The sequence below is a fragment of the Mesorhizobium loti genome (genome assembly GCF_013170705.1).
GTDB classification, from domain to species: Bacteria; Pseudomonadota; Alphaproteobacteria; order Rhizobiales; family Rhizobiaceae; genus Mesorhizobium; species Mesorhizobium loti_D.
Genome location: NZ_CP033334.1, coordinates 2,345,344 through 2,400,692, shown reverse-complemented (window position 1 = coordinate 2,400,692; position 55,349 = coordinate 2,345,344). Strand labels below are relative to the sequence as shown.

The window sequence follows — 55,349 nt, the reverse complement described above, 5'->3', positions numbered from 1 at the left end:
GACAGTTACCGCCACCTTGGCGCCGACCTTCAATTTGCCGATCTTCGCTTCCGGCGACAGCTGGTAGATCTTGCCATCGTCGAGCGTGATCGACTTGGTCGTCGGGTCGACCGCCTGGATGGTGCCCTGGACGGACGCGGCATAGGCCGTGCCGAGGAAGGCGAGCAGAGCGGCGGTGGTTGCGAGGGTCTTCTTCATCGATAGCACTCCGTGCTGTTTCAGTTTTCCGGGCCGTCGCCTTGGGCAACGACGACAGCACCGAACGAGCCGACACTGGCCGCAAAGCCTGCTGGCTGCAAATCACGTTGGATGAATTTTTGCAAACAAAATCAGAGGCTTAATTCTGACACATTGCTTGCGGCCGGTGTGACATCCAAGCGTCTCGGTTTCCCCGATGAGCGCACTTCATTCCATGAATAGAGTCCTTTAACCGGATTGCGGCGGACGGCCTCCAACCATCACGCCACTGCCGCAATCCGCATCGCCCGACATCACGAAACAGCCTGATGGGAGTCCATCGGGACAAATTTTGTTTCATGGATCGGTGAAACGCCGGACGAACACCATCCGTCGGTTGAAAACCCGAAACCGATGCACGATGGTGTCGACTATTGTGGAAAGGGAAGCTCATGAAGCTCGCGGTTCGCACCATGCTGTCCCTGATGTTGGCCTTGGCTCCGATTTCGGCCAGGGCGCAAGATTCCCAGCAGGGCGACGACAAGGTCGTTAACGTCGCCAGGGATGACCCGGATATGACGGCGGCCATTGCCCAGGCGCGCGCCAGCCTCGATCAATTCCTGGCATTGTCGGACGCACCACCAGCTGGAACGTCAGACTACAAATTGAAAGTCGAGGTCAGGGACGGAGACACCTCGGAACATTTCTGGATCATCCCCTTCCATCGGACCGCGACCGGGTTTGCCGGAACATTGGCGAACGAACCGCAGGCCGTCCACAACGTCGTGGCCGGCCAGGAACTCGAATTCACCCGCAACGATGTTTCCGACTGGGGCTATACCAAAAACGGCCGCCAAGTCGGCAGCTTCACCGTCTGTGTGTTGTTCAAGACAATGGCGAAGGAAGACGTCGACTATTATCGTGAGAATTATGGCTTCGACTGCTGACGACGAGTCGGCAGATCAACCTGCCTCGTCCTTCACACCGATCTTGCGCACCAGTGCGGCCGTCGCCAGCATGGCGCCCATGTCGGAGATCATCGGCGCCACATGCCTGGTGTAGTCGAGCGGCACCGAAATCTCAGGCAACTCGAAGAAATTCTTCGCCTGCGGCAACAGCAGGAAACCGTCCCCGCCATTGAGGGCGACGCGGGCCGGATCGTCCGGCCAGGTTTCACCGAGCCATTTCAGCGCCTGCGCCAACCGGCCGGTCACCAGCGGCCGTGCCGCCTCGATATTGTCGGTGCGGAATTCATAAGCCGCGTCGATCAACGGCTCACCCGACGACAGTTCCTGCAGCTTGGACCCGAACAGGCCGCGGAAGAAGCCGACGACAGCGTTGGTGCGCCGCGTCGCCACCAGGATTCCCGGGAACGGCTCGACAGCCTCGAAGGCGACGATGACGCCCTTGAAGGCGGTCGATGAGCCCTTGCCGGTCCCTTCCCGCAGTTCGGCTTCGTAAAGCTCGAATGGAAACTCTTCGTAGCGCCCGGAAACGACATCGTCGAAGGCTTGCCGGTTGAAAGGCCCGACCGCCTCGCGCGGCAGCCGGTCGAACGAGTTCGGCCTGCCGCCATGCTGGTAACGCACCTCGCGGATGAAGCCGAAGATGATCGGCAGCAGCGTGTCGCGGAACGATTGCTGCAGCCGCGTCGCCGGCTTGATGGCCTGGAAGTAGAGCAGGATCGAGGCGGCGAAGCCGATGAAATAGAGGAACACATGCGGCGTCGAGAACCATTGCTCGTTGGGGTCGGCGACCTTGTTGAACAGCCAGGCGATCACCACCACCGCCGCCAATGTCAGGCCGACGAACAGCGGCACCCGCCAGCGCACCTGCCGCGCCGCCGAGGCCCGCGCCGCCTCATAGGCCTCGATATTCTTCCGGATGCCGGCGATGACAGTTTCATCAGGCATGAAATCCGCTGTTTCCACCGCCACCCCCGCTGCCTCGACAGATTCATGATAGCTGGTTTTGCAGGAGCGGCGCCAGACGGATGGCGCTTCTTCCTTCTCCCCTTGTGGGAGAAGGTGGATCGGCGCGTCAGCGCCGAGACGGATGAGGGGTGTTCCAGCGGAGTGAGACGCTGGCATTCCCTGGAGCACCCCTCATCCGTCGCCTTCGGCGACACCTTCTCCCACAAGGGGAGAAGGAAAGATCGCCCTCAGCCGCTGCTCGAACTTTCCCCGCATCCCACCGTCCAACCCCTCGACCGGCACCAGCCGCTCATGGCCCTTGCCCCGCAGCCGCACGAACGGATGCATCCGGTAAGCCGCTACAGCACCACGCGTCCCCGCATCGGCGCTGACATCGACGACGAAAATCCCGCCAATGCGCCCCGGCCACCGCTGGCGGGCAAGCGCGGTGCCAAGGAAATCGCCGAGCCCGTAGGCGACGATCGCGTCGCGCATTCGTTCCACCGGCTGCACCACATGCGCATGATGGCCGGCGATCAGCCCGACGCCCTGCCCGGCCAGGCGCCTGGCCAAAGCCCGCGTCCCGGCGCGCGGAAAATGCCGGAACTCCCAGTCCCAATGCGGCACCGCGCAGAGAAGATCGACGCGCGGCCAGCTTTCTGGATCGCTGGCCATCGAAACGCGCCCGGCAAACAGGCTCTCATCTGCATTGCGCCACAGTGTGAAGGCCGCCAGGCCGACATCCAGCGGCCCCACCTTGACCATCTGCACCGGGCCATTGGCGGCCAGGCCGATGGTGCGGATGCCGAGCCGCTTCAGTGCCGCCACCGTCTCGTCGAAACCCGCGACGCCCTGGTCGAGCACATGATTGTTGGCCAGCGAAAGCACGAGCCTTTCGCGCGCAAGACCGGTCGCGGCGAGCGCCTCGGCCAGAAAGCGCTCGCTCATCGCGTGGTGCGTGCCGAGCCTGGTGCCCAGCACCGCGCTTGGCCTGTCCACGACAGGGCTTTCGCAATTGCCGATCACAAGGTCGGCGCCGCCAAGCAGCGCCTTGATCGCCGGGTCGCAGTCCGGCGCACCGCGGTTGGCCACCGCCGAGATGTCGCCGACGAAGGCCAGCCGCACGGTCTGTGCGGGTAGCGGCTCCATGAGCGTTCCCGACGCTGGCGCAAACCCATCGGCGCCACCGCCAAGCGACGGTTTCAGGAAACGCGGCAGCCAGGACAATTTGTAGGAAAGCGGATAGTTCGACACGCAATGTCCAATCGTTTGCCTTGTGTAGACGGTCTGCCGGACAGGTTGAAGCGTGTGGGTCGACAATCGCACATCTTCGACGATGACCGGCTGGGCCACACCGACACCGGCGGGCGCGACGCCGCAAATGGTGTATATTTGCTCGGCGCGACACATAGTTTTGGGGGAAAAGATGAACCGAATTTCGAGCCTGCTGGCATCCGCCTTCATTGTGCTTTTGCCCTTGTCTTCCGCCGGCGCGGCCATGCCCGAAGCGGCAACCGCACTGTTCCAGGCCAAGACCGTGGCGGCGCGCGACAGCGCCCTGTCGACGCTGGAGGCGGCCGCACCGAAAGATCCGGCATCGGCCTATGCCGCCGGCGCCGGCGAATTCTTCACGGCGCTTGAATTGCTCGCCAGCGGTTTGCACCGGCACGGTTTCGAAAGCCCGCAATCCTTCATGCTGCCGCTGATGCAGTTGCCGGTGCGGCCCAATCCGAACCCCGAGCCGCTGACCTACGAACAGTTCCGCGCCATATTGGTCACCTTCCGCGACCGGCTGGAAAAATCCGCCACCACGCTGGGCTCGGTGCCGGCCGATGCCGATATCGGCATGGTCATCGACCTCACCCATGTCGGCATCGACCTCAACGAGGACGGCACCATCGCCCCGGATGAGAGCATGGCGGCGATCATGGCCGCGCTGTCGCGTGGCAGCATCTCGCAAGGCGATAGCGCACCCGCGCTCACCTTCCGCTTCGACCGCGCCGACGGCTATTGGCTGCAGGGCTATGCCGAGTTCCTGATGGCGCAGGCCGATTTCTGGCTGGCGCATGATTTCAAAAACACTTTCGACGGCTCCTTCCACATGCTGTTCCCGCGCGCCAGGCTGCCGTTGCAGGATATTCTCGTGCCCCCGCCGAGCGAGATGGGCTCGAACATCTTCTCCTCGGAATGGCGCATCGCCGATTTCATCTCGATGGTGCACATGATCAACTGGCCGGTGGTCGAGCCGGAACGCCGCAAGGCGGCGCGCCAGGAATTGCTCGAGATGATCCGGCTGTCGCGCGAGGACTGGAAGGCGATCCGCGCCGAGACCGACAATGACCGCGAATGGCTGCCCGGCCCGCAGCAGAAGGGTGCAAACCCGCTGACGGGCCTCGAAGTCGGCGAGGAACAGGTTCAAGCCTGGCTCGCCGCCTTGACCATGGCCGAGGATTTGCTCGAGGGCCGTGCGCTGCTGCCGCACTTCCGCATCACCGGCAAAGGCATCAACATGAAACGCTTCTTCGACGAACCGAAAAACTTCGACCTGATGCTGTCGATCACCGGCCCCGGCATCGCGCCCTACCTCGAAAGCGGCAGGATCCTGACCAGCGAGGATTTCGACCAGATCCAGCGCGAGTTCGGCGGCGGCGGATTTTTGACGTTCGCGCTGTGGTTCAACTGAGAGAAGTCATCTCAAGTCGAGAGGAGCGCGCTGCAAGGCGTGTTGAGATTCAGGTCAGGCCGAGTCGAAAACGGTGGGTTCCGAGAACCGGAGCGAAGCGTACTTTTGGGTACATGAGCACCGGAAGCGCAGGAAACCATCGTTTGCAGACCGGCATCACCTGAATATCAATGCGCCTCAAAAAATCGCCCCCTGATACAGCACCGCCTCGGCCTCCTCGGGCGCGAACCGTCTGGCCAGCGAGCGAAAGGCGCTGTGCACACCGTCGCGGTCGATGTTGCAGCTTCTCAGATGCCGCACCGCAAGCGTTGGATCAAAGGCGCTGCGGCCATGCAGGACGCGCTGGTTGTCGAAGACCAGCACTTCGCCCGGCTGCAACTGGTGCTGGAACTGGTTCTGGGGATCGCGGATCAGCCGCGTCAGTTCGGCAAGCGCTTCGATCAGCCCATCGATCCGGTCAAGGGGCGCCCATTGCGGCGCCAGGCAGCGGTCATTGTAGCGGATGCCGGTGACCGCGCCTGCGGCATCTAGGCTGATGACATGCGCCTCGGCGCTGAAGAACACCTCGCCTTCATGTTCGCGGTGGAAGGTAACGCCGTGCCGCGTCAGGAGATCGAACAGGTCGGGGGTGCGCGTCCGCATCAGTTCGGCGACATGAAAGCCGTCGACCATCAGCGAGGTGCCGCCGGTGCCGGCGCCCGTGCGGATGGCGTGGAAGAAGATGAAGCCCGGCGGCGCGTAGCGGAACGGCTCGTCCGTGTGCGGGATCTGCGCCCGCGCCGTCTCGCCCGCCACCCGCGCATCGGGCCGCGAGATGAGATCGAACACCTTGCCGTAGCTGGTCTCGCGGATCGGCCCGTAGCGGCCCGCGACCCGCGCCGTTGCTTCCGTCTCGGCCGGAACGCCGGTCAGCATCGCGATGCCATTGTCCCTTAGCGCCCGGAGCGACTGGAACAGCGCTTCGTCATTCGCGACCACCGTGTCGAAGGCGAAGCGACCGAGCCGTGCGGTGAGATCGTCATTCCAAAGTTGCGGCCGGAAACGGGCCGGACCCGAGCCGCCGGCATGACCCGCCAGGACGGTCGAATCGTAATGCGACACATGCCCGTCCTGCCAGATGGCCGTGACCAGCCCCGGCACGGAGACATCGAAACTTTCCGCATGGATTGCCTTGTCGACATCAGCCGGCGTCAGCCACCTCTTGCCCGAGGCGGTATCGCCGCATTGCCCGCATTCGCAGGCCAACCGCAGCCAGCGCGTCGAGAGTTTTGCCGATCGGCCGTCCGCCAGTTCGACGGCAATGCGTGCGCCTTCCGCGCGCATGGCGCGGATCGGCGCGACGGCATGTCTTTGCTGTTGCTTTGGCGTGTCGAGCATCTGGCGTCCCCTGCGGTTGAATTCCTTCGACCAGCCTAGGCAAGGAAAATCCCGTAATCAAACGAGTTCCCTTCTCCAAGCTTTGAGCTAAATTCAAAACATGACGACGCTTAGGGATTTACCGCTGTCGGGGTTGCGGGCGCTGGTGGCCGCCGCCAGAGCCGGCAGCTTGACGCGCGCGGCCGAGGATCTGGGCGTCACGCCCGGCGCTATCGGCCACCAGATCCGGCAGTTGGAAGAACGGCTGGGCGTCAAGCTGGTCCGGCGCGAGGGCAACGGCATCGTGCTCACCCGTACCGCCGAGGCCGTCTTGCCCGATATCGATCGCGGCTTCGATGCGCTGGCCTCCGGCATGCGCCGGCTGCGCTTCGAACGACAGGCCGAAACCTTCACCATCTCGGCCGATCCGTCTTTCGCCTCGCTTTGGCTGGCGCCGCGCCTGGCCATGGTGCGGCCGGCCTTGGGGCGGCTCGAGGTTCGCATCGTCGCTTCCGTTGCGCTCGATGCCATGGCCGAGGAAGGTGTGGACCTTGCCATCAGCTATCGCAAGGGATCGGCATCTGATATCGCCGCACTCGACCTCTTCACCGAGCGGGTCATCCCCGCCTGCGCACCGACGCTGGTCCAGGATCGTGCCGGGCCGGACAGGGCCGAAGTGCTGGACAGGATGCCGCTGCTGCATATCGACCCGATGATGGGCGACGATGTCTACCCCAACTGGCGGGACTGGTTCGTTGCTGCGGCGCGGCAAAGGAAGGACATCGACCAGGGTCCGAGCTTCGGATTGACCATCATCGCCGCGCAAGCGGCGATTGCAGGCATGGGTGCGCTGCTGGCCAGCGAACTGGTGCTGCGCCGCCATCTGGACGCTGGCCATCTCATCGAGATCGCGCGCGAAGTACCGGCCCTGACCATCAGGCGCCGCCTCGCCTGGCCCGAACACGGCCCGAAAGCACGCAGCGCCGCGACGGTGGCGGCGGCGCTTCTGGCGGCGGCCGGCGCCGGCATCGATGGCGCCCTGCCGCGGTGAAACTCTATCGCCCGACGCCCTTTAGAAAAACAGCCGCTGTAGCCGTAGAAGCCCGGCCACCGCGCCGGCAATGAGCGCGTTCGAGATCACGCCGATCGCAGCGGTCGTCCAGGCGATGTCGCCGGACTGGCCGAATATCACGAACGGAAATCCGGCGGCGATGACGACAATCGCCACGAGCAACCCAAGCCAGCCGACATTTGGCCGCTTGGCCACCCGGCTGAGGAAATAGGCGATCCCGACCAGCAGAATCCTGAGCGGGTCCAATATCTGGGCAATGACGATGGCGGTCAGAAGCATGGCCGGGAACTGAAACCTCCAAATCTAGCGCTGGAATCCAGACAGCCGGGCAAGCAGCCATTGCACCGGATTGCCGACGAAGGCGCGGGTGACGAACGTATCGTGGGCGGCGTCCGAGGCAAGGAAGACAACCGTCCCGGCTTCGAGGCGGCGTGGCGGATCGGAACTGGCGTTGATGCCCTGGCCCGCCAGCAACTGCCTGATCTCGGCATTGCCGGAGGCCGAGGATTTGCCATAGGCGCTGACGAAGAAACGCTTCCGGTGCCGCGCGACCCAGTTGGCGAAGATGTCGGCCTCGTCGAAGACGGCGTCGAGCAGGATGACGCCGAGCAACCGGTCGCCGACGTCACCATTCCTGAGAATAAAGGCGGCGGGATTGTAGCCGCCACTATAGGCGACCAGCACCACCGGCATGGCGTCGAATTTCGCCACCTTGGCGCCGGTCAGCTTGGCCAGGCCTTGCGCCGCCTCGGCCATGAACTCCGCAAAATAGCCCGGCGTCCAGAAATTGCCGGCGCTGGAATCCTGCGCGTTGCTGGCGAATTGCGGCGCCACCAGCACGGCGTTGAGGCCGGAGGCCTCGACCTGCGCGACGACACGCTGGCGACCGACCACATCGCGCTGCAAGGTGGCGCCATTGCCGTGGAAGAACACGACAATGACCGCCGGCTTGGCCGGATCGAAGCCTTTTGGCACGGCGAGCAGCGTCGAGCGGTCGGAATAGGTCTCGTTCTCCCAATAGATGCCGCCGCGCGGCGAGGTGTGACCGCGCCTTCCGTCCGCCGCCGTCACGTCGAGAAACGGCGCGGAGCCGTCGGGCAGCTTGCCCCGGTAGGGAAAGGGTGACGCCTTGAACGGCACGATGGTCGAGATGGCCTTGTGCAAGCGCGCCCCCTGGCTTGCCACAGGAAACGCCGCCGTGGCCAGCAGTCCGGCAACGATGGCGCGCCGGTCCGGCATCAGGCCGCCACCAGCCGCACATCAGGCGCCTTCGACGGCAACAGCACGGCGAAGAAGGCCGGGATGGCGATGAGATAGGCGATCGCCGACCATTGCAGCACGGCGCTCAGCCCGAAGCTGGTGGCGATGATAGGCACAGCGGCCGAACCGATGACCGAGAAGCAGCCATTGATGCCCCAGGCCCAGACGAACAGATGCTCCTTGCCGAGCCGCGCCAGCCAGGTCATGGCGATGGCCATCGGCATGCCCATCAGGAAGGCCGGCGGCGACACCAGCAGAAAGCAGAGCAGCAGCCGCACCGCATAGGGATAGGCGCCGATCCGGTCGAGCACCGGCGACAGATAGAAGCCATAGGCGAAGAGCAGCACGCAGACCGCCAGCAGCACGACGGGCAGCAGCGTCCTGGCGCGGTCGAAGATGCGCTCGGCGAACAGGCTGCCGAGCCCGGAAAACACCAGCATCGAGGAGATCAGCACCGAGGCCGACACGGTCGGATTGGCGAGCGCCACGGTGAAGCGGCTGATCAGCCCGACCTCGACCATGATGTAGCCGAGGCCGAGACAGGCGAAATAGAGGATGGTGCCGAGCTTGCCGCGCGAGCGCGAGAACACGATGCGCCAGCCGAAGATGACCGGCAGCAGCACCAGCGATGCGGCCGTGATGCAGGTGATGCCGAGCGTCGCCCAGATCAGCAGGTAGCCCCAATCGTCCTGGAACAGGTCGAGCCGGTCCAGCGTGCGCGGCAGGTCGGCGACCTTCACATAGGCCGCGAAATAGGGCTGGTCGTTGCTCAGCGCTCGTGCGTCGAAGACATAATCGTTGGCAAGCTTCTGCCAGCCACCGGTCAAGAGCGCATGCCAGGTCATGCGTTGCAGTTCCGTCGCCGGCAACACCTGCGGGCCGGCCTCGCCGCCGGCGCCCGCGCAGGCATCGAGCGTCGGATCGGCGGGTGCCGTCGGATCGCAGTCGGGGTTTGCAGGCCCGGTAGCGTCGGCTGGCGCGGTCGCATCGGCGGCGGGCAGCGTCAGCGTCGCGTCCTGTCCGCTGCCGAAGATCGAGGCACGGTAATCATCGAGCACCTTTTGCGCGCCCGAACCGTCATAAGCCATTCCCGGATAATAGACTTCCTCCCAGGACATCGACCTCGTGTAGTCCCGCAGCGTCTTGATCTCGGCCTCGGTGAAGCCGCCGCGCTTGAACAGCACCGTTGTCGTCGACAGGTAGCTCGACACGGCGAAGATGTCGTTGGCCGCGCCTTGGCTGTCGAACGTCCTGGCGGCCTCGGCGATGGTCGCATAGAGCTTCAGCACCGACTTCGGCGGCTCTTCCTTGTTCCACAAGGTCACCGACAGCACGCCGCCATCGGCCAGGGCGTGCATGTAGCTCAGCATCGCCTCATGCGTGTAGGCGTATTTCTCCGAAATGGCGAAGCCGCCGGGATTGGACAGGCCGACGCTGTCGGCGAGGCTGAGGTCGATGACGTCGTAGCGCTCTGTCGTGTTGGCGAGGAACAGCCGCCCGTCATAGTCGATCACCTTGAGCCGAGGCTCGGCCAGGATGTCGCCGGTCACGTCCTTCAGCACCGGATCGCGGAACGCCCGCAACGTCATCGGGTTGCTCTCGGCGACGGTCACCGAGGTCGATCCGGCATTGAGCGCGGCCTGCGTCGAGATACCGCCGCCGAATTGCACGACGAATGTCTTGGGCTTGTCCTTGATGACATAGGGATAGTGCATCGGCAGGTAGCGGAAATAGACCTGCTCGGCCGGCGCCAGATTGCGCATGATACCTTCCGGCCCCTCGCCGTCGCGATACATGCCGACATAGGTGTTGGCCGGAACCTCGGGCATGCCGAAGGCGGCGTTGTCGCTCAGGCCCGGCGCGAAATGCATGTAGGAGCTGGCATAGACCTGCAGGTCGCCGAAGGGCGAGACGCTGCGGTAGATACGCTTGCCGTCCGGGAAGTTGCGGGCATAGGCGACACCCTTGTACTGCGACACGGCGATGTCGGGGATGCCGAGCAGGCCGGGCAGCATGAGATAGCCTGATATCGACAGCGCCGCGACGACCACGCCGGCGACGACACTCTTCCAGGCACCGAACGCGAGGAACCACAGCAGCGCCCCGGCCGCCCACAAAAGCAACGGCACGACGATGATGGTCTCCGGCGCGAAAAGATAAAGCGACACCAGAACCACGAGGCCGGCCAGCCCCGAACCGGTAAGGTCGGCGAAATAGACGCGGCCGAAGGCGGTGCGGCTTTTCAGGAAGACGATGCCGAGAAAGAAGGCACCGGCCAGGAACGGCAGGAGATAGAGCAGGAAATTCGCCAGGAGTCGCCACTTCTGCTCGGGGTCGGAAACCAGGAAGATGGCGTTGAACGGCACTGTCTGGGCAATGAGGTTGGAGCCGACCGCGAGCGGGCCGATCAGCAGCAGGGCCGCCGTGGCGGCAACTTGCCAATGGCGATCGAACCAGCCCTTGCCGGCGAAGATGACGACGCTGGACAGCGAGAAGCCGAGCATGGCGAGGCTGACCACCAGCGAGCCGAAATGCGACCAGCTGCCGACAGCGAAGACGCGCATCACCGCGATCTGCAGCGCGATGATGGCGCCGGCGATCAGCCCGACCGCCAAATAGTGCGCGAACCGCGGCGCCTCGAGCGAGGCGATGCTTGGCCGGGAGGTCGATACGACAGCCGTCATTCAAGCCCCTTGATGCGGCGGTTCAGCCCAACAGGCTTGGACCGGCGCGGCAACTCATCCGTTGTGCGTGCCGACGATCTGGTCGCCTTCCAGCTTGGTGAACGGCACGAACGGCACCACCTTGCCATTGTAGATGTCCGAGCGGACGATGTTGAACGTGCCGTCGACGAGTTGCTGCTTGATCACCTTCAGCACGTGCTGGGCGCCCGGCGGACCGACCGGAATGACCATGACGCCGTTGGGCTTGAGCTGCTGCAGCAGCGAAGGCGGGATGTGGTCGATGCCGCAGGTGACGATTATCTTGTCGAACGGGCCGACGCTCTCCCAGCCATAATAGCCGTCGGCACTGCGGCTGGTGACGGAGCCGAACACGCTGTATCCGCGATCGATCAGCGCGTCATAGGTGCGGCGGGTGCGCTGTGCCAGCGGATTGATGATCTCGATCGTGTGTACCTTGTCGGTGAGATTGGCCAGATAGGCCGACTGGTAGCCGGAGCCTGTGCCGACCTCGAGCACGGCTTCGCCAAACTGCACATCGATAGCCGTCGTCATGCGCCCGACGAGATGCGGGCCGGAAATGGTCACGCCGTAGCCGATGTCGAGGAAGGCATGATCATAGGCTCGCGCCAGATTCTGCGGCAGCACGAATTCCTCGCGCGGAGTGGCGAGGAAAGCACGCTTGTTGCGGTCGTCCAGCACGTCCTTGTTGTAGACCATGACCTGGAAGCGATCGAATCGCTCGGCCAGGAACTTCGGATCCTCGCCCCGATTGGCCACCATCCAGTCGATGAACGATTTTTTGTCATTGAATGGGAGTTCGGCGTTGCGGTCGTAGGGAACCGGCACATTGGCCCTGACCGAGGCCGGAAGAATGGAAAACGCCGCAGCACCCGCCGACAGCGCCAAGAAGTCGCGACGCTTCATGGAAAAAGCCTCCAAAAGTGGCCTTTGCCACCCCAAAACCAAGCACTTTAATCCGATTGCACCGCCTCCCAAAACGAGTCAATGGCCGCCGGAAGGCAGCCGCCGGGCTCAGGATTTTGTGGCAGGAGGGCAACAGTTCGGCCGATCGACAGGGTCTTTTTCGGCCGAAACGATCGGCAACCACCCCTCACCCAGCATGATCCCGGGTGGCTTTTTGCTGATTTGGCGCAGGCTGTTTCGCTTGACTCGGCCGTCAAAAACAGGCAGCAAACTTGCTTCGGAAGGGCTGCAATACCGCGTGCATGATCGTGGACGAGCCTTTTTTGGCACAAAGTCCACGTCTCTTGGTTGGTTTTGAGAGGGATTGGTTAACCAACTTTGTCCATATTTTGAAGCAATCGGCAACCAACGACAGGCGCGGCAAACGCGTCGGGGACCACCTGGGATCACTCGCAGAATGGTCGTCGCGGCTGACAAGGCCACGTACGGGGAAAACCGATTGGAGCAAGATTGGTTGCATGGCGTTGTCGAGTAAACGAAAAATAATCCGGGACCAGCGCGAGGGCGGCGAGTTCGTCGATGCGCCTCGCACCCCTTCCTTCAACCCGCAACGGCTCGTCCGCTGGGTCGCGGTGCCCGGTGTCAGCGCTGCCGTCGGCCTCTGGCTGGTCGGCACCATGGCCGGCCTCAGTTCCGTGGGCGCCTCGTTGTCGGCGACATCGGGCGGCCTGCCGCAGACGCTGTCCATGCCTGGCTCGCTGGCGCTGGCCGATCCGCTGAAGCAGCATTTCCTCATATCCTCGGCGCCTTTCGTGCTCGCCAATGCCCATGGCGGCGCGCAGGCGCTGCACGATCATGCCGTGCAATGCGGCGCCAGTTGCTTCAAGCTGGCCCGCGTGAGCCCGCTGGCGAAGAAATCCGCACGCCTGGTGGCGCAGGCAAAACCGGAACAGCCAATTGTGAAGTCGAAAGCGCAGGAGCGTTTCGAACGCGTGGAAGCGTCGCTGTCGCCGACCAAGCTTGCCGCCGCCCTTGCCGGTGCCGGCAAGCCTGTTGCCACGGCCGACGCCCGCCCGGTGATTTCCAAGGCCGCGCCGCGGATTACCGAGGCCTCGCTGGTGCCTTCCGTTCAGGTCATGGCCAGCCTGTCCGATGACATGCCGGCTCCAGCGGCGGAACGCTTCGCTCCTGCCGATACCGGTTCGGTTGTCGTGCAGACCGCGCCCGCGCCGATGGGCTTTGCCCAGTCGGAGACGCCTGACAATGCGCAACTGGCGCTGGCCCTCGTGCAGTCGATGCCCGTCGAGGACGAAGCATTCGCCTCGCCGCTGCCGATGACCGAATCCTCCGCCGATGTCGCGGTTGCGCCTGTCGAGACCCAGCAGGAACAGCCCGGTGATGCCGCCTCCTTGCCGGATGCGCTGACCGACGACGTGCCGCTGCCGACCCGTCGCCCGCAATATGACGCGCCGCAACCCAAGGCCGTGGAGCAGGATGAGCCGGCGCCGCAGCCCAGGATTGCCCAGCCCAAACTCGCCCAGCAGAAGCCGGCGCCGCAGGCAAGGCCGGGCCAGCAAGCCCAGCCGGCAAGGCCAGCCCGCGCCGGCCGGTCTGGCGAAGGCGGCGACGTGCTGGCCTATGCCAGGCCGGATACGCCCTCTGGCGGCCTTGGCCAGGCGTTCAGGAACCTGTTCAACGGGCCGAGCGCCGGAAGCGGAGCCGGCCACGGCGTCGCCGTCTATGACATCAGCGCCAAGACCGTCTACATGCCCGACGGCCAGCGGCTCGAGGCACATTCGGGTCTCGGCGCCATGGTCGACCAGCCGCGCTATGTCGACGTCAAGGATCGCGGCCCGACGCCGCCCAACACCTACAATCTGTCGCTGCGCGAATCCCGCTTCCATGGTGTCGAGGCCATACGCCTGACACCGGTGAATGGCGGCAACAAGTACAACCGCAACGGCCTGCTCGCCCACACCTACATGCTGCGCGGCGGCCGCGCCGAGTCCAATGGCTGCGTCGTCTTCAGGGACTATGCCCGCTTCCTCGCCGCCTTCAAGAAGGGCAAGGTCACGCGGCTCGTCGTGGTGCCGCGCCTGAACGGATCGGCGACCCGTGTGGCGGCGGACAACGCACGCGGCGCCTGACCGCGACACGCAGGCAATCCCTGGCACTGCCTCCTCCTGACAGCCTTCTGTCAGGAGCTGCGTCGGGGCATGCGGCTTGCCACATCGCGCTCTTTCCATTTTCACCAAGACCTCCCATATTCGGGTCATGGCCAAATCCCCCGAAAAAAGAACGCCGCCGACGGCGGACGACCGCGCCGCGCCGAAGCGGCGCAGCCCACTGACAGATTTCCTCGACGCCTCGGAGCCGCTGCACAGGGGCGGCTTCGCCGAGATGCCTCAGCCTGAACTCTCGGGCACGCCGCTGAGCGGTTCGATCGCCGACTGGGCCGAGCAGATCGAACAGGAGGCGGAACGCGAAGGCCGCCCCTTAATCTCCCCCCTCGAGGGGGAGATGTCGCCAAAGGCGACAGAGGGGGTCGCCGCGGAAGGCACCGCTGGAGCGCCGAGCCCGGTCGAACCGACCCCACCCGGCGGCGCTGCCGCCACCCTCCCCTCGAGGGGGAGGGAAAGCGCCAAGTCGAAGAAGATCCCCGAACGCTCCGCCGCGCCCGGACGCACCGCCCGCGGCACCTCGATGGGCGGCGCGGCCACCGCCCGCGAACGCGCGGCGGCGGGCCTCAATCCGGTCGCCGGCCTCGATGTTTCGCTGGAAGAAGCCGAGACGATGACGTCGAGCGGCGTCACCGCGACGGTCGCCGCCCTCTCGGCACTGATCGAATCCGGCAATCCGCTGCACAAGGACGGCGTGTTGTGGACACCGCACCGTCCCGCCCGGCCGGAAAAGTCCGAGGGCGGCATCGCCATCAAGATGGTGTCGGATTTCGAACCGGCCGGCGACCAGCCGACCGCGATCAAGGATCTTGTCGAAGGCGTCGAAAACAACGACCGCACCCAGGTGCTGCTTGGCGTCACCGGCTCCGGCAAGACCTTCACCATGGCCAAGGTGATCGAGGAGACGCAGCGCCCCGCCCTGATCCTGGCGCCCAACAAGACGCTGGCCGCGCAGCTCTATTCCGAGTTCAAGAAATTCTTTCCCGACAACGCGGTGGAGTATTTCGTCTCCTATTACGACTACTACCAGCCGGAAGCCTACGTCCCGCGCACCGACACCTTCATCGAGAAGGAATCCTCGATCAACGAGCAGATCGACCGCATGCGCCATTCGGCGACGCGGTCTCTGCTCGAGCGCGATGACGTCATCATCGTCGCCTCGGTGTCCTGCATCTACGGTATCGGCTCGGTCGAGACCTATACGGCGATGACCTTCCAGATGCAGATCGGCGACCGGCTCGACCAGCGCGCTTTGCTCGCCGATCTCGTCGCCCAGCAATACAAGCGCCAGGACATCAATTTCGTGCGCGGCTCGTTTCGCGTGCGCGGCGACACGATCGAGATCTTTCCGGCCCACTTGGAAGACCGCGCCTGGCGCATCTCTATGTTCGGCGACGAGATCGAGCAGATCACCGAGTTCGACCCGCTGACCGGCCAGAAGACCGGCGAGCTGAAGAGCGTCAAGATCTACGCCAATTCGCACTATGTGACGCCGCGCCCGACGCTGAACCAGGCGATCAAGTCGATCAAGGAAGAACTCAAGCACCGGCTGGTGGAACTGGAGCGGGCCGGCCGCCTGCTCGAAGCACAGCGGCTGGAGCAGCGCACCCGTTTCGACCTCGAAATGCTGGAAGCCACCGGCTCCTGCGCCGGCATCGAGAACTATTCGCGCTACCTCACTGGCCGCCAGCCGGGCGATCCACCGCCGACCCTGTTCGAATACATTCCCGACAATGCGCTGGTCTTCATCGACGAAAGCCACGTCACCGTGCCGCAGATCGGCGGCATGTATCGCGGCGACTTCAGGCGCAAGGCGACGCTGGCCGAATATGGCTTCCGCCTGCCCTCCTGCATGGACAACCGGCCGCTGCGCTTCGAGGAATGGGACGCCATGCGCCCGCTCTCCGTCGCTGTTTCGGCGACACCTGGCAGCTGGGAAATGGAACAATCCGGCGGCGTCTTCGCCGAGCAGGTCATTCGCCCGACCGGCCTGATCGATCCGCCGGTCGAGGTGCGCCCGGCGAAAAGCCAGGTCGACGATGTCGTCGGCGAGATCCGCGAGACCACGGCCGCCGGTTATCGCACGCTGGTCACGGTGCTGACCAAGCGCATGGCCGAGGATTTGACGGAATACCTGCACGAGCAGGGCGTGCGCGTGCGCTACATGCACTCCGACATCGACACGCTCGAGCGCATCGAGATCCTGCGCGATTTGCGCCTCGGTGCCTTCGACGTGCTGGTCGGCATCAACCTTCTGCGCGAGGGCCTCGACATTCCCGAATGCGGCTTCGTCGCCATTCTTGACGCCGACAAGGAAGGATTCCTGCGTTCGGAGACCTCGCTGATCCAGACCATCGGCCGCGCCGCCCGCAACGTCGACGGCAAGGTCATCCTCTATGCGGACCAGGTCACCGGCTCGATGGAGCGAGCGATGGCCGAGACCAACCGCCGCCGCGAAAAGCAGATGGAATGGAACGCGGCCAACGGCATCACGCCGGAATCGGTCAAGTCGCGCATCTCGGACATTCTCGACTCGGTCTACGAAAAAGACCACGTCCGCGCCGACATCTCGCAGTTCACCGACAGCGCCGGCGCCATGATGGGCAACAACCTCAAGGCCCATCTCGACGCCATGGAAAAGCAGATGCGCGACGCCGCCGCCAATCTCGACTTCGAGAAGGCCGCGCGCATCCGCGACGAGATCAAGCGTCTGCGCGAGATGGAACTCTCGATCTCCGAAGACCCGCTTGCCAAATACGCCGACATGGAAAGCCCGGTCTCGGGCCGCGAAAAGGGCAAGCACAACAAGGGCGTTGCCAAACACCGTACGGCGGAGGAGCAGGAGCGGTTCCGGAAGCTCGACGAAGCGCGCGCCACCGAAGAGGCAGCCAAGGCGGCCCGGCCCAACCTCTTCCGCAAGCCGGCGCTTGACGAGATGGGCGCCGATGGCGCCGTGCCGGTGAAGAAGCCGCTCTTCGCCAAGCCATCGATTGACGACATGGGCCCGGGCACCGACATGCCGACGCCGGCAGGTGCCGTGTCGCGCTCGCTGTTCAAGAAACAGTCCGCCCAGGAAGCACACGGCTCCGATTTCGGCATTCCCGGCGAGCCGGTCAAACCGCTGTTCAAGAAAAACTCGCTCGACGAGATGACGGTGCGGCGCACCGAAAAGCCGGTCGAGGGAAAGATGCCGGCAAAGCCCCAGCCGATCTCCGCCCAAGCGAGGGCCGGCAGGACAGAGGGGGCCGCGAAGGAAGGCGACGATTCCGCCAAACCAATCGTTCGCCAGCGCGCCGGCATTGGCTCCTACGAGGATCCAGGCGATGCCCGCAGAGAGAAGCGCCGGCCGGGCAAGACGGGGCGGCCGGGGCGGTAGCGCTCTTCCCCTTCTCCCGTTGTCGGAGAAGGAAACTTCGCTCCACTTGCCTCCACCCCTGCCTTTGGTGTAATCGCTCCACACACTCGAACGTTTTGAAAGGAGGGCTCACGTGTTTACGTTTCATCGTCACCATCGTCAGCGTGGCCCGATTTCTGCCCTGCGAGCTAGCTTGCAGGGCTGACCAGGGACGGTCCGGGTTTTTTCCCGCTTCGATTTTTTGGTCTGCCCTTCGTGGTGCGCAACGCCGAGCCTGATGGCCAGCACGCGCACCGTCAAAGTGCATCCGGAGGTGTCTCCGGCAAGAGCGCATGACCCCAAAACCCGGATGGTTTTCGGAAAGGATCATGCGCCAACCAAAAAGCGGAATCCAATGGCCCTGATCAGCCTCAAATCCCTCGGCGTCACCATGAGTGCGCCGCTTTTCGCTCACCTCGACCTCACCATCGGCACTGGCGACCGGCTCGGCATTGTCGCCGCCAATGGCCGCGGCAAGTCGACCTTGCTGAAATGCCTGACCGGCGAGATGGAACCGACCTCCGGCGACATCACCCGCACACGCGGCCTGCGCGTCGGCCATGTCGAGCAGGCCGTTGCCCCTGCCTTGCTTGGACGCACCTTCCATCAGGTGGTTGCCGATGCCTTGCCCCCCGAGCAGGCCGACAGCGAGATGTGGCGCGTCGACGTGGTGCTGGATTCGCTCGACGTGCCCGAGCCGATGCGCGAACGGGAAATGCGGGCGCTGAGCGGCGGCTGGCAGAGGCTGGCGCTGATTGCCCGCGTCTGGGTCACCGATCCCGACGTGCTGCTGCTCGACGAGCCGACCAACCATCTCGACCTTGCCCGCATCAGCCAGCTGGAAAGCTGGTTGAACGCCCTGCCGCGCGAAGTGCCTGTTATCATCGCCAGCCACGACCGCGCCTTCCTCGACGCCACCACCAACCGGACGCTGTTCCTGCGGCCGGAACAATCGCCGGTGTTTGCGCTGCCCTACTCCCGCGCCAGGCAGGCGCTCGACGAGGTCGACGCCTCGACGGCACGCAAGTTCGAACGTGACATGAAGGTCGTCCAGCAGCTGCGAAAGCAAGCCGCCAAGCTCAACAACATCGGCATCAATTCCGGCAGCGACCTTTTGACGGTGAAAACCAGGCAGCTCAAGGAACGGGCGGAAAAGCTGGAAGAGGCGGCGGTATCGGCGCATCGCGAGAAATCGGCCGGCGCAATAAAACTGGCCAATCGCGGCACCCACGCCAAGGTTCTGATCACGCTCGACGACGCGGCGGTGGAAACGCCGGACGGCACGCTGCTGTTCAGGACCGGCAAGCGCCATATCTGCCAGGGCGACCGCATCATTCTGCTCGGCCGCAACGGTGTCGGCAAATCGCGCTTCGTCGGCCTGATCCGCAACGCCGTCGTCGAGCCCGACACGATCGCGAATGTGAAGGTGACGCCGTCGACGGTGCTCGGCTACAGCGACCAGGCGCTGTCGGGCATCAGCGGCGACGACACGCCGCTGGCGATGGTGTCGCGCCGCTATGATGTTGGCGAACAGCGCGCCCGCTCGTTGCTTGCCGGCGCCGGCGTGGTCATCGAGATGCAGGAGAAAAAGATCGGCGTCCTGTCCGGCGGCCAGAAGGCGCGGCTGATGATGCTGGCGCTGAGGCTCGCCAACCCCAACTTCTACCTGCTCGACGAGCCGACCAACCATCTTGATATCGATGGCCAGGAAGCGCTGGAGGAAGAACTGCTCAAGCACCAGGCCAGCTGCGTCCTGGCCTCGCACGACCGCTCCTTCATCCGCGCCATCGGCAACCGCTTCTGGCTGATCGAGAAGCGGCGCCTGACCGAGGTCGAGGACCCCGAGGACTTTTTCCGCCAAGTGGCTGACGCGGGTGGTTGAAGGCGATGCCTTTGGCCGGGCCGGCATTCGAGCTTGCCGGCCCGCACTTTCCCGCCAGCCGAAAAAGGCGCATCCTCGGGGTTTCGCAAGCCGAGGGAGGAGACCGGTCATGCGCGGGGTGGACGTCGTCAAGACCCTTTATGATGCCTATGCGAAACGCGACATCGTGGGCGCGCTGGCCCACTGCTCCGACGACGTCGTCTTCCGCTGGGTCGCCGAACCGCAGGCGCCTTATATCGGCACGGGCAACGGCAAGCAGGAATTCCTTGCCCGCCTCATGGGGCTCGACGGTGATTTCGAATACCGGAACTTCGTCCCGGTGGACATTATCGACGGCGGCGACAAGGTCGCGGCGCAGGTCGAAATCCATTTGACGCGAAAAACCACCGGCAAGGAATTCGTCATGCGCGCCGCCAACTTCTGGACCCTGCGCGACGGCAAGGTCATCGAGATGGTGGAATATTACGACACGGCGCTGGCCGCCTCGGTCAGCTGAAATAATTTGGACGACCTGTCGGATCGCCTGAACCCGCCTCGTCCTTGGGATGCCTACACGATGATGCCGGCATCAACCCAGGGAGAACCTTGTCATGTCCGTCCTTTCATCCATCGGTCGCATCGCCACCCAATATGCGGCAGCACGAGCCCGCCATCGCAGCGAACGCATCCTGCTCTCGCTGCCAGCCGAACTGCGCAAGGACATCGGCTTTCCGGAACTCTTCGACGCGCAGAACAGCCGTCGTGCAACCACCTTCACGGCCAAGGTCATATGACCGCGGCCAGCCTGTCCATGCGATTGTCGCTCAAGACCTCCAGTCGTCCGGCCTGCCCGGGCCCGGCCCGCTAAAAAAATTTTCGCGGCCATGTAGAATTGCCGTCACCTCGTGCGTCCTAGGCTTTGCAAGGCCAAGCCAAATGCAAAGAGGAGCAAGACATGACCGACCAGACCCCACCACGAGCCGAAGTGCTTGGCGGACTGACCCCCTATCTGCAGGTCGACGGCGCCATCAAGGCCGCCGAATTCTACAAGAAGGCCTTTGGAGCCGAGGAAGTCTTCGCCTATCCGGCCGACGAAAAAGGCCGCACCATGCACATCCATCTCCACATCAACGGCTCGACGCTGATGCTGGGCGATGCTTATCCCGAACACGGCCACCCGCATAAGGATGCGCAAGGCTACACGCTGCAGCTCCATCTCGACAACGACGATATCGACGCCTGGTGGCAACGCGCCGTCGATGCCGGCTGCGAGATCGTGACACCGCTGCAGGTGATGTTCTGGGGTGACCGCTGGGGCCAGGTGAAGGATCCGTTCGGCGTCGCCTGGGCGATGAACGCGCCGGTGAAATAGGTTCCCTGGCGAGCAGGCGTCGCCCGCCAGGGTTGACGCGCTCACCGCGCCGGGTCGTACCCCCGCCGACCCGGCGCTCATTTTTCAACAGAGGAGTTTATCATGTCCTATGTCGATGGTTTCGTGCTGGCCGTGCCAAAAGCCAAACTCGACGACTACAAGAAGCTCGCCAACCTCGCGGGCCCCATATGGATGGAACACGGCGCGCTGGCCTATGTCGAATGCATCGGCGACGACGTGCCCTATGGCGAGGTGACCTCGTTTCCGCGTGCCGTCCAGGCAACGGACGACGAGATCGTCGTCTTCGCCTGGGCGGTCTATGAATCCAGGCAAAGCCGCGATGCGGTGATGGCCAAGGTGATGGCCGACCCGCGTTTGACACCCGATCTGGGCCCCATGCCCTTCGATATGAAGCGCATGATCTTCGGCGGCTTCAAGCCGTTCATAGAGCTTTGAATTGCTCGGCCCCAAGGTAGGTTTGGATTGAGGTCAGGCCGGCCTCACCTCAATATCAGCCTAGCTTGTCGAGCAGCGGCTTCAGCCGATCGCCATAGCGCTTCCACAGATCGACCGAGCCTTGATACATCGGCTGGCGCACCTGCGCGGCGGAAGCCGTGCGCACCGGCCGGTCGGTATCGTGGAAGGACAGCACGGCATCGTCCCATGGCAGGCCGAGATAGTCGATGAGGGCCCGGCTCTGCCCTTCCTGATCGGCGACGAAATCCTCGTAGCGCACATCATGCACGACGCCGGGCAGAACGCTATGCCAATGCGCCATGATATCGGTGTAGAGATTGTGGAAATCTGCGAGTTCGCCCAGGTCGTAGCCGTAGCGGTGGCTGTCGCCCCGGAAATGCACCTTGTAGATCGACAGGCAGGTTGCCGCCGCATCGCGGGCGACGTGGATGATCCTGGCCTTCGGCATCATCATGTGGATGAAGCCGATTAGCAGGAAGTTGCCCGGCATCTTGTCGGTGACGTGGCTGATATGCGGATAGCGGGCATGCAGCATGTCGAGATAGGCTTGGCCTGCCTCGGCAAAATCCGAATCGTCCACGTCCGATACACCCCAGGGGAAGCCACCCGGCATGGTCGACGGAAACTGCTTGCCGACCGCCTTCTTCAAGATGCTGAGCTCGCCCGCGCCATAGACCTTCGGATGGCTGGCGATGATCTGCTCGACCAGCGTCGTGCCCGAACGCGGCATGCCGACGACGAAGATCGGCGCGTCATCGGTGATTGGGCTCGGTCTGTGCCTTTGGAAGAACCCGGCATCGAATACCGTCTTCATCGCCTCGAAATCCGCACGCGTCCTGACGGGATCGTAGTTGATGCCCTTGCGGCGAATGGCATTGCCTTCGGCGAAATAATCGAAGGCCCTGTTGTAGTCCTTCAAATCGTCATTGGCCTTGCCGAGGCCGAAGGACAGCTGCATGCGTGCCAGGCTGTCCTGCGGCGCCTTGGCGTGCTGGGCTTCCATGCCGGCCAATTCGGCATCGCGCTCCTTCTGGCGCTTGACCTGCGTCAGCATCAGCCAGGCCGTGGCCATGCCGGGATTGATCGCCAGCGCCTGCCGGAACAGATCGGCCGCCTCGTCAAGCTTGCCCTTTTCCATAAGCCCGACGCCGAGCCCGTGCAGCAGGTCGGCATCCTTGGGGCGGATGGTCAGCGACTCGCGAAAAGTCGCCAGCGCCTCATTCAGCCGCCCGGCTTCCTGCAGGGTTTCGGCAAGCCCGATGCGGGCGCGCACATGAAATGGATTGCGCGCGACCGTGCCGCGATAAATCTCTTCGGCCTCCTCGAACTGGCCGAGCTGGTTCAGCGACGAGCCGAGATTGTCGCGCGCCGCGAGCTGGTCCGGCCGCAGATCGACCGCTCCACGGAAGAAATCGATGGCCGCGGCAACGCGGCCGAGGTCGCGCATCACCGTGCCGAAATTGTTGAGGAAATCGGGATTCGTGGGCTGCAGGCTCACGGACTGCTCGAGGAGATCCAGCCCTTCTTCACTGCGTCCGGTCTGATGCAGCAGCAGCCCCAGGAAATGTGCCGCGGCCGCGTGTCTGGGCTGACGCGCCAGCACCTGCCGGTAGATTGACTCAGCCTCTTGCCGGCGCCCTGCCTGGTGCAGTTGCAGCGCCTGCTGCACATACTGGTCGAGGCCCAGCGGCGGCTGTCCGCCCGCGCCAGACCTGGCTCCCGCACCCGCCGCTCGTCTCTGATCTCTGTTAATGGGAAACCTGCCGTGTTTGTCCGCCTCCCGCGATCTAGGCCATTGGCGCGGCGGGTTCAAGTCTCCGTGTGGTTCCGCGGCCTTTCCATCGCCTTGAACGCGATCAGATCAGCCGGTTGGTCTCGGCGACCTGTCTGGCCCGCCTTGCGGTGCCATCGGTATCGGCGATCGTTCGCCTTGCCGCCTCATCGCTTCTGATGGTCAGCCGTGCCGACTTGACGATCATCGGCTGGCCATTGGGGCCAACGGCAATGGCATGTATGGCGATTGGCTTGATGACGGGATTGACCGCGACGGTCTTCGCCCTTGAGCTTCTTGTGGAAACCATGGTTCTATCCTTATTCCGGAGTAAATAAAAATATGAGCACTGGGAAAATACCCCAGCGCGCTCTCAAGAATTTTTAGAAATATGCCAAACCATAGCAGAAATATCTGAACGTCTATAGCGATCTATTTTTCGGCTGCGGCGAGTTTATTTGCTGAATCACCTTGAAGTGGTCGCCCGATCGATCTACATAAAGGACATCGTTTTGGCCAGAATTGGCATCTCGCGGCGTCAGAGGTTCTCGACCCGCCAAATCTCATTCCAAATCGTTGCTACCGGACGCGCCGCACCTTCGCCGCGCGACGATCTCTCGATACGCGAAAGACACATATGAACACCGGAACCGTGAAGTTCTATAATGGCCAGAAGGGCTTCGGCTTCATTCAGCCGGCCGATGGCGGCAAGGACGTTTTCGTCCATGTCAGCGCGCTGGAGCGCGCCGGTTTCCCGGGGCTTGCGGAAGGCCAGAAGCTTCAGTTCGAACTGGAGCGTGACGGCAAGGGCCGCGATTCGGCCGCCAATCTGCAACTGATCTGATCAGGCCGAATTCGATGAACGCTGACCACGGATGTACTGGCAGCTCTCGAAAGAGGCTTATTTCCAGCGATAGCCGGAGATAGGAAAGCGGGGCTTGTCCCCGCTTTTTTTGCATTGGGTTTTACGTGACGCCCAACGCGTGGGCACATCAAGGCCAGGACAATGTCGGACCGAACAACCCATTCCATCGCGCATTTCGCGGCTCCCTTCATGCTCGGCGGGCTGGAAGGACCGTTGCCGGCTGGCGACTACGACATCGATCAGGACGAAGAACTGATCGAGGGCGTGTCACGCATTGCCTGGCGCCGCGTCGCCACCTTTATTCACCTGCCTGCAAGGGCGGTGAAAAACCCGGCCACCAGCCAGCTTGTCGCCATCGACCACCTCGAACTCGAAAACGCGCTGAAGCGCGACCGGGAGAATGCAGCATGATCCGATTCCAGCAGAATGCGCGTCCGCGCACAGACACCCCCTCGCATCTCTTCGCCATCGGCCAGACCGTGCGCATGAAAAGCCGTGGCGGCCTCCTCCTCAAGACGGCCGAACTGTTCGAGATCAAGAGCAGGCTGCCGGTCAAGGACGGCTCGCCGCAATACCGCATCCGCAGTGACCAGGAGACCCACGAACGGGTCACCACCGAAGACAATCTCGAACCGGCCGGCAATCCGGTGGTTGGCAACAATCCGGCGGCCTGAGACCTCAGCAACGTCAGACAACCCGCACGAGGAGCAGACAATATGGCCAAGGGCCAACAGCGCAGCAACCGCGAAACACGCAAACCCAAGAAGGACAAGGTGGTGGCCAAGCCCGCCTCTCCGTTCGGCTCGTCGGTCAAGCAGGCCGAGAGCGGCCTGAAGCCGAAATCGAAGGGCTGACAGCCTGGGGTGCCTCGCGCGCGCCATCCCTGCTCTGAGGCAGGCGGCTGACAAAAGAGGCCCTTGCCAAGTCCTGTCACGGAGGCTTGCTTGAACTTCGTCATCGAGTTCTACCGGTCGCGCGACGCCGAGGAGGCGACGCTCGACAGGGTGTCGCTGGAAGCACCGACGCTACGCGCCGCCCTGCAGGGCGCGGCCGCTCTGTTCCATAGCCTGGCCATGCCGCAAATCCCCGACCGCCTGCGCATTTCGGATGAGCATGGCAGCGAGCTTTATGCCGGTCCGGCCGATGGAGAGTATCCGGTCTAGGGCCGCCTAGCGCTTTGGTTTCGACGCAATTCCGGGCGGAAAACCGTTCACACTTTTCCTGGAACTGCTCCGGGCAGCCACACCTGCATCATTGCCGCGCAACCGCGACCGGCCCGCGACGTTCACCCTGCATATCGACACGCAGGAGCCGCCAATGTCCCTCACCGCCTTTGCCATCAACTGTTCCCTGAAAGCCTCCGGCGACAAGGAAAAATCCTCCACCGACAAGATCGTCGCCGATCTGCTCTCGGCGCTCAAGCCGCATGGGGTGAAGGGCGAGGTCGTGCGCGCCCTCGATCACGACATCAAGGCCGGTGTGCTCTCCGACATGGGCAAGGGCGACGACTGGCCCGACCTGCGCGCGAAGATCATCGCTGCGGACATCTTCATTCTTGGCCTGCCAATCTGGATGGGTCAGCCTTCCAGCGTCGCCAAGCGCGTCATGGATGCCTTTCTCGAGGAGGCCGACGACAAGGGCCGCATGCCGGCTGCCGGCAAGGTGGCGCTGGTGGCGATCGTCGGCAATGAGGACGGCGCACACCATTGCCATGCCGAATGCTTCCAGGCGCTCAACGATGTCGGCTTCACCATACCGGCCAATGGCGGCGTCTACTGGGTGGGCGAAGCCATGGGCGACGTCAACTATGTCGACCTGCCGGCGACCCCCGAAAAGGTCACCGGAATGATCGAGATGGCTGCATCAAATGCGGCACATCTGGCTGCCCTGTTGAAGGGCAAAGCCTATATCGGCGTGGACAAGTAACGGAGTTCCCGCCTCCTCAGCATGGCCCATCGCCGACAATGCGGTAGTCCGCGGCGCGGGCTTCGCAGGCATTGGGGAAGCTGCGCGTCTCGCCGTGGCGGCGGGCGCAGACCGGAGCATATTCGCGGGTGCAGAACGTCTGCTCTTCACCGCCACCACCGCCACCGCCGTCGCGGCAAGGACCGTCGCGCACGATGCGGTAACCGGCGCGGTCGGCAAGGCAGGCATTGGCGAAGGTCTGGCGATCGCCGCCGCGCCGGGCACAGACCGGCTCGTATTGCCTGGTGCAGAATTGCGGTTCTGGACGCGGCGGACGTGGACGAGGTCCCGGCCCGTCATCGACGACGACGGTACAGGCGGCCAGCAGCGCCGACAGGAACAGGATGGCAAACCCTTGCCTCGAAAAAACCGACGCCAGGAATTTCATGCTGATCTCTCCCTCGATCCCATCCCCGATTTCGATCCTCGCCATTCGCCCTTCAAATGCAACCCCGTTCGCGGCTGTCCACACGGCAAATGGCGGTTGGGCCATGGCGGGCATTCGACCGCGCCGCTGGCAACGCTGGCCCATGAGTGACCTTGTCCGTGGGCCGATGACCGGCCGGGCAAGCAGGCCTATTTGCGGCCGGTCGACGCCCAGATCGGTCGATTCTTGCGTCGGGATGCGCCCAATGTGGCGGCCCGCGGCGCTATCTTGCAACCTTCACGTTTCCGTGCGATAAATTCCGTGTTCGGGCATTTGCGACCCGGAGAGCGGAACGTTTTGGACGACCTTTCCCCGATACTGTGAATCTCTGACGGCCCCGTTTTCGGCGGGGGGTTTGACCATGCGCCAATGCATGACTGCCGAAGCAACCACCGGGAACTGCCCTCGACGCCAGGTGGCGGGCAGGACCACCAAAGACTGAACGGGTGAAGGAGTTTCCCCAATGGCCCAGACCGGCACCGTTAAATTCTTCAACGCGACCAAAGGCTTCGGTTTCATCACGCCAGACGGCGGCGCCAAGGACGTGTTCGTCCATATTTCCGCGATCGAGGCATCGGGCCTGCGCACGCTCGTCGACGGCCAGAAGGTCACCTTCGATGTCGAGCCGGATCGCATGGGCAAGGGCCCGAAGGCGGTCAACCTCCGCGCTGCTTGAACCATCGGCGCGCCGCGCCTCCCTGAGGGCGAGCGAACGAGGTTCCAGAGCTTGCCCAGCCTCTGGGCACGCAGACAGATTTTGAAAGGCGCGGCGGTTTTCGTCGCGCCTTTTTCATGCCCGCGATGCAGCATGAATGCATGCCGCCCCAAAGGGATCCGGCTTTGGATCGACGACATGCATCATAACAAGGGCTTAAAGCGTGAGGCGCTCTAAGTGCCTAAAAAACTTTCTCTTGCCGATGACGCTAAAATAAAGGACAAATTTCCTCTCGGGCATTTGCCGGCCCGAGACTGGAGTTTATGGGATCAAAGGAGCTTCCCATGCCGCAGACCGGCACCGTCAAATTCTTCAATCATGCCAAAGGCTTCGGCTTCATCACGCCGGACGATGGCGCGAAGGATGTCTTCGTCCATATTTCGGCCGTGCAGGCGTCGGGTCTTCCCGGTCTCGAAGATGGGCAGAAAGTAACATTCGACACCGAGCCGGACAAGCGCGGCAAGGGGCCCAAGGCGGTCAACCTGTCTGTCGGCTGAGCGGCTTCACGCTGTCGGCTCCAGCAGGGCAGCCCAGCTCATTTGGAGCGTGGTTCTTGACGCCCTCTCGGACAGGCGGGGCGAAATCCGTTCAGCCTCCGTTCAGCCACGGTCGCATATTAGTCTTGGGTAAAGCCGGACCGCATCCCCTGCAAAACTGCACGGCCCGGTACGAAGGAGACCAAGATGAACAGAATTTTCAAGACAGCCGTGCTGTCCGCCGCCATGGCCGCGACGATGCTCGTGGCCCTGCCCGCGGCCAATGCCGATGAGTGGCGCCATCACCGCCACCACGGAAATGGCGACGCCATTGCCGCCGGCGTGCTTGGCCTCGCCGCCGGCGCCCTGATCGGTGGCGCGCTGGCCAATGACCAGCCCCCGCCTTACGCCGACCGCTACTACGATGACGGTTATTACGATCGTGACGTGCGGATCCGCCCGGCTCCGGTCCGCCGCTACTATGCGGAGCCGCGGGTGGTCTATGCCGATCGCTATGCCGAACCGTGGACGCGTGACTGGTACGAATACTGCTCCGACCGCTACCGCACCTTCAACTCCCGCACCGGCACCTTCACCGGCAATGATGGCGAGCAGCATTTCTGCACCGCCAACTGAGTGCGTGTCGCCCAAAAGCGCGCAGCGGTTTTGGGACAACGACTTGCACCAAACAAAGCGCGAAAGCGCTTAGGGCTTCCCTGCCCCAGACAAAAAAGCGCTGACCGCAAGGTCAGCGCTTTTTGTTGGGCGCCCGGGTGTGGTTCACGTCAGGAACGGATTGGTCCTGCGCTCCTCGCCAAAACGGCCGCCAGGACCGTGGCCGCAGATGAAGCCGATATCGTCGCCCAGCGGCAACAACTTGTCCTTGATCGAGGCGATGAGCGTCGCATGGTCGCCGCCCGGCAGGTCGGTGCGGCCGACCGAGCCACGGAACAGCACGTCGCCGACATGGGCGAACTTGGCCGCGCGGTTGTAGTAGACGACGTGGCCCGGCGCGTGGCCGGGGCAATGCAGCACCTCGAAGACGTGGCCGCCGAACGACACGGTCTCGCCCTCGGTGAGGAACCGGTCGGGCACACAGTCGCGTGAGCCGACAATGCCATAGCGCTTGCCCTGGTTCTCCAGATTGTCGAGCAGGGGCTTGTCGGCTTCGTGCGGACCGATGATGTCGATGCCGAGCGCCTCCTTCAATTCCATGGCACCGCCGGCATGGTCGATATGGCCATGCGTGATCCAGATTGCCTCGGCCCTGATCGCATTGTCCTTCAGCACTTCCAGCACCTTGTCGATGTCGCCGCCCGGATCGACGACGACACCACGCTTGTCGTCCATGTCGAACAGGATGGTGCAGTTCTGCTGAAACTGTGTGACCGGCACGATGCCGGCATTGAGCTGACCCATGATCGTCCTTTCGTATCCTTGGGGTGATGTAGAGGTGCCGGCGAAACGCGTCCACCCCCCGAAAGACGAACAGTCAGTCGTCTGAAAAACAGAAATGGGCGGCCGAAGCCGCCCATTTGAACAAACCTGAGACCGTCGGACCTTACTTCTTCATGGCGCCCAGGACCGCACCGATGATGCCGGTCAGGATCGCGCCGCCGCCGGCGCCGCCGACGATGTTCTGCAGGTTGAGCGCGCTGCCCAGGCCGCTCGTCGCAGCCGCTGCCGCAGCCGGATCGACCCCGTGGCCGAGCAGGCTGCCCAGGATCGCCGCGCCGCCGACGCCGCCAATGGCGCCACCCAGGATTTTGGGCAGCTGCCCAAGCGCCGCGGTCTTGATCGCAGCACCCACCGCCTGACCACCGATGATGCCTGTAATGATCTGGATGATGATCGGAAGAAGCGTGTTCATGTCCATAAGATGAGTCCCTCCATAGCTGCCAGCCTCCCGGGCCGACACCATCATGAGACGCCGAATTGGATGAAAGTCAAATGCAGAAACGCTGAAATAAAAGGGGCGGCTCGAAAACCGCCCCTGCTTGCGTGAAAAGCTGTGACTATCGTTATTCTGCGGCGATCGCGTGCTTGGGCTGAACCGCGGCAGAATAGTCGTTCATAAGGTTCTTGGCGATCTCGCCGACCTCGAATCGGTAAGGGCCGATTTCCGAAACCGGCGTTACTTCCGCCGCTGTCCCGGTCAGGAAGCATTGCTCGAAGCCTTCGAGTTCTTCCGGCATGATGGCGCGTTCGATCACTTCCAGGCCGCGATCCTTGGCCAGGCCAATGACCGTGCGGCGGGTGATGCCGTCGAGGAAGCAGTCGGGCGTGGGCGTATGGATCTTGCCGTCCTTGACGAAGAAGATGTTTGCGCCCGTTGCCTCCGCCACTTGCCCGCGCCAGTCGAGCATCATGGCGTCGGCATAGCCCTTTGCTTCGGCCGCATGCTTGGACATGGTGCAGATCATATAGAGGCCGGCGGCCTTCGACTTCGAGGGCGCCGTGCGCGGGTCGGGCCGGCGCCATTCCGCCATGTCGAGGCGGATGCCCTTGAGCTTCTGAGCCGGGTCGAAATAGCTCGGCCACTGCCAGATGGCGATGGCGACGTTGATACGATTGTTCTGCGCCGAAACGCCCATCTGCTCGCTGCCGCGCCAGGCGATCGGCCTGACATACGCATCCTGGAAACCCTGCTTCTTCAAAAGCTTGGTCGAGGCATCGTTGAGCTCGGCGACCGCATAGGGAATCTTGAAGCCGAGCAGGCGCGCCGATTCATGCAGGCGCTCGGTGTGCTCGTTGAGCTTGAAGATCTCGCCTCCATAAGCGCGCTCGCCCTCGAAGACGGCGCTGGCGTAGTGCAAACCGTGCGTCAGCACATGGATCTTGGCGTCGCCCCACGGAATGAACTCGCCATTCATCCAGATAAAACCGTCCAGTTGATCGAAGGGAACGGATGCCATGGTAACCTCCCGCGGGCCGCGGCCCGAATATCTCAGTGTCGTTGCGTGTTCTTTTTGGCCGCGCGGTACGATTTGAGACGCCGGCCGGTGTCTCGAAGCGTAGGCGGATAATCGCGCTCTGGCAAACTCAGGAAATTCCGGAAAAACCGGCTTGCCTTGCCTTTTCGTTCGCAATCCGCCCAAAAGCTTGTCAAAAATTACCATTGCAGGGAAATTACGTCAATAGTACTGACATAATCTCCCGTTCCCATGGAGAAATGATGACGGATCGAAGCCCATCTGCCGGAAAACCGATCAGGACCGCGATGTCAGTCGAGGACGGCATCGACTTCGCCATCATCGAACTGTTTTTCTTCGCCTATCGCGACTTCACCTCCGATCCCGACCAGATCCTGGCCGACTATGGCTTCGGCCGTGCCCACCACCGGGTGCTGCATTTCGTCAACCGCAGGCCGGGCCTGACGGTTGCCGAACTGCTCGACGTGCTGAAGATCACCAAGCAGAGCCTGGCGCGGGTGCTCAAGCAGCTGATCGACACCGACCATATCGTGCAATTGCAGGGCCCGCGCGACCGCCGCCAGCGCGAACTCTACCCGACAGCCAAGGGCCGGGCACTGGCACTGGCGCTGGCGCGGCCACAGTCGCGCCGCATCCGTGCTGCATTGGAAGATTCCGGCGCCACCGAACGGACCTTGGTGGAACGCTTCCTCGAAGCGATGGTCAATCCGGAACTGAGAGCTCAGATCGACGTTGGGTCCGCAAAAATGTCAGGAAAAAGCCATGGAGAGCACTGAGAGGGTCGATCAGGCGGTCGCACCGGACGACGATGCGCCGCATCTGCTTGTGGTCGACGATGACACGCGCATCCGCAATCTTCTCAAACAGTATCTGACCGAAAACGGCTTTCGCGTTACCGTCGCCGGCAATGCCGGCGAAGCCAGGCGCAAGCTCGCCGGCCTCGATTTCGACCTGCTTGTACTCGATGTCATGATGCCAGGCGAAAGCGGCGTCGATCTCACCAAATCGCTGCGCGCCGAAAAGAACGTGCCGATCCTGATGCTGACGGCATTGTCTGAAACCGACAGCCGCATCTCCGGGCTGGAGGCCGGCGCTGACGATTACCTGCCCAAGCCCTTCGATCCGCGCGAGTTGATCCTGCGCATCAACAACATCCTGCGTCGCGGCGGCCCGGCGACGACGCCCAAGGTCGAACAGCTGGTCTTCGGTCCCTACACCTTCCAGATCGCCAGGCGCGAACTGAAGCGAGGCGGCGAGGCGCTGAAGCTGACAGACCGCGAGCAGGAGATCCTGGCGATCTTCGCGGCGCGGGCCGGCGAGACCATCCCGCGCCACGAACTGGTCGGCGACGATTCGGAAGTCGGCGAGCGCACCATCGACGTGCAGATCAACCGGCTGCGCCGCAAGATCGAGCGCGATCCGTCCAACCCGGTCTGGCTGCAGACCGTGCGCGGTATTGGGTATCGGCTCAGCGTGGAATAGAATATCGGGCGCGGCTCTAGGGCATGATCCCGAAAAATGGGAATCGGTTTCGGAAAGATCATGCTTCAACAAAGAGTTGGATCAGGAAGGCGATTGAACCAGACGTCGTTCTGATCTAGTGCCGCGGGCGAAATGAAAAGAGCCAATGGCGACCACGGAACTGGAACAGCCGGGAAATGACGGCTTGAGCGCACGCGCCACGCGAACGCTCAAGGCGGTGCCGCGCATCTGGAACCGGTTCTGGCGCCTCGTTTCGCTTTACATGCCCAAGCGCCTTTATGCGCGCTCGCTGATCATCGTCATCGCTCCGATGATCCTTTTGCAGTCGGTGGTCGCGTTCGTCTTCATGGAACGCCACTGGGCAACGGTGACGCAGCGCCTGTCGCAGGCCACCGTGCGCGACATTGCCGCCATCATCGACCTGGTCGAGACCTACCCGCACGATGCCGATTACGCCAACATCATCCGCATCGCGCAGGACCGCATGCAGCTGAAGGTCGATTTGCTGCCGCCGGATCCCTTGCCGCCGCCCGGTCCAAAACCGTTCTTCTCGATCCTCGACGACGTGCTCTCGGCCGAGATCACCCGCCAGATCAACCGGCCGTTCTGGATCGACACGGTCGGCAATTCCAACATCGTCGAGGTGCGCGTCCAGCTTGAAGGCAAGGTGCTGCGCGTGTTCGTGCGCCGCAGCCAGGCCTATGCTTCGAACACCCACATCTTCCTGATCTGGATGGTCGGCACCTCGCTGGTGCTGTTGATGATCGCCATCCCCTTCCTGCGCAACCAGATCCGGCCGATCCTGACGCTCGCCGAGGCCGCCGAAAGCTTCGGCAAGGGCCGGCCGATGCCGCGCGATTTTCGCCCGCGCGGCGCCGAAGAAGTTCGCCGTGCCGGCTTTGCCTTCATCCAGATGCGCGAGCGCATCGAGCGCCAGATAGAACAGCGCACCGCCATGCTGACCGGCGTCAGCCACGACCTCAGGACCATCCTCACCCGCTTCAAGCTGCAGCTGGCGCTGGCCGGCGGCAAGGCCGAGACCAAGGCCGCACTCAACCAGGACATCGATGACATGCAGTCGATGCTGGAAGGCTATCTCGCCTTTGCCCGCGGCGAAGCTTCGGAGGACCCGGGACGTTTCGATCTCGAAGCCTATTTCCAGAAGCTCGGCGAGGAAGCCGCCTTGCGCAAATGCAAGCTGTCGACGACGCTTTCCGGCGACCCCACGGTGCATGTACGGCCGAACGCCTTCGCGCGGCTGCTGTCCAACGTCATCGGCAACGCCTTCCGCTATGCCAAGACGGTGGAGGTCGATGCCAACCACGGCCGTGGTTCGCTCGTGGTCACCGTCGACGACGACGGTCCCGGCATTCCGGTCGACAGGCGCGAGCACGTGTTCAAGCCCTTCGTTCGGCTGGACGAAGCTCGCAACCTTGATGCCAGCGGCACCGGGCTCGGCCTGTCGATCGCCCGCGACATCGCCCGCAGCCATGGCGGCGACATCACCCTCGACGACAGTCCGCTCGGCGGCCTGCGCGCGGTGATCAAGGTCCCGGCCTAGGCGAGCTCAAGTACCAGGCGAAGGATCAAGCTTCATCCGCCCGTCATGAAATCATGGTGAAGAGCGCGCATGAAGCGCGCGACCACACTTGATTCGGCCCAACCGCCTCACTTCGACCCCGTGCCCACCCGGGTGCGCTGGAGCGAAGCGAGGGCGGCAGGCTGGTCGCCGTTCCGGCATCGTCTCAAGGCAACAGTCGACCTTTCCAGCAAAGGGCCGCCATGCGCATATTGATGGTCACCGACGCCTGGCGCCCGCAAGTCAACGGCGTCGTCCACACGCTGGAGCGGCTCACCGAAACGCTCAAGTCCTTCGACGTCGCGGTGGATTTCCTGACGCCCAACATCTTTCGCACGCTGCCCCTGCCGACCTATCCCGACATCCGCCTGGCGCTGACCACGCCCGGCCATGTCGCGAAGCTGATCGACGGCTACAAGGCCGACCACATCCACATCGTCACCGAGGGGCCGCTCGGCATCATGGCGCGGCGCTATTGCCGCAATGCCGGCCGGCCGTTCACCACCAGCTATCACACACGCTTCCCCGAATATCTGAGCGCACGCCTGCCGGTGCCTGAGAGCTGGGCCTATCGCTGGCTGCGCGATTTCCACAATTCCGGCCAGGGCACGCTGGTGGCCACCCAGTCGCTCGCCGACGACCTTTCGGCGCGCGGCTTCAACAAGCTGAGGCCATGGACGCGCGGCGTCGACACCGACCATTTCCGTCCGGACAAGAGGAAGGATCTCGGCTTCCCCGGTCCGGTGTTTCTCTGCGTCGGACGCGTCGCCATCGAAAAGAACCTGCCTGCCTTCCTCGACCTCGACCTGCCCGGCAGCAAGGTGGTGGTCGGAGAGGGTCCGGAGCTTGCCAGGCTCAAGGCGCGCTACCCCAACGCGCATTTCCTTGGCCACCGCCCCAATGACGAACTGGCGGAGATCTACGCCTCCGCCGACGTCTTCGTTTTCCCCAGCCGCACCGACACGTTCGGCAATGTCATCATCGAGGCGCTGGCCAGCGGCACGCCGGTCGCCGCCTATCCGGTCACAGGCCCAATCGACATTGTCGGTGACGGCATCGGCGGCGCGGTCTCCAACGATCTGCGCGAGGCCTCGCTTGCAGCGCTCAACGTCAGCCGCGATCAGGCCCGCGAACGCGCCATGCGCTACAGCTGGAAAGCCTGCGCCGAGATGTTCATGGATACGGTTGAAGAGGCGCTCGGCAGGACGCGCAAGCTGGCGGCGTGATGGATCTCGCGCAGGGCGGCGGAGGTTAGAACAGCCGCCCGCCGTCCGGCACCTTGCGCTCGATGGCGCCCAGCACCACGGCGCCCTCCTCGTCGGGAAAACCGAGCGTCAGCACTTCCGACATGAACGGCCCGATCTGGCGTGGCGGGAAATTGACCACCGCGAACACCTGCCGGCCGACCAGCGTTTCAGGCGTATAATATTTGGTGATCTGCGCCGACGATTTCTTCACCCCGATGTCAGGTCCGAAATCGATCTTCAGCTTGAAGGCAGGCTTACGTGCCTCGGGAAACGGTTCGGCCTCGACGATCGTGCCGGCGCGGATGTCGACACGATCGAAATCGGCAAAACTGATCTCGGGCTTACGCTCGCTGCTCGAACTCATGTCTCTGCCCTACTGGCTCAGGCGTTGCCGTAGGTCTCGAACAGCACGCCGGCAAGCGCATCCTTGGCCGAGGTTCCCGACCAGACGACGAACTGGAAGGCCTGGAAATAGCATTCGCAGGCTTCCAGCGCCGAGGACAAAAGCACCTCGACCTGCTGGCTCGACGGCTCGACCCCACCGGCCAGCAGCAGCGACTGGCGGAACATGATCGCGCCCTCCTGCTCCCACAGGTCGAAATGGCCGAACAGCATCTGTTCGTTGATCAGCGACAACAGCCGCATCACTTCCAGCGCACGGGTCTCCGGCACCTTGATGTCGAAGGCGCAGGCTAGGTGCAGCGCCTCGAAATCCTCCATCCAGGAGAAGGAGACGTGATAGTCGGTCCAGCTGCCAGCGACCGAGATCGAAATTTCATCATCGCCGGCCCTTTCGAAGGACCAGTCATTGTTGTGGGCCACCTGCTCGATAACATCCACCGGATGGATTTCGCGGGAGAATTCGAGTTCGAGAAGTTCCATGGAATGCTTCCTGTCGTTCTGAGGAGCGCCGCCACACGCTCCGCGGGAGGGCACACACAACGAACAATCTGATCTAGAACTCGGACGGCCAGGACTTTCTTCGCGCTAAAGACTACTTCTCGACGCAAAGACCCCAGACCGGACCCCACCGCCCGGCCGCATGACCCTGCTCCGAATCATGCAACAAATTCAGTCTATTGATCGGGAGTCGCGTGAACAGCCCAATTTTTCGCACTGCGTCATTCGCATGTGGAAAGGCGCTGTCACAAAGATTCATGCAATGCCGTTAAGCGATTCACGGCAAAGCGCTTTTCAAGCTCGGACTATGTGGAAAAGTTTAACGATTATTTTTTTGCGCGGGGCTTCGCCGCCGCCGCTGGTGCGGCATCGCCGGCCAGTTCGGCGAGCCTGGCCTCGAGCGCCTCGACGCGGGCGGCAAGGCGGGTATTCTCGTCCCGGGCCTTGGCGGCCATCTCGCGCGCGGCCTCGAATTCCTCGCGCTGCACCACGTCCATCGAATTGAGGATACGCTCCGCCTGGCCCTTGAAGGCGGTCTCCACCTCGCGCCGAACGCCTTGCGCGGCACCGGCGGCGTCGGTCATCAGCTTGGCGAATTCATCGAGAATGCGGTTCGGTCCGGTCGACATGGCAAATCCTCGCTTGCTCGAAATGACGTAGTGGCGCTGAGCGCCGAATGCAAGAACGTTGAGGCCCAGTACGGCCTCTGCGTTGCTATGGCGCATGGGCGCTGCCATGCCGGAGGGAAGCTCTCTAACCGCCTCAAGCTATACTTGAGAACACCAAATCGCCTATGGTGTTGTCGTCTTCTATTGCGTCAGAACGCTCCAATCAGGGTCAACCAATGGCAACGCCTCCGCGCCGACCGACAAATCCGTTCGCAGCCGCCGAAGCGGCCTTCAAGCCGGTCAAGAAACCGGCAGCCCCTATTCGCGAACCCTCGGCTGCTCCCAATGTGCGCGAGCTTGTCTCGATCCGGATCGATCGGGCCGTGCTCGACCATTTCCAGGAGGATGGCCCCGGCTGGCAGGACAGGATCAACGACGCATTGCGGCAGTGGGTGGCCGCCAAGGGGTGAGTTGACCACGCACGGCACGATGGCTCGCAATGGTGATCCGTCGCGACACTTGACGGCGACCGGCTTGCCTTGACCCTGCCAAAACCCTGCCGCATGGTCCGCGCCCGAACACGACCGCAACCGAGAGCTTCCCGTTGAACGAATATTTCCTGCTGCCGCTGGCCTCGTTGCCCTTCCCCAACATCAACCCGATCCTCATCCAGATCGGGCCGTTGGCGGTGCACTGGTACGGCGTCGGCTACATCGTCGGCATCCTGTTTGCCTGGTGGTACGCCAAGCGTCTTGCCGCCAACCCGAAACTGTGGCCGGACGGCGTGCTGCCGATGAAGCCCGAGGACCTCGACGATTTCATCGTTTGGGCGGCGATCGGCGTCGTGCTCGGCGGCCGCACCGGTTATGTCCTGTTCTATGACCTGCCGCGCTACATCGCGCACCCGCTCGACATCTTCGCGGTCTGGCAAGGCGGCATGTCCTTCCATGGCGGCCTGCTCGGCGTCATCCTCGCCATGACGCTGTTCTCCATCAAGCGCGGCATCCGCACCTGGTCGCTGTTCGATGTCGTGGCCGCCGGCGTGCCGGTTGGGCTTGGCCTGGTGCGCGTCGCCAACTTCATCAATTCCGAGCTCTGGGGCCGGCCGACGGACGTGCCCTGGGCGATGGAATTCCCCAATGGCGGGCCGTTCACCCGCCATCCGAGCCAGCTCTACGAGGCCCTGCTCGAAGGCCTGGTGCTGTTCCTGGTCCTGCGCATCCTCACCCATTCGCGCCTCAAGCTGAAGACGCCGCGCTTCGTCGGCGGCGCCTTCATCTGCGGCTACGGCCTGTCGCGCGTCTTCGTCGAATTCTTCCGCGAGCCCGACCAGCAGCTCGGCTACCTCCTTGGCACCAACTGGCTGACCATGGGCATGATCCTGTCGACCCCGATGGTGCTGATCGGCATCTGGGCGATGGCGACAGCCAAGCCGGTGACGCAAGCGCAGCCGCAGGCGACATGACGCGGCTGAAGACCCGTATCGTCGACCTGATCGAGGCGCTGGGGCCCCTTCCCGTCAACGAATACATGGCGCTATGCCTGTTCGACCCCGCGGACGGCTACTACACGACGCGCGAACCGTTCGGCGTCGCCGGCGACTTCATCACCGCGCCGGAGATCAGCCAGATGTTCGGCGAACTCGTTGCAGTGTGGCTTTACCAGGCTTGGGCAGCGATCGGCCGGCCGATGCCGGTCACCATCGCCGAGATCGGCCCCGGTCGCGGCACGCTGATGAAGGACATGCTGCGCACGCTGTCGCGGCTTGATCCGACCCTGGCCAATGGCGCCGCCTTCGCCATGATCGAGACCAGTCCACGCCTGACCGAAGTCCAGAAACAGACGCTCGGCGCGACGCCTTTCGCGGTTCGCTGGCACGAGACCATCGACACCTTGCCCCATCAGCCGCTGCTCATCGTCGGCAACGAACTGTTCGACGCCATACCGATCCGCCAGTTCGTCCGCGCCGGCACCAGCTGGCGCGAGCGCATGGTGAGCCTGGACGACGAGAACACCCTTTGTTTCTTCGCCGGCGCCGGCTCGGTCGACCCGACGCTGCTGCCCGTCGACGCGGCTGAAGCGCCGCAAGGGGCGATCATCGAGATCGCGCCCGCCCGCACCGCCCTGATGGCGGCCATCGCCGAACGCGTGGCCCGAAACGGCGGCGCCGGGCTGTTCCTCGACTACGGCCACCTGCAGCCGGGTGTCGGCGACACGCTGCAGGCCTTGCGCAAGCACAATCACGAAGATGTGCTGGCCAATCCAGGCGAGGCCGACCTCACCTCGCATGTCGATTTCTCCGCCCTTGCAGCGATCGTGCGTGCGCATGGTCTCGACGCCCATCTGTCGACACAGGGCAGTTTCCTGCTCGGCATGGGCATACTCGAGCGTGCCGGCCGGCTTGGCGCCGACGCCGGCCAGGCCGCCCGCGACAAGATCACCGAAGACGTCGAGCGCCTCGCCGGGCCGCGGGCGATGGGCGAACTGTTCAAGGTGCTTGCCGTCGTGCCGCGCGGCGCCGCCGTCCGGCCCTTTGCGACAGCGGATTGACTTTTCGCCGCTGCCCCTTCCAATCTCCCGTCCGGCAAGAGAGCGGCCGAACCGCCGGCCGCCCCGCTTCTGCTTTTTCTTGACGAAACCGCCCATACGGACAACAACGCCCGCATGCTGAATCAGACCAAACCGGATCCCGTTCGGTCCCCGCTGCTGGACAAGGCGCAGGCACAAGGCATCCGCCACGGCTATTTCACCCGCGCAGGTGGCGTATCGACCGGCATCTACCGGGGCCTCAACATCGGCACCGGATCGGATGATGACCAGACGCTGGTGGCCGAGAACCGCGCCCGTGTCGCCGCCTGGATGGGCGTGCCGACGAACCATCTGTTGACCGCCTGGCAGATCCATTCCCCCGACGTCATCGTCGCCAGGGAACCCTTTGCCGGAGAACGGCCCAAGGCCGATGCCATCGTCACCGATCGCCCTGGCATCGCCATCGGCGCCTCGACCGCCGACTGCGGCCCGGTGCTGTTCGCGGATGCCGGGGCGCGCATCATCGGCGCGGCGCATGCCGGCTGGAAAGGCGCCTTCACCGGCGTGCTGGAAAACACCATTGCCGCCATGGAAGGCCTCGGCGCCCGGCGCGAAAACATCGTCGCCGTGCTCGGCCCCTCGATCGGCCCTGACAATTACGAGGTCGGGCCGGAATTCATTGCCCGTTTCGTCGAGGCCGACGCCGAAAACATCGGCTACTTCGCACCCTCCGCCACATCAGGCCATGCCATGTTCGATCTCAATCGCTATACGGTCGACCGGCTGGCAAGGGCCGGCGTGACCGCCGAGGGCCTTGGCCGCTGCACCTATGCCGAGGAAGATCTGTTCTACTCCTACCGGCGCACCACGCACCGCAAGGAGCCCGATTACGGCCGGCAGGTTTCGGCCATCGTTTTGGAGAATGAATAATGGCGCTGCATTTTGAACGGTCGGAATTTGACGCGCGGCGCGACCGGCTGATGATCGAGATGGCCGAGAAGAAGCTCGACGCCATCCTGCTGTTCGCGCAGGAAAGCATGTACTGGCTGACCGGCTACGACACGTTCGGCTTCTGTTTCTTCCAGTGCCTGGTGGTGAAGGCCGACGGCTCGATGGTGCTCTTGACCCGCTCGGCCGACCTGCGCCAGGCGCGCCACACCTCCATCATCGACAACATCGTGCTTTGGACCGACCGCAACGGCGCCAACCCGGCGGTCGACCTGCGCAATTTGCTCAACGATCTCAATTTGCTCGGCGCCCGCATCGGCGTCGAATACGACACCCATGGCTTGACGGCCTATAATGGCCGCCGGCTGGACGAGCAGTTGCAGACCTTCGGCCAGATTGCCGACGCGTCCGGCATCGTCGGGCGGCTGCGGCTGTTCAAGAGCCCGGCTGAAATCGCCAAGGCCGAGAAGGCCGCCAACCTCTCCGACGATGCGCTGGACGCGGCGCTGCCCCTGATCAAGCAGGGCGGCGACGAAGCGCTGATTCTGGCTGCCATGCAGGGCGCGGTCTTTGCCGGGGGTGGCGACTATCCGGCCAATGAATTCATCATCGGCTCCGGCGTCGATGCGCTGCTCTGCCGCTACAAGGCGGGCCGCCGCAAGCTGACCAAGAACGACCAGCTGACGCTCGAATGGGCCGGCGTGTTCCACCATTACCATGCGCCCATGATGCGCACGGTGCTGACCGGCAAGGTGTCGAAGCGCCACCAGGAGCTGTTCGACGCGGCGCGCGCTGCCCTTCTCGCCGTCGAAAAGGCGATGACGCCGGGCAATACATTCGGCGACGTCTTCGACGCGCATGCCCGCACCATGGAGGCACATGGCCTGACCAAGCACCGGCTGAACGCCTGCGGCTACTCCGTCGGCGCCCGCTTCACGCCGTCCTGGATGGACATGCCGATGTTCTACCAGGGCAACCCCGAGCCGATCGCGCCGCACATGACGCTGTTCGCCCATATGATCATCATGGATTCCGAGACCGAGACGGCAATGACGCTTGGCCGCACCTACCTGACCACCGAATCCCAGCCGAAGCCGCTGTCCCGCCATGATCTCGACTTGATCGTACAGTGAATCCATAATGGGAGGCGTTCTTCGCCAAGGAGTTAGAAGGCAAATGAGACGATCGCATGTGACGACCGTGTCATTGCTTGTGGCATTGGCTCTTGCCTCCTGCACCAACGCAAAGGACGTTCTCGAACCTTCCGCCATCACCCCGCCGGCCGCCTCGGCGCAGCCCGCGCCGGGAGTCCAGGGCAGCGCGGCGGCCACCGTTCCGGCCCCATCGACAGCCGCGCCTGCGACCTCCACGGCGGGCGCGTCCGCGACCACCACCACGCCGCTCACCTCAGCCCAGAGTGCCGCCATCCTGTCGAAGACCCGGCTGCAGATCGCGCCGATCGTCGGCGCTTCGGTGGAGGCCGCGACCCCGCTGACGGCGGAACTGCAGACGCGCGCCAGGCAGCGCGGCATCACGCTCGCGGGCAGCGCCGACCAGACCGCGACCCATGTGCTGAAGGGTTATTTCTCGGCGATTTCGGAGGGCAAGGACACCACCGTCATCTATGTCTGGGACGTCTACGACCCGGCCGGCAACCGCCTGCACCGCATCAACGGCCAGATGAAGGCGCCTTCGGCCAGTTCCGGCGCCAGCGCGGGCGCCGACAGCTGGAAGGGCGTCTCGCCGGCCACCATGCAGGCGATCGCCGACCAGACCATCGATCAGTTCGCGGCATTTCTGGGCGGCAAGGCTGGCTGACAAGGCCTGCTCGAGTGTTGCCTCTCGGCGATGGCACGAACCTTTCTTCAGCTTAGCCGGCGGATTCCCGATCTCGGCGCTTGCAATACTAGCGCGGGCCGCTAAAAGCCCGATTAAAAGGTGCGGGAGAGTCTGTCAGGCCTTCCCATCCCCCACCAGGAACGGTGCATGAAACTCTTCGCGGGCAATTCCAACAGGGTGCTGGCCGAAGCGGTCGCCCGCTATCTCAACATCCCGCTGGGCAAGGCCAGCGTCAGGCGCTTCGCCGACCAGGAAATCTTCGTCGAAATCCAGGAAAACGTGCGCGGTGAGGATGTCTTCATCCTGCAGTCGACCTCGTTCCCGACCAACGATCATCTGATGGAACTGCTCATCATGATTGACGCCTTCATGCGCTCATCGGCCAAGCGCATCACGGCGGTGATTCCCTATTTCGGCTATGCCAGGCAGGATCGCCGGGCCTCGGGCCGTACGCCGATCTCGGCCAAGCTGGTCGCCAACATGATCACCCGCGCCGGCGTCGACCGCGTTCTGACGCTCGACCTGCATGCCGGCCAGATCCAGGGCTTCTTCGACATCCCGACCGACAATCTGTTCTCGGTGCCGGTGATGGCCCGCGACGTGAAGGCGAAATACAAGCAGCTCGGCAACGTCGTGGTGGTGTCGCCCGACATTGGCGGCGTGGTGCGGGCGCGGGCGCTGGCCAAGCGCTTCGATGCGCAACTGGCCATCGTCGACAAGCGCCGTGAGCGCCCGGGCGAATCGGAAGTGATGAACATCATCGGCGCGGTGGCCGGCAAGGATTGCCTGCTGATCGACGATATCGTCGATTCCGGCGGTACGCTGTGCAACGCCGCCGATGCGCTCTTGGCCAACGGCGCCACCAGCGTCACCGCCTATATCACCCACGGCGTGCTGTCGGGCGGCGCTGTCGCCCGCATCAGCGGCTCGAAGCTGCAGGAACTGGTGATCACCGATTCCATCCAGCCGACGCAAGGCGTGCTCGACGCCCCCAACATCCGCGTCATCTCGATCGCCGACCTGATGGGCGAGGCGATCTCGCGCACGGCGACCGAGGAATCGGTGTCGAGCCTGTTCGACTAGAGCAATTCCAGGAAAAGTGTGAAACGGTTTTCCGTCCGGAGTTGCGTTAAAACAATGAGTTAGAGCAGTTCGCCGTTTCCGTGAAACGGTGAAATGCTCTAGAGCGTGTTTCACTTACATTGAAGCATATCCAGCGTTGACGAGATAGTTGGCGCATTCAGCGGGTTGAAAGCTTTCGAGGAGTGTTCCGATACGTCGCCATGTGGCCTCGACGGTCCGTTCTGAAGCCTTTCGCATGAGGTGCTTGAGCTTGGCGAAGACCTGCTCGATCGGGTTTAGGTCTGGACTGTAGGGTGGCAGGTAGAAAAGCTTGGCTCCGGCCGCGCGAATGGCACGACGAATGGCTTGCCCCTTGTGACTTCCAAGATTGTCCATGACGACGATGTCACCGGGCGAGAGCGTCGGCACGAGGAACTGCTCAACCCAGGCCGCAAAGCTTGCACCGTTGATGGGACCATCAATGACGCAGGGCGCGTCGATGCGCTCGCAGCGCAGCGCGGCCAGGAAGGTCAGCGTGCGCCATTTGCCATGCGGAGCCTTGGCGACCAATCGGTGCCCACGAGGCCCCCAGCCTCGTAGCGGCGCCATGTTGGTTTTTGCCCAGGTTTCGTCGATGAACACCAGGCGCCGTGGATCAAGCCTGCCTTGATACTTCCTCCATTGCGCCCGGCGCCGCGCAATCGCCGGCCTGTCCTGCTCGCTGGCGAACAGCGTTTTTTTTGAAGCTGAACCCGGCCTCCTTCAGCACCCGCCACACCGACACCGGGGCTGCCACGATGCCGCGCTCGGCAAGCTCCGCCGACAGCGCTCGCACGCTCACATGCGACTGTGAGGCTACCCGCTCCAGCAGCCACACGCGATGTGGCTCCAAATCCCGGCCGGATTGACGCCCCATGCGCAACGCCGATGCGCTTCCGCTCAATCGTTGGCGTTGCGACCACTTCACAACACTCGCCACGCTCACCCCGAACAATGCAGCCGTTTCCCGGCATGTCCGGCCAGCCGCAACCGCTGCCGCAACGCGCTCACGAAGATCGTTTGAATAGGGTCTTGGCATCCGATGCTGGCCTCCGCCCAGCCAGCATCTTGAATCACAAAATCACCTCGGCGTGAATCCCAACCGATTCAAATCAACAGCAACACGCTCTAGTCTGGAGCGTTTCCACCATTTCATGGAAACAGCGGACCGCTCCAACTCTTCGTTTTGACGCAATTCCCAAGGGCAGGCGCTACGCGCTTGTCCCGGGAAAACCGCCCACACTTGTCCTGGAATTGCCCTAGGCTACAGGGCCTTCCAGCCGCGCCGGCACGTTTGGCCGGCGAACACTTTCGCCATTGTCGCGCGCGCCGCGCATATACCCGCGCGGCGAGGAGCCCAGCATGCGCTTGAACATGGTGATGAAGGCCGGCACGCTGTCATAGCCCAGGTCGAGCGCCACCCTGGTGATGGGCTCGCCATCGGCGAGCCTCGGCAGCGCGGCGAACAGGCACGCCTGCTGCCGCCATGTCGACAAGGACAGGCCGGTCTGGCGCTGGAAGGCGCGCGTGAAGGAACGGCGGCTCATCCCGGCGGCATCGGCCCATTCGTCGATCGTTGCGTGCGGCGAGGGCGCTGCGACGAAGCGCCGGCACAGCGCCGCCAGCCTCGGATCGGACGGGAATGGGAGCCCGAGCGGCCGTTCCGGCAAGGTCGGGATTTCATGCAGCAGCAGGTTCATGATCAGCCCGCCGCGTCCTTCCAACTCGCCGCCTTGCGGCAGTTTCTCCGATTCCACGATCAGGCTGTGCATCAGCTCGGTGACGCCGACGACGCGCAAGCCTTCGGGCAGCCCGGGGATCGCACCAGGCATGACATAGACCGAGCGCATCGACACGTCGCCCAGCATCTCGACGGAATGTTCGATGCCGGCCGGAATCCACATCGCATGGTCGGGCGGCACCATCCAGCGCCCGTGCCGCGTCGTCACCAGCACGACGCCGACCAACGCGTGCAGCAGTTGGCTGCGGCTGTGTCGATGTTGCGGCACATGGTAGCCGTCAGGATATTCGGTCGGCAACGCGACCGCCGGCCCGGCCACTTGTTCCAGCCACTGCCAGCGGCTCTCGTGCAACTTGCCGAGATCGGCGTTACCGGCGTGGAAGATTTCCCTGCCATGTGGCATCGGCTATGGCCCACTCGCGAAATTATTGGACCAAACCACGAAAGAAGTCGCCCTGCAAGCAGCTTATAAGGCAACCGTCCTAAGGCAGCCGCAGGAGCGGCCGCCAGATTGCCCGCGGGCGTGCCCGCCAAAAAGACCACGGAGCCTACCTTGACCGATACGACAGCCGCCAGCGTCGCGCCATCCACGAGCGCCAGTCACGCTTCAGCCCAGGCGACGGCCTTCACAGTCATCCTGGCGGTGAGCCTGTGCCATTGCATCAACGACATCATGCAGTCGCTGCTATCGGCCATCTACCCGCTCCTGAAAGACAATTACGGCCTCGACTTCTGGCAGATCGGCCTTTTGACCTTCACCTTCCAGGTCACGGCGTCCCTGCTGCAGCCGATCATCGGCATGATCACCGACAAGCGGCCGATGCCCTATTCCCTGCCTTACGGCATGGCGGCGTCGCTGATCGGGCTGGTCGTGCTGGCCTATGCCGGCCACTACTACCTGCTCCTGATCGGCGCCTCGCTGATCGGCATCGGCTCGGCGATCTTCCATCCGGAATCCTCGCGCATCGCCCGTTTCGCGTCTGGCGGCCGGTTCGGCCTGGCACAGTCGCTGTTCCAGGTCGGCGGCAATTTCGGCCAGTCCATGGGCCCCTTGCTGGCCGCCTTCATCGTCGTGCCGTTCGGCCAGACCAGCATCGCCTGGTTTGCCGTCGGCTCGCTGATCGGCATTGTCATCCTGTGGCAGGTCGGCGGCTGGTACAGCCGTCTGCGCGCCGCGCAAGGCAACCGCAAGGCGGCAAGCTTCGTCTCGCCCTTCCCGCGCCGCAAGGTGATGTCGGCATTGATCGTGCTGACCTTGCTGGTGCTGAGCAAGAACGCCTACATCGCCAGCCTCGCCAGCTACTACACCTTCTATTCCATCCATAAGTTCGGGGTGTCGGTGCAGATGAGCCAGGTGATGCTGTTCCTGTTCCTCGGCGCCTCGGCGCTCGGCATCCTGCTCGGCGGCCCATTCGGCGACCGCTACGGACAGAAGGCGATGATCTGGTTCTCGATCGTCGGCGTCCTGCCCTTCACGCTGGCGCTCCCCTACGCCAATCTGGAATGGACGATGGTGCTGACCGTGCTGATCGGACTGATCCTGTCGTCGGCCTTCTCCAACATTGTCGTCTTCGCGCAGGAACTGGTGCCGGGCCGCGTCGGCATGATCGCCGGCATCTTCTTCGGCTTCGCCTTCGGCATGGGCGGCATCGCGGCGGCCGTGCTCGGCGTCGTCGCCGACATGAAGGGCATCGATTTCGTCTTCCAGGTCTGCTCGTATTTGCCGTTCCTGGGCCTGCTGACGGTGTTCCTGCCCAACATGAAGGAAGCCCGGAAGGCGCAGGCGGCGGCCTGACCCGGCGGATCCGAATTCAGATGAGAGCACCCGCCCAGATGGGCGGGTGTTCTGTCTATCGATCAGAAGGCACTACGCCTTGAAGAAGGCCAACAGGTCGGCATTGATGACATCCGCGTGGGTTGTCGCCATGCCGTGCGGAAAACCCTTGTAGACCTTGAGCTCGCCCTTCTTGAGCAGCTTGATCGAGAGCAGCGCCGAGTCGGCGATCGGAACGATCTGGTCGTCATCGCCATGCATGACCAGCACCGGCACGCCGATTGCCTTCAGATCCTCGGTGAAGTCGGTTTCCGAGAACGCCTTGATGCAATCATAATGCGCCTTGGTGCCGCCCATCATTCCCTGACGCCACCAATTGTCGACGACGCCCTGCGAGACCTCGGCACCCGGGCGGTTGAAGCCATAGAACGGACCGGCCGGAACGTCGCGGAAGAACTGGGCGCGATTGGCCGCCTGGGCAGCGCGGAACCCGTCGAAGACCTCGATCGGCAGGCCGCCTGGATTGGCCGCCGTCTTGAGCATGATCGGCGGCACAGCGCCGATCAGCACCGCCTTGGCAACGCGGCCGCCCGAGCCGTACCGCGCCACATAGCGCGCCACTTCGCCGCCGCCGGTCGAATGGCCGACATGGATGGCGTTCTTGAGGTCGAGATGCGCCGCGAGTTCGGCGACATCGGCGGCGTAGGTGTCCATCTCGTTGCCGATATCCGTCTGCGTCGAGCGGCCATGGCCGCGCCGGTCGTGGGCGATGACGCGGTAGCCTTGTGCCAGGAAGAACAGCATCTGGGCGTCCCAGTCGTCGCTGCTCAGCGGCCAGCCATGATGGAAGACGATGGGCTGGCCGGTTCCCCAATCCTTGTAGAAGATCTGCGTGCCGTCCTTGGTGGTGATCGTGCCGCTGCCGGAACCGGATTTTGTCTGCGAAGCCATCTCAATCTCCTTTGATTGTTTTCGCGATAAACAATATCGCGATACCTATATGGCTAGCGCAGCCTTGAACCCCTGTCCACCAAAAACATGTATCGCGATATCATTTTTCGTGGTACCGGATTTCCTGCGTCGGCAAACAAGGAACGCGTCGTGCCTCTCCCGTTGGACAACCAGCTCTGCTTCACGCTCTATGCCACCAGCATGGCGATCAACCGCACCTACAAGCCGATGCTGGACGAGATGGGGATAACCTATCCGCAATATCTCGTGCTGAACGCACTGGGCGAGGCCGATGGCATGTCGGTCGGCGGGATCGCCCACCGGCTGGCCTTGGAATCGAGCACCGTCACGCCGCTGGTCAAGCGCATGGAACAGGCCGGCCTTGTCACCCGCCAGCGCAGCCAGACCGACGAGCGCCAGGTCCAGGTCGACCTGACGGCAGCCGGGCGCGCGCTGCTCGTCCAGTGCAACTGCCTGAACGAGACACTGATCGAGCGTTCGGGCATGACGCTGGCCGGGCTCGATACACTGAACCGGCAGGTCCAGGCGCTGCGCGACGCGTTGAGCGGCGACCGGTAGTCAGCCCTTCCCGCCGCCGCTTGCGCCTGTCGCTGCCTTCCGCTATAGAGCCGCCACCCGCGTAGACACCCTTGGAGGCAACGCGGCGGAAGGCTGCCTTCCCTTGTGATCCCGAACAAAAGGTCCGTCTCGAAGCGGTAGCCTTCATTCGGAAATCCAGGACCGGCGGCTTTCGACGTTTACGGCTCGGGCACATTGCCCACCGCGAACGCTCCATAACACGCGAAAGGAAAAGCCATGAGCCACGATACTTACGAGCTCAAGGCCGAAGCGCGCGAACAGGTCGGTAAGGGGTCCGCCCGTGCAGTTCGCCGCAACGGTAAAGTGCCTGCAGTAATCTATGGTGACAAGCAGCCTCCCCTGGCGATCGCTCTCACCTACAAGGACATCTACTACAAGATCCATGGCGGCGGGTTCCTGACCACGGTCGCCACGATCGATGTCGACGGCAAGAAGATCCAGGTCCTGCCGAAGGACTTCCAGCTCGACCCGGTCAAGGATTTCCCCGTCCATGTCGACTTCCTGCGCATCGGCAAGGACACCGAGGTCAATGTCGACGTGCCTGTCCACTTCATCAATGAGGACAAGTCGCCAGGCATCAAGCGCGGCGGCGTGCTCAACATCGTGCGTCACGAAGTCGAGTTCCACTGCCCGGCCAATGCGATCCCGGAATTCATCACCGTCGATCTCACCGGCACCAATATCGGCGACTCGATCCACATCTCGGCGGTCAAGCTGCCGGCCGGCGTCAAGCCGGTGATCTCCGATCGCGATTTCACCATCGCGACCATTGCCGGTTCGTCGGCGATGAAGCCGGAGGCGGAAGAGACGGTCGAGGCCGCACCTGAGGCGGCTCCCGCCGCCGAAGAGAAGTAACTCTTTCCCGCCCGGAGCAGACGATGCTTGTCTTTGCAGGCCTCGGCAATCCGGGCGCGAAATATGCTGATAACCGGCACAATGTCGGCTTCATGGCGGCGGACGCTATCGCCCGCCGCCATTCCTTTTCGCCCTGGTCGAAGAAATTCCAGGGTCTGATCGCCGAGGGCACGCTCGGCGGCGAAAAGATCATCCTGATCAAGCCGCAGACCTTCATGAACCTGTCCGGCCAGTCGGTCGGCGAAGCCTTGCGCTTCTACAAGCTCGATGTTTCCGCGCTCACCGTCTTCTATGACGAGATCGACCTTGCCGAAGGCAAGCTGCGCATCAAGACCGGCGGCGGCGCCGGCGGCCACAACGGCATCCGCTCGATCGACGGCCATGTTGGCAACGCCTATCGCCGCGTGCGCATCGGTGTCGGCCATCCCGGCGTCAAGGAAATGGTCCAGCACCATGTGCTCGGCGACTTCGCCAAGGGCGACCGCGAATGGCTCGATCCCTTGCTCGAATCGATCGCCGACAACGCCGCCATGATCGTCAAGGGCGACGAATCCGGCTTCATGAACAAGGCCGCCCTCGCCGTCCAGGGCAAGGCCGCGGCCGAGCCGGAAAAGCCGGCGCGCAAGCAGGAACCCAAGCAGCAAAGTCACGTCCGTCAGGCGCGTCCGCAGCAGCCGGCGGTCAAATTGCCGGAATCCGGCCCGATGGCCGCCATGCTGAAGAAACTCTTCGGCAACAAGGACTGAGCGCCACGCATGCGGCCTTACAGGGCTTGACGTTGATCACCCCTATCGCCCATAGCCCTCATCAAATTTCGTTTTCCCGATAGGACCGGACACAATGGGTTTCAAATGCGGCATCGTTGGCTTGCCCAACGTCGGCAAGTCGACGCTCTTCAATGCGTTGACCAGGACGGCGGCGGCGCAGGCCGCCAACTATCCGTTCTGCACCATCGAACCGAACACCGGCGAGGTGGCGGTGCCCGATCCGCGCCTGCAGAAGATCGCGGCCATCGGCAAGTCGAAGGAGATCATTCCGACCCGCATCTCCTTCGTCGACATTGCCGGCCTGGTGCGCGGCGCCTCCAAGGGCGAAGGGCTGGGCAACCAGTTCCTCGCCAACATCCGCGAGGTCGACGCCATCGTGCACGTCCTGCGCTGCTTCGAGGATGACGACATCACCCATGTCGAGGGCCGCATCGACCCCGTCGCCGACGCCGAGACGGTCGAGACCGAGCTGATGCTCGCCGACCTCGACAGCCTGGAGCGCCGCATCGTCCAGATCCGCAAGCGCGCCGGCAGCAAGGACAAGGAAGCGGTGACCGTGCTGCCGATGATGGAGGCCGCGCTCGAGCTGCTGCAGGCGGGCAAACCGACCCGCGTGCTGCTCAAAGGCATCTCGGCCGAAGACTTGCGCATCCTGCAGGGCTTGAACCTCCTGACGTCGCACCCCGTGCTCTATGTCTGCAACGTCGCCGAGGCCGATGCCGCCACCGGCAACGAGCACACCCGGGCCGTGGAGAAGATGGCAGCCGCGCAGGGCGCCGGCACGGTGGCGATCTCGGCCGCGATCGAGGCCGAGGTCGCCCAGCTCTCCGACGAGGAAGAGATGGAATTCCTGTCCTCGCTCGGCCTCGACGAGCCGGGCCTCAACAAGGTGATCCGCGCCGGCTATGAGCTTTTGCATCTCATCACCTATTTCACCGTCGGGCCGAAGGAGACGCGCGCCTGGACCATCCACAAGGGCGACAAGGCCCCGCAGGCCGCCGGCGTCATCCACACCGATTTCGAGCGCGGTTTCATCCGCGCCCAGACCATCGCCTACAACGACTTCGTCACGCTGGGCGGCGAAGTGGCGGCCAAGGAAGCCGGCAAGGCGCGCGACGAAGGCAAGGAATATGTCGTCCAGGACGGCGACATCATGCTGTTCAAGTTCAACACGTGAACAGCCGCGTCGCATTCCAGACAGGGTGAGGCCGTACGCGGCTGCCATCAGCCGGTCCTTTCCGCTATCCCGTCAATGAAGCGGAAGGGCGAACATGAACAGGACGATCCCAACCCTGGTCGGTTTCTCGGCCATTCTGACCTGGTCGTTCCTCGCGCTGCTTTCGACCGCGGCCGGACCGATTCCGCCCTTTCAACTCGCCGCCATGACATTTCTGCTCGGCGGCTCCGTCGGAGCGGCCAGCTGGATCGTTCGGCCCTCGGCGATCAGGTCGCTGCGGCAGCCATGGCAGGTCTGGGCAATCGGCACGGCAGGGCTGTGCATCTACCATTGTGCCTACTTTTTCGCGATCCAGTCGGCCCCGCCCGTTGAAGTGAGCCTGATCGCCTATCTCTGGCCATTGCTGATCGTTGTCTTCGCCGCCTTCCTGCCGGGAGAACGGCTTAAACCTCACCATATTGCCGGTGTGGTCCTCGGCCTGGCAGGCGCCATCGTCGTCATCACGAAGGGCGGAAGCGTCGGGCTCGCCGACGGGGTGAAACCGGGCCACGTCATCGCGCTGTTCTGTGCTTTCGTCTGGTCCGGTTATTCCGTCCTGTCGCGCCGCTTTGGCCAGGTTCCGACCGATGTGGTCGCCGTTTACTGCCTCATCACCGCAGCGGTCGCCTTCACGCTGCACCTCACGCTTGAGACCACGGTCTGGCCTCAAACACCGACGCAATGGAGCGCCATCGCCGTTCTGGGCGTGATCCCTCTCGGCGCCGGCTTTTACGCATGGGACTATGGCTGCAAGCACGGAGACATCATGATCCTGGGCGCGATCTCGTATGCCGCGCCGCTGTTCTCGGTGATCGTGCTGCTGCTGGCGGGCTTCGGCGTCTTCCATTGGTCCGTGGCGCTCGCTTGCGCGCTGATCACGGTTGGCGCGCTGATTGCCGCCAAGGACATGCTGCTCAAGCCGAAGAGCGAGGCCGCTGCGGAAACAGCGCGCGCCTAGAGCATTTCACCGTTTCGCGGAAACGGCGAACCGCTCTAGCTCTTTGTTTTGACGCAATTCCGGACGGAAAACCGCTCACACTTTTCCTGGAATTGTTCTCGTCCAGGTCGATTGGCGGGACGCAGCCCTTCTATTGCCCCGCCACCATCCGGCCGCTCACCCAGACCCTGGCGATATTCGCCCGCGCCGCGTTGAGCACGATCTTCTGGAAGACATCGTCAAGCGTGTCGTCGGCGGCGTTGATGCGGATGTTCGAGGTGCTTGCCTTGGTGTCGATCAACAGCGCGTCGAATTCGTGCCCGACGCGAAAGCTGCCTGTCGGCAGGTCGAGCGCTTCGGCGCCGCCGGCGGTCGCCAGCCAGAACGCCTCCTGATGCGTGATCGGCTCGCCGGGCGCGCCGCGCTGCTCGGGCGGCAGGCCGGCATGCACGCCGCTATGCAGCGTCCTCGACGCCGACAGAGCGTGCCGGCAGCCGTCGAACAGAGAGGGGCTGTAGCCCCCCGAAACATCCGTTCCCAGTCCGACATGCATCTGCCGGTCGAGTGCCACGCGCAGCGGGAACGCCGCATTGGCGAAGTAGACATTTGAGAGCGGGCAATGGGCGACGCCGGCACCCTTCTCCCTGATGAGGTCCATGTCCTGCCCGTCGATGAAATTCGAATGCGCCAGGATGGTGTGGCGGGTGAGCAGGCCGAAACCGTCCAGGCTGGCCGCATCGGTCTGACCGAAGCGCTCCTCCACGAATTGCTTTGCCCAGTCACTCTCCGAGCAATGCGTCTGCACATGGCAGCCGAATTCCGTCGCGAGTTCACCCAGTCCCCGCAAGGCCGCATCCGTGCAACTCGGGATGAAGCGCGGCGTGATCACCGGCTGGACCAGCGGTCTCTCGCCCGAATCCAGTGACTGGACCGCCACGATGAACCGCCTGGTGTCCGAAACGGCACTCGCCGCATCGGCATCGCGGTAGAAGGGCGGGCACTGCTGGGCATCGTCCATCGCCACCTTGCCGACCAGGGCGCGCTGACCCTTTTCCAGGCAAATCCCGGCAAGCGCCAGGCTCGCCTCGACATGGACGGTGGCGAAATAGAGCGCCGTGGTGGTGCCGTTGGCCAGAAGATTGTCGACCAGATCGGCATAGATCTCGCGGGCATAGTCGACGTCCGCGTAGCGGGCCTCGAGCGGAAATGTATATTTCTGCAGCCAGACCTCGAGCGGCACATCGAGCGCCTTGCCCATCTGCGGCCATTGCGGCGCATGGATGTGCAGGTCGACCAGGCCGGGCAGCAGGAACTGGCCGTCGGCAAGCCGCACCAGCGTACCGGACAGGCTGGCATCGCTTACCCGCGCCGCATGGTCCGGATGGCCGGGCGCCAGGATCTCGGCGATCCGCCCCTGCGCATCGATGCTGAACAGATGATCTTCCAGCACTTCCAGCCTGCCGCGCTCCGGCGTGTGGAAGGCGGTGCCGAGCAGCGTGAAAGGTTCTCTTGTCATCTGTCGCTCCGGTTGCGCTGGCGCGTGAGACCGTCACTGCGTGGCCCACTAAAAAACAGTTGGCAAACCTTTGCGCCGCTGTCCTTTGCCGGCGACTGATCACATGATCGTGTTGAGATTTCCAGAGGGGACATCATGGAACGCGTTGCGCCAGAAATCACTTTGATCGCCCAGCCGGACGATCCGTTGCCCCTGGGCAAGGCCGCCCTGCTCGGCCTCCAGCATGTGCTGGCGATGGACGTCTACATCGTGCCGTTCATCATCGCATCGGTGCTCGCCTTCAGCGTCGGCGATGCCGGCGCCTTCATCCAGTCGGCCTTCGTGGCGGCGGGCATCGCGACGCTGATCCAGTCGCAGCTCCTGATGCGGCTGCCTGTGGTGCAAGGACCGTCCTTCGTCCCGATCGGCGCGGTGCTGGCGATCGCCTTCGGTGCTGGCGGTGGCGTTGGCGGGCTGTCGGCGGTGATCGGCGCGCTCATTCCCGGCGCCATACTGGTCATGCTGCTCGGGTCGCCGACAAGGATCTTCCATCGCCTCGTCAACCGTTTCGTGCCGCCCATCGTCGGCGGCGCCATCATCATCGTGGTCGGCGTCGCGTTGATGCCGGTGGCACTCAAGGAAAGCGTGTTCGCCGTCCACGCCACCGCCACCGTCGGCGGCAACATCATCCTCGCCTTCATCGCGGCGGCGGTGCTTGTCGGCTGCATGCTGACCGGCATGGCGCTTGGCGCGAAAGGCGCGTGGCTGCGCCTGCTTTCCGTCATCATCGCGCTTGTGGCCGGCAGCGTCGCGGCCGCCTTCATGGGCCAGCTGGACATGACGGGCGTTTCCGCCGCGACCTGGTTTTCCATGCCGCGCATTGCGTTCCTCAACCTCGACGTGACCTTCTCGCTGTCGGCGACGCTGACGATGCTGATCGTCTATATCGTCGTCCTGGCCGAAACCACCGGCACCTGGTTCGCGGTCGGCGCCGTCATCGACAAGCCGTTGTCGGATGAACAGCTCGACCGGGGCGCCACCGGCGAAGGCCTCGGCTGCCTGGTCAGCGCCCTGCTGTGCAGCACGCCGGTCACCGGCTACTCTTCCAATGCCGGCATCATCGCCATCACCGGCATCGCCAGTCGCGCCGCCTTTGCCGCGGCCGGCATCTTCCTGGTGCTGTTCGGTCTGATCGGCAAGCTGTCAGCGGTCATCGCCTCGATCCCGGGACCGGTCATCGGCGGCGTCTTCGGCGTGCTGTGCGTCGTCATCGCCATGAACGGCTTTCGCGTGGTGCGCGGCACGCCGCTGACCGAGAGGAACATGCTGGTCATCGGCCTGCCGATCCTGATGGCACTGTTTGCCACGCTGGCGCCGCCGGATTTCGTCAAGACGCTTCCGGATATCGTGCAGTACATTCTCGGCTCGTCCATCGCCTTCGGCGCCGTCTGGGCCATCGTGCTGCACCAGATCCTGCCGAACGCCAGATAGGGATATCGGGAGGCCGGACACCAGAGCCCGGTCTCCCAATCCCCGGCCTGCCGATCCCTGTCGATGAACTTCGTCTCCGAAAATGAACTGCCGCGGGAGCTGAAGAACAGGCTCTCCGGCTATCGCTGGCACCGGCAAACCATCGGCAGATCACAGGCCGGCGTGTTCCGACTGGTGGCCGACGACAAGCCGGCCCTGTTCCTGAAATGCGAGCGGAACGGTCCGTTTGCCGAACTCGCCGATGAAGCCGCGCGGTTGCGCTGGCTTGCCGGACAAGGCATCGCCTGCCCCGATGTGATCGCCATGGAAAGCCATGCCGGTCACGACTGGCTGCTGATGTCGGCCGTCGCCGGCGAGGATTTGGCGTCGGCGCCGATCGATCCGGCTGATGTCATCGAGATCATGGCCAGCGCGCTTCGCGACCTGCACGCGCTGGATATCGGCTCCTGCCCCTTCGACCATCGCCTCTTCAGGCGCATCGCGGCCGCGCGATCGCGCATGGAGGCCGGCGTCGTCGACGAAGACGATTTCGACGATGAGAGGCAGGGCTGGAGCCCTGCAAAAGCCTTCGCCGAGCTTGAGGCGCTGAGGCCAGCAAGCGAGGATCTTGTCGTCACCCATGGCGATGCCTGCCTGCCGAATGTCATGGCTGCCCGGGGCCGTTTCAGCGGTTTCATCGATTGCGGCCGGCTGGGCGTCGCCGATCGCCACCAGGATCTGGCGCTCGCCTGCTGGAGCATCCGCTATAACATCGGCGAAACCTGGATAGAGCCCTTTCTCGAAC

At 63.6% G+C, this 55,349-nt stretch carries 60 protein-coding genes (2 of these 60 only partly in view); 39 read left to right on the top strand and 21 right to left on the bottom strand.

The window, feature by feature from the left end; translation table 11 throughout:
• Positions 1–198, bottom strand: the 5' portion of a protein-coding gene (locus EB815_RS11755; RefSeq protein WP_027047290.1) for a DUF1344 domain-containing protein. The gene continues 45 nt to the left of window position 1, outside the view; the window shows 198 of its 243 coding nt (coding positions 1–198); the start codon lies at positions 196–198; the stop codon falls past the left edge of the window.
• Between the two features lie 431 nt (positions 199–629).
• Here EB815_RS11755 and EB815_RS11750 point away from each other — a divergent pair, with 431 nt between their 5' ends.
• On the top strand, positions 630–1,124 hold the full coding sequence (locus EB815_RS11750; protein ID WP_056578863.1) for a YegJ family protein: 495 nt from the start codon (positions 630–632) through the stop codon (positions 1,122–1,124).
• Between the two features lie 15 nt (positions 1,125–1,139).
• Here EB815_RS11750 and EB815_RS11745 read toward each other — a convergent pair whose 3' ends face one another.
• Together EB815_RS11745 and EB815_RS11740 are read right to left on the bottom strand one after the other, a co-directional pair.
• A complete protein-coding gene (locus EB815_RS11745; protein ID WP_056579022.1) occupies positions 1,140–2,090 on the bottom strand; it encodes a DUF3137 domain-containing protein in 951 nt (316 codons plus the stop codon).
• Between the two features lie 192 nt (positions 2,091–2,282).
• Positions 2,283–3,344, bottom strand: a complete 1,062-nt coding sequence (locus EB815_RS11740) for a CapA family protein (protein ID WP_056579025.1) — start codon at positions 3,342–3,344, stop codon at positions 2,283–2,285.
• A gap of 172 nt (positions 3,345–3,516) precedes the next feature.
• Between EB815_RS11740 and EB815_RS11735 the strand changes: the two genes are divergently transcribed.
• A complete protein-coding gene (locus EB815_RS11735; protein WP_056578866.1) occupies positions 3,517–4,773 on the top strand; it encodes a hypothetical protein in 1,257 nt (418 codons plus the stop codon).
• Positions 4,774–4,950: 177 nt separating this feature from the next.
• On the opposite strand, the gene EB815_RS11730 is transcribed toward EB815_RS11735, so the two are convergent.
• Entirely contained in the window at positions 4,951–6,150 is a 1,200-nt protein-coding gene (locus EB815_RS11730; RefSeq protein WP_056578868.1) for a clavaminate synthase family protein, read from the bottom strand.
• Between the two features lie 100 nt (positions 6,151–6,250).
• Here EB815_RS11730 and EB815_RS11725 point away from each other — a divergent pair, with 100 nt between their 5' ends.
• Positions 6,251–7,180: a LysR substrate-binding domain-containing protein gene (locus EB815_RS11725; protein ID WP_081295143.1), complete on the top strand. Its 930-nt coding sequence runs from the start codon at positions 6,251–6,253 to the stop codon at positions 7,178–7,180.
• Positions 7,181–7,201: 21 nt separating this feature from the next.
• On the opposite strand, the gene EB815_RS11720 is transcribed toward EB815_RS11725, so the two are convergent.
• The 4 genes from EB815_RS11720 to EB815_RS11705 are packed head-to-tail and all read right to left on the bottom strand — an operon-like array spanning position 7,202 to position 12,069.
• Positions 7,202–7,480 carry a hypothetical protein gene (locus EB815_RS11720; RefSeq protein ID WP_056578874.1) on the bottom strand — a complete coding sequence of 93 codons (279 nt, stop codon included), beginning with the start codon at positions 7,478–7,480 and terminating at the stop codon, positions 7,202–7,204.
• A gap of 24 nt (positions 7,481–7,504) precedes the next feature.
• Positions 7,505–8,440: a hypothetical protein gene (locus EB815_RS11715; protein ID WP_056578877.1), complete on the bottom strand. Its 936-nt coding sequence runs from the start codon at positions 8,438–8,440 to the stop codon at positions 7,505–7,507.
• Positions 8,440–11,145, bottom strand: coding sequence for a hypothetical protein (locus EB815_RS11710; RefSeq protein WP_056578879.1), 2,706 nt, complete (start codon positions 11,143–11,145; stop codon positions 8,440–8,442). Before EB815_RS11710 ends, EB815_RS11715 begins: the two co-directional genes overlap by 1 nt.
• Before the next feature lie 54 nt (positions 11,146–11,199).
• Positions 11,200–12,069, bottom strand: coding sequence for a protein-L-isoaspartate O-methyltransferase family protein (locus EB815_RS11705; protein ID WP_056578881.1), 870 nt, complete (start codon positions 12,067–12,069; stop codon positions 11,200–11,202).
• Between EB815_RS11705 and EB815_RS11700 the strand changes: the two genes are divergently transcribed.
• From EB815_RS11700 to EB815_RS11665, 8 genes are all read left to right on the top strand, one after another.
• Complete coding sequence (locus tag EB815_RS11700) at positions 12,068–12,427, top strand: hypothetical protein (protein ID WP_155772538.1); 360 nt, start codon at positions 12,068–12,070, stop codon at positions 12,425–12,427. The genes EB815_RS11705 and EB815_RS11700 overlap by 2 nt on opposite strands.
• Before the next feature lie 160 nt (positions 12,428–12,587).
• Entirely contained in the window at positions 12,588–14,216 is a 1,629-nt protein-coding gene (locus EB815_RS11695; protein WP_056578885.1) for a DUF2778 domain-containing protein, read from the top strand.
• Positions 14,217–14,343: 127 nt separating this feature from the next.
• A complete protein-coding gene (gene uvrB / locus EB815_RS11690) occupies positions 14,344–17,625 on the top strand; it encodes an excinuclease ABC subunit UvrB (RefSeq protein ID WP_056578888.1) in 3,282 nt (1,093 codons plus the stop codon).
• A gap of 373 nt (positions 17,626–17,998) precedes the next feature.
• Entirely contained in the window at positions 17,999–19,525 is a 1,527-nt protein-coding gene (locus EB815_RS11685; protein ID WP_056579028.1) for an ABC-F family ATP-binding cassette domain-containing protein, read from the top strand.
• A 109-nt stretch (positions 19,526–19,634) separates the two neighbouring features.
• Positions 19,635–20,021: a nuclear transport factor 2 family protein gene (locus EB815_RS11680; protein WP_056578891.1), complete on the top strand. Its 387-nt coding sequence runs from the start codon at positions 19,635–19,637 to the stop codon at positions 20,019–20,021.
• A gap of 94 nt (positions 20,022–20,115) precedes the next feature.
• On the top strand, positions 20,116–20,298 hold the full coding sequence (locus EB815_RS11675) for a hypothetical protein (RefSeq protein ID WP_056578894.1): 183 nt from the start codon (positions 20,116–20,118) through the stop codon (positions 20,296–20,298).
• Positions 20,299–20,459: 161 nt separating this feature from the next.
• Positions 20,460–20,876 carry a VOC family protein gene (locus tag EB815_RS11670; protein WP_056578896.1) on the top strand — a complete coding sequence of 139 codons (417 nt, stop codon included), beginning with the start codon at positions 20,460–20,462 and terminating at the stop codon, positions 20,874–20,876.
• Between the two features lie 102 nt (positions 20,877–20,978).
• The gene (locus EB815_RS11665) at positions 20,979–21,332 is read left to right on the top strand and encodes a DUF1428 domain-containing protein (protein WP_056578899.1); all 354 of its coding nucleotides are present in this window, start codon (positions 20,979–20,981) and stop codon (positions 21,330–21,332) included.
• Between the two features lie 55 nt (positions 21,333–21,387).
• Here the strand turns inward: EB815_RS11665 and EB815_RS11660 are convergent, their stop codons facing one another.
• Positions 21,388–23,022, bottom strand: coding sequence for a tetratricopeptide repeat-containing sulfotransferase family protein (locus tag EB815_RS11660; protein WP_056578902.1), 1,635 nt, complete (start codon positions 23,020–23,022; stop codon positions 21,388–21,390).
• A 187-nt stretch (positions 23,023–23,209) separates the two neighbouring features.
• Positions 23,210–23,434 carry a hypothetical protein gene (locus EB815_RS11655; RefSeq protein ID WP_056578905.1) on the bottom strand — a complete coding sequence of 75 codons (225 nt, stop codon included), beginning with the start codon at positions 23,432–23,434 and terminating at the stop codon, positions 23,210–23,212.
• A gap of 327 nt (positions 23,435–23,761) precedes the next feature.
• Between EB815_RS11655 and EB815_RS11650 the strand changes: the two genes are divergently transcribed.
• From EB815_RS11650 to EB815_RS11625, 6 genes are all read left to right on the top strand, one after another.
• On the top strand, positions 23,762–23,968 hold the full coding sequence (locus EB815_RS11650) for a cold-shock protein (RefSeq protein ID WP_056578908.1): 207 nt from the start codon (positions 23,762–23,764) through the stop codon (positions 23,966–23,968).
• Positions 23,969–24,130: 162 nt separating this feature from the next.
• Positions 24,131–24,400: a hypothetical protein gene (locus tag EB815_RS11645; protein WP_056578911.1), complete on the top strand. Its 270-nt coding sequence runs from the start codon at positions 24,131–24,133 to the stop codon at positions 24,398–24,400.
• Positions 24,397–24,663: a hypothetical protein gene (locus tag EB815_RS11640; RefSeq protein WP_056578914.1), complete on the top strand. Its 267-nt coding sequence runs from the start codon at positions 24,397–24,399 to the stop codon at positions 24,661–24,663. Before EB815_RS11645 ends, EB815_RS11640 begins: the two co-directional genes overlap by 4 nt.
• Positions 24,664–24,705: 42 nt before the next feature.
• The gene (locus EB815_RS11635; RefSeq protein ID WP_171883285.1) at positions 24,706–24,843 is read left to right on the top strand and encodes a hypothetical protein; all 138 of its coding nucleotides are present in this window, start codon (positions 24,706–24,708) and stop codon (positions 24,841–24,843) included.
• Between the two features lie 90 nt (positions 24,844–24,933).
• Positions 24,934–25,152, top strand: a complete 219-nt coding sequence (locus tag EB815_RS11630; RefSeq protein WP_056578918.1) for a hypothetical protein — start codon at positions 24,934–24,936, stop codon at positions 25,150–25,152.
• 154 nt (positions 25,153–25,306) lie between these two features.
• Positions 25,307–25,915, top strand: a complete 609-nt coding sequence (locus EB815_RS11625; protein ID WP_056579031.1) for a flavodoxin family protein — start codon at positions 25,307–25,309, stop codon at positions 25,913–25,915.
• Positions 25,916–25,931: 16 nt separating this feature from the next.
• Here the strand turns inward: EB815_RS11625 and EB815_RS11620 are convergent, their stop codons facing one another.
• Entirely contained in the window at positions 25,932–26,342 is a 411-nt protein-coding gene (locus EB815_RS11620) for a Kazal-type serine protease inhibitor family protein (protein ID WP_056579034.1), read from the bottom strand.
• 502 nt (positions 26,343–26,844) lie between these two features.
• Between EB815_RS11620 and EB815_RS11615 the strand changes: the two genes are divergently transcribed.
• The 3 genes from EB815_RS11615 to EB815_RS11605 all read left to right on the top strand — a co-directional run bounded on the left by EB815_RS11615 (position 26,845) and on the right by EB815_RS11605 (position 28,208).
• Positions 26,845–27,057 (top strand): cold-shock protein, encoded by a 213-nt coding sequence (locus EB815_RS11615; protein WP_006202520.1) that lies wholly within the window; start codon positions 26,845–26,847, stop codon positions 27,055–27,057.
• Positions 27,058–27,380: 323 nt separating this feature from the next.
• Positions 27,381–27,593 (top strand): cold-shock protein, encoded by a 213-nt coding sequence (locus tag EB815_RS11610; protein WP_008877668.1) that lies wholly within the window; start codon positions 27,381–27,383, stop codon positions 27,591–27,593.
• Positions 27,594–27,779: 186 nt separating this feature from the next.
• Positions 27,780–28,208, top strand: a complete 429-nt coding sequence (locus EB815_RS11605) for a BA14K family protein (protein ID WP_056578922.1) — start codon at positions 27,780–27,782, stop codon at positions 28,206–28,208.
• Between the two features lie 144 nt (positions 28,209–28,352).
• On the opposite strand, the gene EB815_RS11600 is transcribed toward EB815_RS11605, so the two are convergent.
• The 3 genes from EB815_RS11600 to EB815_RS11590 form a co-directional block, all read right to left on the bottom strand.
• Positions 28,353–28,991: an MBL fold metallo-hydrolase gene (locus EB815_RS11600; protein WP_056578925.1), complete on the bottom strand. Its 639-nt coding sequence runs from the start codon at positions 28,989–28,991 to the stop codon at positions 28,353–28,355.
• 142 nt (positions 28,992–29,133) lie between these two features.
• Positions 29,134–29,448, bottom strand: a complete 315-nt coding sequence (locus EB815_RS11595; RefSeq protein ID WP_056578928.1) for a hypothetical protein — start codon at positions 29,446–29,448, stop codon at positions 29,134–29,136.
• Positions 29,449–29,593: 145 nt separating this feature from the next.
• Complete coding sequence (locus tag EB815_RS11590; protein ID WP_056578931.1) at positions 29,594–30,487, bottom strand: branched-chain amino acid aminotransferase; 894 nt, start codon at positions 30,485–30,487, stop codon at positions 29,594–29,596.
• 260 nt (positions 30,488–30,747) lie between these two features.
• On the opposite strand from EB815_RS11590, the gene EB815_RS11585 reads away from it, so the two are divergent.
• The 4 genes from EB815_RS11585 (at position 30,748) to EB815_RS11570 (ending at position 34,792) form a co-directional block, all read left to right on the top strand.
• A complete protein-coding gene (locus EB815_RS11585) occupies positions 30,748–31,281 on the top strand; it encodes a MarR family winged helix-turn-helix transcriptional regulator (protein ID WP_056579037.1) in 534 nt (177 codons plus the stop codon).
• Entirely contained in the window at positions 31,268–31,987 is a 720-nt protein-coding gene (locus EB815_RS11580) for a response regulator (RefSeq protein ID WP_056578934.1), read from the top strand. Before EB815_RS11585 ends, EB815_RS11580 begins: the two co-directional genes overlap by 14 nt.
• 145 nt (positions 31,988–32,132) lie before the next feature.
• Complete coding sequence (locus EB815_RS11575; protein ID WP_081295141.1) at positions 32,133–33,548, top strand: ATP-binding protein; 1,416 nt, start codon at positions 32,133–32,135, stop codon at positions 33,546–33,548.
• A gap of 221 nt (positions 33,549–33,769) precedes the next feature.
• On the top strand, positions 33,770–34,792 hold the full coding sequence (locus tag EB815_RS11570; RefSeq protein ID WP_056578937.1) for a glycosyltransferase family 4 protein: 1,023 nt from the start codon (positions 33,770–33,772) through the stop codon (positions 34,790–34,792).
• A 25-nt stretch (positions 34,793–34,817) separates the two neighbouring features.
• Here the strand turns inward: EB815_RS11570 and EB815_RS11565 are convergent, their stop codons facing one another.
• From EB815_RS11565 to EB815_RS11555, 3 genes are all read right to left on the bottom strand, one after another.
• Entirely contained in the window at positions 34,818–35,177 is a 360-nt protein-coding gene (locus tag EB815_RS11565) for a tRNA-binding protein (RefSeq protein WP_056578940.1), read from the bottom strand.
• Between the two features lie 17 nt (positions 35,178–35,194).
• Positions 35,195–35,695, bottom strand: a complete 501-nt coding sequence (locus EB815_RS11560) for a YbjN domain-containing protein (protein WP_013893499.1) — start codon at positions 35,693–35,695, stop codon at positions 35,195–35,197.
• 344 nt (positions 35,696–36,039) lie between these two features.
• Complete coding sequence (locus EB815_RS11555; RefSeq protein WP_056579043.1) at positions 36,040–36,342, bottom strand: accessory factor UbiK family protein; 303 nt, start codon at positions 36,340–36,342, stop codon at positions 36,040–36,042.
• A 215-nt stretch (positions 36,343–36,557) separates the two neighbouring features.
• On the opposite strand from EB815_RS11555, the gene EB815_RS11550 reads away from it, so the two are divergent.
• The 7 genes from EB815_RS11550 (at position 36,558) to EB815_RS11520 (ending at position 42,720) form a co-directional block, all read left to right on the top strand.
• Positions 36,558–36,791, top strand: a complete 234-nt coding sequence (locus EB815_RS11550; protein WP_056578943.1) for a BrnA antitoxin family protein — start codon at positions 36,558–36,560, stop codon at positions 36,789–36,791.
• Positions 36,792–36,925: 134 nt separating this feature from the next.
• Positions 36,926–37,786, top strand: a complete 861-nt coding sequence (gene lgt / locus EB815_RS11545; protein ID WP_081295140.1) for a prolipoprotein diacylglyceryl transferase — start codon at positions 36,926–36,928, stop codon at positions 37,784–37,786.
• Entirely contained in the window at positions 37,783–38,871 is a 1,089-nt protein-coding gene (locus EB815_RS11540; RefSeq protein WP_056578946.1) for a class I SAM-dependent methyltransferase, read from the top strand. The genes lgt and EB815_RS11540 overlap by 4 nt, the downstream gene beginning before the upstream one ends.
• A gap of 114 nt (positions 38,872–38,985) precedes the next feature.
• A complete protein-coding gene (gene pgeF / locus EB815_RS11535) occupies positions 38,986–39,780 on the top strand; it encodes a peptidoglycan editing factor PgeF (RefSeq protein WP_056578949.1) in 795 nt (264 codons plus the stop codon).
• The gene (locus EB815_RS11530; protein WP_056578952.1) at positions 39,780–40,931 is read left to right on the top strand and encodes a M24 family metallopeptidase; all 1,152 of its coding nucleotides are present in this window, start codon (positions 39,780–39,782) and stop codon (positions 40,929–40,931) included. Before pgeF ends, EB815_RS11530 begins: the two co-directional genes overlap by 1 nt.
• Positions 40,932–40,974: 43 nt before the next feature.
• On the top strand, positions 40,975–41,616 hold the full coding sequence (locus tag EB815_RS11525) for a hypothetical protein (protein ID WP_056578956.1): 642 nt from the start codon (positions 40,975–40,977) through the stop codon (positions 41,614–41,616).
• 168 nt (positions 41,617–41,784) lie between these two features.
• Positions 41,785–42,720 carry a ribose-phosphate pyrophosphokinase gene (locus tag EB815_RS11520; protein WP_019860650.1) on the top strand — a complete coding sequence of 312 codons (936 nt, stop codon included), beginning with the start codon at positions 41,785–41,787 and terminating at the stop codon, positions 42,718–42,720.
• A 114-nt stretch (positions 42,721–42,834) separates the two neighbouring features.
• On the opposite strand, the gene EB815_RS11515 is transcribed toward EB815_RS11520, so the two are convergent.
• Together EB815_RS11515 and EB815_RS11510 are read right to left on the bottom strand one after the other, a co-directional pair.
• Positions 42,835–43,777 (bottom strand): IS630 family transposase gene (locus EB815_RS11515; protein WP_156394344.1). Its coding sequence is split into 2 segments (ribosomal slippage): positions 42,835–43,440 and positions 43,442–43,777, totalling 942 coding nucleotides; the frame shifts between segments, so codons are not numbered across the junction.
• Between the two features lie 220 nt (positions 43,778–43,997).
• Positions 43,998–44,882: an AraC family transcriptional regulator gene (locus EB815_RS11510; RefSeq protein WP_056577968.1), complete on the bottom strand. Its 885-nt coding sequence runs from the start codon at positions 44,880–44,882 to the stop codon at positions 43,998–44,000.
• A 150-nt stretch (positions 44,883–45,032) separates the two neighbouring features.
• Between EB815_RS11510 and EB815_RS11505 the strand changes: the two genes are divergently transcribed.
• Positions 45,033–46,274, top strand: a complete 1,242-nt coding sequence (locus EB815_RS11505) for an MFS transporter (protein WP_056578357.1) — start codon at positions 45,033–45,035, stop codon at positions 46,272–46,274.
• A 72-nt stretch (positions 46,275–46,346) separates the two neighbouring features.
• Here the strand turns inward: EB815_RS11505 and EB815_RS11500 are convergent, their stop codons facing one another.
• The gene (locus EB815_RS11500; protein ID WP_056577970.1) at positions 46,347–47,204 is read right to left on the bottom strand and encodes an alpha/beta fold hydrolase; all 858 of its coding nucleotides are present in this window, start codon (positions 47,202–47,204) and stop codon (positions 46,347–46,349) included.
• A 150-nt stretch (positions 47,205–47,354) separates the two neighbouring features.
• Here EB815_RS11500 and EB815_RS11495 point away from each other — a divergent pair, with 150 nt between their 5' ends.
• From EB815_RS11495 to yddG, 5 genes are all read left to right on the top strand, one after another.
• Complete coding sequence (locus tag EB815_RS11495; RefSeq protein WP_056578359.1) at positions 47,355–47,783, top strand: MarR family winged helix-turn-helix transcriptional regulator; 429 nt, start codon at positions 47,355–47,357, stop codon at positions 47,781–47,783.
• Positions 47,784–48,020: 237 nt separating this feature from the next.
• Complete coding sequence (locus EB815_RS11490) at positions 48,021–48,659, top strand: 50S ribosomal protein L25/general stress protein Ctc (RefSeq protein WP_056577972.1); 639 nt, start codon at positions 48,021–48,023, stop codon at positions 48,657–48,659.
• A 23-nt stretch (positions 48,660–48,682) separates the two neighbouring features.
• Positions 48,683–49,405 (top strand): aminoacyl-tRNA hydrolase, encoded by a 723-nt coding sequence (pth, locus tag EB815_RS11485; RefSeq protein WP_056577974.1) that lies wholly within the window; start codon positions 48,683–48,685, stop codon positions 49,403–49,405.
• 94 nt (positions 49,406–49,499) lie between these two features.
• Entirely contained in the window at positions 49,500–50,603 is a 1,104-nt protein-coding gene (gene ychF, locus EB815_RS11480) for a redox-regulated ATPase YchF (protein ID WP_056577976.1), read from the top strand.
• Positions 50,604–50,697: 94 nt separating this feature from the next.
• Entirely contained in the window at positions 50,698–51,600 is a 903-nt protein-coding gene (gene yddG / locus EB815_RS11475) for an aromatic amino acid exporter YddG (RefSeq protein WP_056577978.1), read from the top strand.
• A gap of 130 nt (positions 51,601–51,730) precedes the next feature.
• Here the strand turns inward: yddG and guaD are convergent, their stop codons facing one another.
• Entirely contained in the window at positions 51,731–53,095 is a 1,365-nt protein-coding gene (guaD, locus tag EB815_RS11470; RefSeq protein WP_056577980.1) for a guanine deaminase, read from the bottom strand.
• 135 nt (positions 53,096–53,230) lie between these two features.
• Between guaD and EB815_RS11465 the strand changes: the two genes are divergently transcribed.
• The gene (locus EB815_RS11465; RefSeq protein WP_056577982.1) at positions 53,231–54,565 is read left to right on the top strand and encodes a uracil-xanthine permease family protein; all 1,335 of its coding nucleotides are present in this window, start codon (positions 53,231–53,233) and stop codon (positions 54,563–54,565) included.
• A 63-nt stretch (positions 54,566–54,628) separates the two neighbouring features.
• On the top strand, positions 54,629–55,349 hold the 5' portion of the coding sequence (locus EB815_RS11460) for an APH(3')-II family aminoglycoside O-phosphotransferase (RefSeq protein ID WP_056577984.1). The gene runs 68 nt beyond the window's last position; the window shows 721 of its 789 coding nt (coding positions 1–721); its start codon is at positions 54,629–54,631; its stop codon lies off the right edge, out of view.

Excerpts from the sequence above, each read along its gene's own strand:
- EB815_RS11745 (WP_056579022.1), bottom strand. The coding sequence starts at position 2,090 with ATGCCTGATGAAACTGTCATCGCCGGCATCCGGAAGAATATCGAGGCC.
- pth (WP_056577974.1), top strand. The coding sequence starts at position 48,683 with ATGCTTGTCTTTGCAGGCCTCGGCAATCCGGGCGCGAAATATGCTGAT.
- EB815_RS11750 (WP_056578863.1), top strand. The coding sequence starts at position 630 with ATGAAGCTCGCGGTTCGCACCATGCTGTCCCTGATGTTGGCCTTGGCT.
- EB815_RS11675 (WP_056578894.1), top strand. The coding sequence starts at position 20,116 with ATGTCCGTCCTTTCATCCATCGGTCGCATCGCCACCCAATATGCGGCA.
- ychF (WP_056577976.1), top strand. The coding sequence starts at position 49,500 with ATGGGTTTCAAATGCGGCATCGTTGGCTTGCCCAACGTCGGCAAGTCG.
- EB815_RS11555 (WP_056579043.1), bottom strand. The coding sequence starts at position 36,342 with ATGTCGACCGGACCGAACCGCATTCTCGATGAATTCGCCAAGCTGATG.
- EB815_RS11565 (WP_056578940.1), bottom strand. The coding sequence starts at position 35,177 with ATGAGTTCGAGCAGCGAGCGTAAGCCCGAGATCAGTTTTGCCGATTTC.
- EB815_RS11655 (WP_056578905.1), bottom strand. The coding sequence starts at position 23,434 with ATGGTTTCCACAAGAAGCTCAAGGGCGAAGACCGTCGCGGTCAATCCC.
- EB815_RS11590 (WP_056578931.1), bottom strand. The coding sequence starts at position 30,487 with ATGGCATCCGTTCCCTTCGATCAACTGGACGGTTTTATCTGGATGAAT.
- EB815_RS11715 (WP_056578877.1), bottom strand. The coding sequence starts at position 8,440 with ATGCCGGACCGGCGCGCCATCGTTGCCGGACTGCTGGCCACGGCGGCG.
- EB815_RS11510 (WP_056577968.1), bottom strand. The coding sequence starts at position 44,882 with ATGCCACATGGCAGGGAAATCTTCCACGCCGGTAACGCCGATCTCGGC.
- EB815_RS11560 (WP_013893499.1), bottom strand. The coding sequence starts at position 35,695 with ATGGAACTTCTCGAACTCGAATTCTCCCGCGAAATCCATCCGGTGGAT.
- EB815_RS11735 (WP_056578866.1), top strand. The coding sequence starts at position 3,517 with ATGAACCGAATTTCGAGCCTGCTGGCATCCGCCTTCATTGTGCTTTTG.
- EB815_RS11520 (WP_019860650.1), top strand. The coding sequence starts at position 41,785 with ATGAAACTCTTCGCGGGCAATTCCAACAGGGTGCTGGCCGAAGCGGTC.
- EB815_RS11595 (WP_056578928.1), bottom strand. The coding sequence starts at position 29,448 with ATGGACATGAACACGCTTCTTCCGATCATCATCCAGATCATTACAGGC.
- EB815_RS11465 (WP_056577982.1), top strand. The coding sequence starts at position 53,231 with ATGGAACGCGTTGCGCCAGAAATCACTTTGATCGCCCAGCCGGACGAT.
- EB815_RS11575 (WP_081295141.1), top strand. The coding sequence starts at position 32,133 with ATGGCGACCACGGAACTGGAACAGCCGGGAAATGACGGCTTGAGCGCA.
- EB815_RS11640 (WP_056578914.1), top strand. The coding sequence starts at position 24,397 with ATGATCCGATTCCAGCAGAATGCGCGTCCGCGCACAGACACCCCCTCG.
- EB815_RS11540 (WP_056578946.1), top strand. The coding sequence starts at position 37,783 with ATGACGCGGCTGAAGACCCGTATCGTCGACCTGATCGAGGCGCTGGGG.
- EB815_RS11645 (WP_056578911.1), top strand. The coding sequence starts at position 24,131 with ATGTCGGACCGAACAACCCATTCCATCGCGCATTTCGCGGCTCCCTTC.
- EB815_RS11615 (WP_006202520.1), top strand. The coding sequence starts at position 26,845 with ATGGCCCAGACCGGCACCGTTAAATTCTTCAACGCGACCAAAGGCTTC.
- EB815_RS11710 (WP_056578879.1), bottom strand. The coding sequence starts at position 11,145 with ATGACGGCTGTCGTATCGACCTCCCGGCCAAGCATCGCCTCGCTCGAG.
- EB815_RS11530 (WP_056578952.1), top strand. The coding sequence starts at position 39,780 with ATGGCGCTGCATTTTGAACGGTCGGAATTTGACGCGCGGCGCGACCGG.
- EB815_RS11670 (WP_056578896.1), top strand. The coding sequence starts at position 20,460 with ATGACCGACCAGACCCCACCACGAGCCGAAGTGCTTGGCGGACTGACC.
- EB815_RS11570 (WP_056578937.1), top strand. The coding sequence starts at position 33,770 with ATGCGCATATTGATGGTCACCGACGCCTGGCGCCCGCAAGTCAACGGC.
- EB815_RS11610 (WP_008877668.1), top strand. The coding sequence starts at position 27,381 with ATGCCGCAGACCGGCACCGTCAAATTCTTCAATCATGCCAAAGGCTTC.
- uvrB (WP_056578888.1), top strand. The coding sequence starts at position 14,344 with ATGGCCAAATCCCCCGAAAAAAGAACGCCGCCGACGGCGGACGACCGC.
- EB815_RS11725 (WP_081295143.1), top strand. The coding sequence starts at position 6,251 with ATGACGACGCTTAGGGATTTACCGCTGTCGGGGTTGCGGGCGCTGGTG.
- EB815_RS11490 (WP_056577972.1), top strand. The coding sequence starts at position 48,021 with ATGAGCCACGATACTTACGAGCTCAAGGCCGAAGCGCGCGAACAGGTC.
- EB815_RS11680 (WP_056578891.1), top strand. The coding sequence starts at position 19,635 with ATGCGCGGGGTGGACGTCGTCAAGACCCTTTATGATGCCTATGCGAAA.
- EB815_RS11695 (WP_056578885.1), top strand. The coding sequence starts at position 12,588 with ATGGCGTTGTCGAGTAAACGAAAAATAATCCGGGACCAGCGCGAGGGC.
- EB815_RS11685 (WP_056579028.1), top strand. The coding sequence starts at position 17,999 with ATGGCCCTGATCAGCCTCAAATCCCTCGGCGTCACCATGAGTGCGCCG.
- EB815_RS11700 (WP_155772538.1), top strand. The coding sequence starts at position 12,068 with ATGGAAAAAGCCTCCAAAAGTGGCCTTTGCCACCCCAAAACCAAGCAC.
- pgeF (WP_056578949.1), top strand. The coding sequence starts at position 38,986 with ATGCTGAATCAGACCAAACCGGATCCCGTTCGGTCCCCGCTGCTGGAC.
- EB815_RS11620 (WP_056579034.1), bottom strand. The coding sequence starts at position 26,342 with ATGAAATTCCTGGCGTCGGTTTTTTCGAGGCAAGGGTTTGCCATCCTG.
- EB815_RS11500 (WP_056577970.1), bottom strand. The coding sequence starts at position 47,204 with ATGGCTTCGCAGACAAAATCCGGTTCCGGCAGCGGCACGATCACCACC.
- EB815_RS11625 (WP_056579031.1), top strand. The coding sequence starts at position 25,307 with ATGTCCCTCACCGCCTTTGCCATCAACTGTTCCCTGAAAGCCTCCGGC.
- EB815_RS11605 (WP_056578922.1), top strand. The coding sequence starts at position 27,780 with ATGAACAGAATTTTCAAGACAGCCGTGCTGTCCGCCGCCATGGCCGCG.
- EB815_RS11600 (WP_056578925.1), bottom strand. The coding sequence starts at position 28,991 with ATGGGTCAGCTCAATGCCGGCATCGTGCCGGTCACACAGTTTCAGCAG.
- EB815_RS11730 (WP_056578868.1), bottom strand. The coding sequence starts at position 6,150 with ATGCTCGACACGCCAAAGCAACAGCAAAGACATGCCGTCGCGCCGATC.
- EB815_RS11525 (WP_056578956.1), top strand. The coding sequence starts at position 40,975 with ATGAGACGATCGCATGTGACGACCGTGTCATTGCTTGTGGCATTGGCT.
- EB815_RS11635 (WP_171883285.1), top strand. The coding sequence starts at position 24,706 with ATGGCCAAGGGCCAACAGCGCAGCAACCGCGAAACACGCAAACCCAAG.
- EB815_RS11650 (WP_056578908.1), top strand. The coding sequence starts at position 23,762 with ATGAACACCGGAACCGTGAAGTTCTATAATGGCCAGAAGGGCTTCGGC.
- yddG (WP_056577978.1), top strand. The coding sequence starts at position 50,698 with ATGAACAGGACGATCCCAACCCTGGTCGGTTTCTCGGCCATTCTGACC.
- guaD (WP_056577980.1), bottom strand. The coding sequence starts at position 53,095 with ATGACAAGAGAACCTTTCACGCTGCTCGGCACCGCCTTCCACACGCCG.
- EB815_RS11720 (WP_056578874.1), bottom strand. The coding sequence starts at position 7,480 with ATGCTTCTGACCGCCATCGTCATTGCCCAGATATTGGACCCGCTCAGG.
- EB815_RS11585 (WP_056579037.1), top strand. The coding sequence starts at position 30,748 with ATGACGGATCGAAGCCCATCTGCCGGAAAACCGATCAGGACCGCGATG.
- EB815_RS11580 (WP_056578934.1), top strand. The coding sequence starts at position 31,268 with ATGGAGAGCACTGAGAGGGTCGATCAGGCGGTCGCACCGGACGACGAT.
- EB815_RS11665 (WP_056578899.1), top strand. The coding sequence starts at position 20,979 with ATGTCCTATGTCGATGGTTTCGTGCTGGCCGTGCCAAAAGCCAAACTC.
- EB815_RS11550 (WP_056578943.1), top strand. The coding sequence starts at position 36,558 with ATGGCAACGCCTCCGCGCCGACCGACAAATCCGTTCGCAGCCGCCGAA.
- EB815_RS11705 (WP_056578881.1), bottom strand. The coding sequence starts at position 12,069 with ATGAAGCGTCGCGACTTCTTGGCGCTGTCGGCGGGTGCTGCGGCGTTT.